A 55,039-nucleotide genomic window follows, 5' to 3' on the forward strand; every position below is an offset into this window, starting at 1 on the left:
GACGAACGGCAACCTGAATGCGCCCTCGATCATGGTCGGCGAGAAGGTGGCGGACTTGCTTCTGGGGCGCAGCCCTTTGCCGCCCGAAAACCTGCAGCCCTGGATCAATCCGCGGTGGCAGGTGTCGCAACGCTGACACAAGGTGCCGCACAGCGCCTGTGCGGTGGCGCGGGGAACATCGCCGCGCCTGCCGCATTTACCCGGCACCCACCCCGGCGCAAGCTTGGCCGGTACGAATCGCGGTCCCGCATGGGAGGACATCATGGACGAACTTGAAACCCGCAAGGGATTGCCCGAGGCGCTGCGGTTCCTCGTGGCCCAATATCCGCGCGATATCTGGGAAAGCCACCGCAACTTCGATGCCCTGACGCGGTTCTGGCTGGAACGGCACATGATGTTTCGCCAGCTTCTTGACCGGCTGTCGGGGGATGCCGAGGCGTTTCTGAGCGGCGATCGCGACCCGAAGCGGTTTGCTGCGCAATCGGCACGTCTGACAAACTTTCTTCTGAACGAGTTGCACGGCCATCATCAGATCGAGGATCACCACTATTTTCCGGTGCTGTCGGGGTTCGATCAGCGGCTTGACCGGGGGTTCGAGCTTCTGGACGCAGATCACCATGCGCTGGATGCGCATCTTCACGGGCTGGCAGAGGGCACCAACCAGATGCTGCGGGCCATCGAGGCCGGCGCAGGGCGCGACGAGGTAGGCCGGATGCATGAACAGCTTGCAGGATTCGGCCGGTTCATCGACCGCCATCTGATCGACGAGGAAGAATTGGTCATTCCGACCATTCTGCACTACGCGCCGCGGTTCTGATTTGACCGGCGTCAAGGCGCGGTGACCGGTTTGAAGCGATGCTTTTCCTGAACGACCACAGGAGAAGCGAATGTCGCACAGGCCGCATGACCTCGCAGAGGAATTCCCGGGACAGGAAGGGCGAATCCACACGCTCCGCCAGTCTGATCCGCATTTCGCACGGCTGATCGAAGAGTATCAGGAGGTGAACCACAGCATCCACCGCGCCGAAACGCTGATCGAGCCGGTGGGCGATGCGCATGAGACGCAGTTGCGCCGTCGCCGCCTTGCCCTGAAGGACGAGATCGCGCGCGTTCTTTCCGCTCAGCCGTCGATTTCGTAGGGCAGGAGGCCGCGCCGGTCCGGGTCGATCCTGAGTCGGCGTTCAAGCGGCGGGACGGAGCGCTGATGGCAGTTCCGCCGCTCGCAGATCCGGCAGGAAATGCCGATCGGCTCAAAGCGGCGGCTGTTCATGTCATCAGCATAGACCAATGCCCCGGCATGCTGCACCTCGCACCCCAGGCCGATGGCATAGCGCCGCACCGGCGCGTGAAACGATCCCGCAGGTTTGGACACCTCGCGCGCAAGGCAGAAGTAGCGCACGCCGTCAGGCGTTTCGGCATATTGCCGCAGGAAGTGGCCCGGCGTCTCGAAGGCGCGGTGCACGTTCCACAGCGGACAGGCGCCGCCGAACCGCGCAAACTGCAGCCGCGTCGAGGAATGGCGCTTGGTGATCGTCCCGGCTTGATCCACGCGGACAAAGTAGAAAGGGATGCCCTTCATGCCCGGACGTTGCAGCGTTGAAAGCCTGTGGGCAACCTGTTCGATCGATGCGCCGAAGCGATGCGCCAGAAGTTCCAGATCATGCCGCGCTTCCTGTGCAGCCGTCAGAAAGGCACGATAGGGCAGGAGCGCCGCGCCGGCGAAATAGTTGGCAAGGCCCAGCTTGGCGATCTGGCGCGCGGTGTCCGACTGAAACCGGGCAAGATCGAGCGTCGCCTCGATCAGATCGTTCTGGGTCAGAAGCGCCACCTGATGAAGCAACTGGAACTTCCGGGTCGCAGCACTGGCTTTTGTTGACAATGTGATGGTTTTCCGGGCGCCATCGTAGTGTCTCAGCGGCACATCATCGCAAAAGGACAAGGTAATGCCGCGCGTATTGAGCAGTGAAACAGCGGCATCCTGCACATCCGGCGCAGAGTCGGCGAAGCGTTCAGCGGCACGGTCCACCGCGTCGATGTAGTTGTCGCAGTAATGAAAGAAGTCGCGCACTTCCTCCCACGGCGATGACAACAACGGAGAATCTTCCCGCCCCAGCGCCTCATCGAGCGAGGACAGGCGTTCGTGGGTCTGCCGATAGGCGCGGTGCAGGGCGAGGAATGCCCGCGCCAATGTGGGGGCGTTTGAGGCGGCAAGCCGCAGATCTGCAAGGGGCGGAGCGAGGTCGGCAAAGACCGGATCCGCCAGCGCCTCCCGCATGTCGCTGACGGTGCGTTCGGCATCCCCGGTCGAGAATGCGGTCACGTCGAAGCCGAATTCCTGTGCAAGCGCCAGAACCACGCCGGTGCTGACCGGACGGTGATTGTTTTCCATCTGGTTCAGATAGGGAAGCGATACGCCCAATTTGGCCGCGAAGGCCTTCTGGGTCAGCCCCAGCCGCGCGCGGGTTTCGCGCAGGGTAACGCCGGCATACAATTTCTGAAGCGCCACGTCCGACCCCTTTGCAGCTTTTGCTGCTCAGGTTTGCAAAGCGACGCCGCGCGGTCAAGCACCGACCTGCCGGGCGCGCCGGATCACATAGAGGATCGAGAGAACCGAGGCACAGGCAGAGCCGAACATCAGCAGCAACAGCGGCATGGGTCCCGATCCTTGCCCAAGCAGCGCGCCAGCCAGGGCCGACAGGATTGCGCCGCCCGCAATCATGATGGCACCGCCCAGCCCGCTTGCAGTCCCCGCCAGGTGGGGCCGCACCGAGAGCATGCCGGCCGTCGCATTGGGCAGGACCATCCCGTTGCCAAGCCCGACCGAGATGAAAAGTCCGAAGAACAGTTCGGGCGTTGCAAATCCCATGATGAAGAGGATGATCAGCAGGGCCAGCCCGAAGAACGTGATCAGCGTTCCCCAGAGCACCATGTTGTTGACGCCCACACGCACGGAATAGCGCCCCGACAGGAAGTTTCCGAAACCATAGCCCAGCGCCGGGGCGCCGAAGTAGAGGCCCAGCATGGCGGGCGTCATGCCGAACACTTCGGATCCCACATAGGGCGCGCCGCCAAGATAGGCAAAGAACGACCCCGATGCGAAAGCCGCCGCGAGGCAGTAGCCCCAGAACCGGGGCGAGACGAGCAGTTCCGGATACTGCCGGAACTGGGCCGCGAGGGTGATGGGCCGGATCGTGGCCGTTTCGCCCATGTCGGCCCAGGTCAGCGCCAGGATCGCTGCGCCGATCACGAACAGAAGCACGAAACTGGCCTGCCATCCCCAAAGCTCGTCAAGCACGCCACCGATCATCGGGCTCATCATCGGCACGATCGCCATGCCCATCGTGACATACCCAAGCACCGAGGCGGCCTCGTCCTGACTGACCATGTCACGCACCGCCGCACGCGACAGAACCATCGTCGAAACCACGATTGCCTGCGCCATGCGGAACAACAGAAACACCTCGATCGAGGTGGAAAGGAGCGTGCCCAATGTCGCCACCAGGAACAGCGCCATGGTCCAGAGCAGCACCGGGCGACGCCCGAACCGGTCGGAGATGGGCCCGATGAAGATCTGAAGCACCGCATTCATCGCCAGATAAAGCGACACCGAAAGCTGCATGAGCCGATATTCGGTGTTGAAGAACGCAGTCATGTTGGGAAGCGACGGCAGGAAGATGTTCATGGCGAGCGCCGAAAGCCCTGCCAGCAACACAAGCGTCATCACATGGGGAGGGGTTCTTCGGTCCAGAAACCGCACATCGGGGCGAACTGTCATGAATTTTTCCCTACGCCTGCCGCAGAAGCTTGTCCAACGGAAATTCGCCTCGTCCTGGCCAAGGTGAAAGTCGCGCGCAGATTGTGCGGTTTCTTCGGAAAGGTCCAGCCTCGCCGCATCGCCTGTCGGCCACGCAGCGTTCGGCAGTCGGACGCGCCTCTGCTGCCATGGCATCACCTAAGGTTACGGCGACAAGCATCGGGCGACGAAAAAGGCAGCCAACGATTGCTCGAAGGCTGCCGGAACTCGTTACTGCACTGCGGGACGGGATGCCTCAGCGGCGGGTCCAGTCGTCCACCTGACGCTCGGCCTCTTCCCGTGCCATGCCGTATTTTTCCTGGATCTTGCCAACCAGCTGGTCACGTTTGCCGTCGATCTGATCGAGCTCGTCGTCGGTCAGTTCGCCCCACTGTTCCTTGGCCTTGCCACGGAACTGCTTCCATTTGCCTTCGATCTGATCCCAGTTCATCTTCCACCTCGTCGTTGTGTCGGAACATCAACCTGCGCCACGCCGTATGGTTCCACATCGGGACGGATCTGTGCTTCCGGACCGGCTCATCGAGGGTGCCGATCGACGCACCACGACGCAGATCGCACCCGTTAACGAAGATTACATACGTAAGGATATAGAAAGAACTTTAGGCTTGATTTAGCGGCTTAGGTATGGCGATAAGTCCTTAAGGCGGGATTTTGCACCCAGCGTGCGCCGCCGCGAGAGCATTTTGAGCTATGCGCCTTTTCGGTGCTTATTTTGCGGCATTGGCCGCCATGTTGTTAGGTGAAGGGGACTTCGATGACCTATTCCGTTTCCGGTGTCGATTCTGTTGTCTATTTCGGATCGCTTCTTCGTGTGGATGGGGCCGACCAGTCCATCAGGATGGGCAACTTCGGGTTTCCGGCGTATGATCGTACGCTGACCGAGCAGGGCGGCAACGGCATCATCAATGTGGGCGAGTCCTTCGCTCTGGGATCCCAGACACTGACGCTCGTGGCCTCGGGAACGCTGCAGACCGTCAACAAGACGACGTTCAACGTGATCCTCGCGACCGACTCGGCGGGCCGGCAGGTGATCGTGTTCCCGAGCGGCGACTTCACCCGGCTTGACGGGCTGTTGTCTTCGATCCGGGCAACGATCAAGCTGGAGCCAGTGGGCTTCAACCTCGGCACCAATTCGCCGCTGTGCTTTGTGCGGGGCACCCGCCTGCTGACACCCGAGGGCTATCGTCCGGTCGAACAGCTTGCCGCAGGGGACGTGCTGGTCGACCGCGACGGCCGCGAGGTGACAATCCTCTGGGTCGGGCGTGACACCTATGCGTTGAACGCGGCCTCGCGCGAGGGGCTTTTCCCTGTCGAGATCGCGGCGAACGCCTTCGGTCCGGGCCTGCCCGCCCGCGCCGTGCGCGTCTCGCAGCAGCACCGCATCATGGTCAAGGGCCCGGAGCTTGCGCTGCATTTCTCTCTGGAAGAAGCGCTCGCACCGGCCAAGGCACTGGTGAACGGCACCACGGTCCGTCTGGTTCGTGATGTCGAGGTGGTGGATTATTACCACGTGCTTTGTGAAGAGCATGCCGTTCTGATGGCCGAAGGGCTTGAAACGGAAAGCATGCTCTTGGGCAATCAGGCCCGTGCGACGCTGTCGCCCGAGGATATCGATGAAATCGACGCGCTGTTCCCGGATGCGGCCGAAGCGTTCAGCATGCTCGATCACGCGCCGGCGGTGCCGCTGCTCAAGACCAAGGAGGCGCAGCTTCTTGCGGCGCTGATGAATCACAAGGCCAGCATTTCGGCCTGAAACGGGCGCCTTGCAACAACGGCAGGTGCGACAACCGACAGGCAGGGGCCGGTACCCTGCCTGTTTGGCTTTGTGGTCCTGCTTGACAGTACCGCAGCTTGGCGTGTCATCTGAGAGAGGCGCATGTCGCGCCGCCACCGGCCCGGCGCCATTTCTGAACTCGGGGAAGAGGCACGGGGAACCTGCGCCATTCCGGCGCGTTGTCGCGATGATTGCCACACAGGAGTTTGACATGGCCCGGATGACCGAACCCACCACTGAAGATCTGGCGCGCCAGATGGATGCGCTGAAGGGCGATCTTGCAAAAATCACCGAGACGCTGTCCGAGCTTGGCAAGGCTCAGGGGCGTGCGCTGGCCGACGATGTGCGTGCCCGCGCGGAACGCGCCCGCGCCGAGGGCGAGCGGCAGGCAGAATATCTGCAGCATCGCGCCGAAGAAATGGTGGACGAAGCCGCAGACATGATCCGTCGTCAGCCCGCCATGGCGCTTGGCCTCGCGGCTGGGGTCGGTTTTCTCGTGGGCCTGATGACGTCGCGGAAATAGGTGATGATGATCCCGTCACCCCAGCTCGTGAAGGATGCAGCGGCGCGGGCTGCCAGGCAGGCAGCCCTGTCAGCGGCGGGCATGGTCGCGGCGCTCGTGGGCGCCGGTTTCCTGACCTCGGCGCTCTGGATCTTCATTGCGCGCTGGGAAGATTCGCTCATGGCGTCGCTTGCCGTGGGCGTTCTGTTCATCATCGTGGCCGCCATCCTGCTTGCGATGGGCAAGAAGGCGGGCAAGCCGCGGCGCGGGCCCGAGTTCCACAGCGCAAGACACGATCCGCTTTATGAGGCCCGCATGGCCTCGTCCGGTGCTTCTGCACCGCCGCGCGGCGAATACCCACCCTTGCTGGAGGCGTTCTTGTTCGGGCTCAACACTGCGGCGAAGGTGCGCGGGCGCAGATCCCGCTGACAGCGTCGTGCAGCATGGCGGCGTTGAACGGCCGGGCAATGACCGGACAGCCCTGTTTTTCTGCCGCGGCACGCACGCCCGGCCCTTCAAGCATCAGGATCTGGCCGCCCCGTGCGGCCACTTCCGCGGTCAGGCCTGAGGTTTCAAGCTGGTCGGCCCCGACCGACAGGATTGCGCCGGTGACGGCCGGGATCACGTCCAGGGCGCGTGCCGCCGCGCAGGCCGTGCGGAAGGCGTGGACTTCGCACGAGGGGCAGATCTCCCGAATGGCTTCCGCAAGATCATCGAGAACGAGTTGATCAGCCTCCACCAGTACAAACACGCCCGAGAGCGTGGGGTCGGCTGAATTCATGATGCCATCCAATCATTACAGAACCTGGGCGTGTGACAGACTGCCCAAAGCCCTTTTAGCGCGTTCCCACAACACCGCATTAAGCTATGACATAGGCGGCGAGGATTCGCCGTTCGGCTTGTGAGGGTTCATCTTGATAGACTGCCTGCATTGTCCGCTGCGTCCGCAGGGCATCTTTGCGCCTATGAGTGATGCCGAACTCGGCTTCATGCGCCGCTTCAAGGCCGGAGAGACAAGCTTTGCGCCGGGAACCATCTTTCTGAACGAGGGCGAGGGGAGCGAGTTCCTCTACACCGTGCTCTCCGGCCAGGGGCTGCGCTACAAGCTTCTGCCTGATGGAGGGCGGCAGGTGCTGAATTTTGTGTTTCCGGGGGATTTTCTTGGCCTTCAGGCTACCGTGATGGGCGAGATGAAGCACAGCGTCATCGCATCCTCCCAGATGCGCCTCTGTGTGTTCCGCCGCAGCGAGTTCCTGCGCCTGTTCCATGAGATCCCCCAACGCGGCTATGACGTGACCTGGGTCGCCGCGATGGAGGAACATTTCCTGGGAGAGGCACTTGCGACCGTGGGGCAGGCCGGGGCCACCCGCCGTGTCGCCTGGGCCTTGGCCAAGCTGTTCCGGCGCGCCGAGGCAGTGGGGATGGTTTCGGGCGACAGTTGCCCGCTTCCCTATCGCCAGCGTGATCTGGCGGATGCGGTGGGATTGTCGCTGGTTCATACCAACAAGACGCTGGCGCGGCTCAGGTCGTTGGGCGTCGCCCGCTGGGACGGCGGCCGGCTGACGATTCACGATTTCGACCGGATGACAGCGCTGGCCGATCTCGATACGGCTGCGGCGGCCCCCCGGCCGCTCATCTGAAAGACGGTATCGGAACCAAGTGCTCTGCCGTGGGTTGACGGGCAAAAGGTGCCGCAGGCGCCTATTCCTATCGAAAGGACGTCAGATGCTTCAGTGGGCAGCAATATTCCTGGTGATTGCGCTTATCGCCGCCGTATTCGGATTCGGCGGCGTGGCAGCTGCATCAGCGAACATCGCACAGATCCTGTTCTTCGTCTTTCTCGTGCTGTTTGTCGTGGCCCTGGTCGCGCGGGCGGTGCGGGGACGATAGCGCATAAACAGCCCCTCAAAAAGGCAGGCGGCCCGGAGGACACTCCGGGCCGCCTGCAATTTCGGCCGATGCAGAGCACCGGATCATGCAAGGTCAGCGGGCGCAGGTGCGGTGGGCGCGGGTTCTGCTTCCGCAAGGGCGACCATCCAGACCAGAAGCGGAATCGCGACGAAACCGCCCAACGGCCCCCAGAGCCAGAGCCAGAACACCAGCGACAGAAAGACGGCAAGCGGGTTCACGGCAAGGTGCTGCCCCACCAGAGTCGGGGTGACGAACTGTCCCTCGATGATATTGAGGGCGACATAGACCGTGATCGGCAGGAACCGCTCGGCCCCTTCGAACATGACAATGCCCGACAGAAGCAGGGTTGCCGCCAGGATCAACGGTCCGAGATAGGGAATGAAGTTCAGCAGCAACGCCACGACCCCCCACATCAGCGCCATCGGTATGCCGAACAGCATGAAGAACAGCGTGACGGTGATTCCGAACACCGTGTTGATGACGGTGATCGTCAGAAAATAGCGCGACACCCGTTTCTCGGCACGCATCAGTCGCAAGTGGAGCGGACCGGTATAGCCGACGGGCAGAGGTGCAGGCGCCGGATCGGCCGCGGCCGACATCCGGCCAGCCCATTCGTAGATGTCGGTGCGCGACAGAAGAAAGAAGAACAGCGCCCCCACGAAAATCATCATCTGCGAGGCAACCGCCGGGGCCAGCAACAGCGCATCTGTCAGCCGCGGCAGGGAAAAGCTTTCTTCACTGCTTTCGCCATTGTCTTCCCCGTTGAAGGCACGCGCCAGTTCTTCCGACACGCTGTCAAGCTCGGCCATGCCGCGCTGCAGGCTGGTCACGATGTCGCTCAGTTCGAACCACAGCCGGGGGGCCTGCTGAAGGGCCATGCTGATCATCGGTTCAAGCAGGATGAGAAGCCCGCCGAGAACCGAAAGGATGATCATCAATCCGATCAACGCGCCGAGCGCCCGCGGCACCCCCAGGCGATTGATCCCGGAGGCGATCGGCGACAGGACGATGCCCACCACGATCGCAAGTGTGAGCGGCGCAAACACGCTGCGGCCGAAGTTCAGGGCGACGAAGAAGGCGATGATCGCCAGCACGATCGTGGCATAGCGGGAAGCCTGTGGCAGCGTCATCGGGGAATCCGCACAAGGAATGCGCCGGGGCCGGGCGCAGGCCGGGACCCGGCGCCATGGCCGGATCCGTCAAGATAATGATCGCGCGCCGGTTCCGGCTGCCCGCAGGGCCGGTCAGACCGGCGCGAAGAACCCGGCATGCCCCGGGCCGCGCAATCCAAGCTCTTCGGGGCTGGGGGCGGTTTCCATGTCCGCGGTGCGGGCATCGAGCACGAAGTGTCCCTCGGCGCCGGCGCGGTGGCGCAGGGCTGAGAGGGGGAAGGCGGCCTGCCTTGAGGAAAGCAGCTTGTCATTGTCCACGACAATATAAGCGATGCGCATGCTGTCGGCGTCAAAGCCGATGTCCGCGACGACACCCAGTTCGCCATCGGTCCCGAACACCGGCTTGCCCAGCCAGCCCGTCGCGCGGTCAAGGCTGTCGACATCCGGGCCGGGGGCCTGTGCCTCATCGGCTGCAACGGAAATGGACGCCTCGGCGGGCGGATGCGGGGGGCGCATCTCCTGTGCGCTCTGGCTCATCTGCGCCCAGACCATGAGGGGGGCGGTCGTATGGCCGAAGGGACCGACGACCACGGGCGGCCAGTGTTCTACCGAAAGGGGGCGCCCATCGCCGCTGTCCTCGCCATGGGTCCAGCGTGGCGCGGCTTCCACAGCCTGTGGGGTAAGGTCCAGAACCCAGTCCTGATCCTCTTCCGTCGCAGATTGCCCCGGGCGCAGCAACCGCGCTGCCACGATGACCTCGACCGTTTCGAACCAGCGCCCGGCGTCCAGCGCGACATAGCGCACCCGGTGGCTGACCGGATCCAGGAACAGCTCGCGCAGGGGGAAGGTCGTATCTTCGGCGCGGGCGGACGCGCGCAGTGTGTCGGAAAGGGATCTGAGCATGGGTGCCTCCTTCGCCATGAACGCACGCGTTCGGAGGAAGTTCCGCAGCTCGTCCGGCTGTCAGCCGGGTTCGGGCGGGATGAATCCCGCCACCGGAAAGCGCAGTGCAAGGCGATATCCAGCCCCGTAGGGCGTCTGGGTCGGGCCTTCTTCCACCTCGGCCTCAAGCTGACGGGCAAAGGCCGCAATCAGTTGCCCGCCTAGGCTGGTGCTGTCGGCCTTCATGGTTTCCTGCGAAACCGGCGCTCCGATCGAGTTCACCACTTCGAACAGCACCCGCCCATCGGGTTCCGCCTTGAAGTTTATCCGCAGCCAGGGGGCGCCGGCAGTGGGGCGGCCGATGAACTTGTAGGCATTGGTGATCGCCTCGGTCGCCAGCAGCGACAGCGGCACGACCTGGTCGGGGAAAAGCCGGACCGGGTCCAGATCGGTCGAAAGCTGGACCTCCATCCCCGGCACGGCCGACAAGTCTCCGAGTTGTTTGAGAAGCTCGTGCAGAAGGCTGTCGACGCGCACATCGGATACCCGGTCGGACTGGTACAGGATGCGGTGAATGGTGGCGAGGCTCATCACCCGATCCTGCACGCTTTTCAGGACGCGGCGCAATGCAGGGTCCTGGACCTTGCGCATCTGCATGTTCACGATCGAGGCGATGAGCTGAAGGTTGTTCTTGACCCTGTGATGAACCTCTTTCAGCAGCACCGTCTTTTCATGAAGCGCCGCGGCGCGATTGGCCTCTTCGCGGGTGATGATCCGGCGCAGCTTGTTGAACGTGCTGTTGAGCTGGCGGAACTCGGCCGGAGGACGACCGGGCAAGGTCGAGGCGAAATCGCCGCGCTGGCCCACGGCAAAGCGCCGCATCTGCCCGTTCAGATGCACGACATGCCGGATCACCAGCCTGTGCACCGCAAAGAACGCAACCGAAAGGCTTACAAACCACATGAGGAACGGAAACAGCAGCGCCAGCACGCTGTCGCGTTCCCAGCTTGCCTGGCTTGTGTCATGGGGCCAGACGCCAAGGGCATAGACCTGCTGAGGGATGACCGGCACGCTGACGAAGGTCGCGCGCTGGCCCGCAACGGTATCACCCCGCACAACGCGGGCAACGTTGGAGGTGAACTCGGTGATCTGCGCCCGCGCGGGCAGGGTTGCGGCCGCGGCCTCGCGCCCATTCTGGGGGATCAGAAGATTGCCGGCGACATCCAGAAGGTGCAGGGCGGAAGGGCGGCTTCGGCCCGCGCCGAACCTGCCGACGATTTCAAGCGCCCCATAGGGCATGGACAGGACGACAAAACCGCGCAGCACCCCCTGGCGCCAGATCGGCTCGCTGATCACCAGCACCGGCAACCCGGTCACCGCGCCCGCATCGCGCACCTCGATCATCGTCTGGATCCGCGCCAGGCGCCGATCAAGATGATCGGTGCCGGCAAAATTGCCGCGGATTCCTTCCGACATGCAGGCCGTCCCGTCCGGCGAAAGAAAGCCGGCAAAGGCAAAGAAACCCGAGTTCTGAACGAATTCCGCCGCAAGGGCGGCACATTCCTCGGGCCGGTCGAAGGTTTCCGACAGGACCGGCCCCAGCGCCCGTGCCGCCCCCAGCGCTCCCTCGATAAGCGCGCGCTGTCCGGCAACCGCATCCGCCGTCAGCCCGATCAGCGCAGTTTCGCTGGTCTGGCGGGCGTCGGCCAGAACCCGTAACGTCTGTGCAACCGAGATGATGCCAAGTGGCAGCAGCGCGACAGACAGCAGCACTGCAAGACGAAATCCCAGCCCGCTTGCAAAACGCGGCCAGCGCGGTTTGGGCCAGCGGCTCAACCCGCGGAAACCGGTCCGGCTGCCATTACTGCCATTGTCGCGCCGTCGGTCATGAACATTTCCTCGTCCTCGCCCAGGTTCAGCAGCTCGGCCAGGCGCTTGCGTCCGCGGTTTGCCCGGCTTTTGATCGTGCCCACGGCGCAGCCGCAGGTTTCTGCCGCTTCTTCATACGAAAAGCCGGATGCTCCGACAAGGATGAGCGCTTCGCGCTGTTCATCCGGAAGATGTTCAAAAGCCTTCCAGAAATCCGCCATGGCTAGCCGTCCGTCATGGTCAGGCTTCTGTGCAAGACGTGCCGCGTGAATGCCGTCGGAATCCGACACCTCGCGGCCGCGCTTGCGCCGGCTGGAATAGTAGGTGTTGCGAAGGATGGTGAACAACCAGGCCCGCAGGTTGGTCCCGGTGTTGTACTTGTCGAGATTCCCCCAGGCCTTGAGGATGGTCTCCTGCACCAGGTCATCGGCTGTTGCACCGTTTCGGCACAGGGACAGGGCAAAGGCCCTGAGGGCTGGCAGATGTGTCACCATTTCCTCGCGCGGGTCTGCCGGGACTTGCACCCGACTCGGAGAGGAGTGGTTCATTTCAGTCGGTCCTGTTCCTTTAGCCGCTCAAGCAGGGCCTGAAGATGGTCCGGCACCGCTTCCTCCAGCTTCTGTTGGTAGATGCGGCGAAGGTTCTCGTTGATCTGCTGCTCAACAACCGATTTGTCCTTGGAACGAGGTCTTGACGCGCCTGCATCGGGTTGCATCGCCGCCTGCGAAGCAGGGGCGGCACCTTTCGGGTCGGGTTGCCGGTCGTGCTGTGGCATTCGTGCGGTCTTCTTTCGTCAGGAATGTGCGTTTTAATTTTTATCTTGCGGGAACTAAACGCTGGTCACGGCGTTGGGTTCCAGCATTAATGCAAAAAAAGCGAGTATAAATGACACAGGCGAAGGATATGGATGTCACCAATGACGACCAGAATTCCGGAGACGAGGGAGCCTCAGTGAGTATTTCACAGATGATCGGTCAGGAACTGCCGTATCTTCGGCGGTACGCACGCGCCCTGACCGGTAGCCAGACCAGTGGCGACCGCTATGCCGCCGCGACGCTCGAGACGATCCTGGTTGAACCTTCGATCTTTGACAGCGCCATGTCGCCCCGCGTGGCGCTGTTCCATGCCTTCCACATGGTATGGTCCACCACCGGCGCCCCGGTGGCAGAGCCCGAGGCCGATACGCTCGAGGCCCGGGCGCAAGTGCATCTTCGCAACCTTACCAAGAACACGCGCGAGGCGCTGTTGTTGCACACGATCGAGGAGCTGAGTTTCGCCGAGATCGGGCAGGTGATGAAGATCCCCCCCGAAGAGGCCGAGGAACTTGTCGCCATCGCGCTGCGCGAGATGGAGAACTCGGTTTGCGGACGGATCATGGTGATCGAGGATGAATCGCTTATCGCGATGGACATCGAAAGCATCGTGACCGGCATGGGCCATTCGGTAACGGGGAATGCACGCACACGCGATGCTGCGGTAAAGCTCGCCCAGAAAGAGCGCCCGGATCTCATCCTGGCCGATATCCATCTGGCCGATGACAGTTCGGGGATCGATGCGGTCAACATGATCCTGAGGGAACTGGGAGATATTCCCGTGATCTTCATAACCGCCTATCCCGACCGCCTGCTGACCGGCGAGCGCCCCGAGCCGGCCTTCCTCATTCCCAAACCTTATACCGAAGAACAGGTTCGTTCGGCGGTCAGCCAGGCGATGTTCTTCGCCTCGACCGAGACACTTATGAACTGAGTGTGGGAGCCTGTTCGTCGCGAAGAGGGGGTGCCGCAGGCGCCCCCTTTTCCTTTTGCCCCGAACGCCCATGAAAAAATGCCCTGCCATAAAGGCAGGGCAGTTCAGGGAGGGAAACGAAAACAGAGGCCGGATCCAGGAGCGCCCCAAGGGGGGCCATGGGCCGACCAGACTACCCCGACGCGCACCGCACGACACACGGCAGGGGGACCGGCCGGTCAGGACAGGCCGGTCATATCGGGGGCGGTGCAAGGGCCGCCCGCGATCTGTTTGGGCGCGAAGGATGCGCCGCCGCGCGGCCCGCGGGCCATGCGGAGTGGGGTCATCGGGCGTCAGCGCGGCGTCTTGCCGCGCAATGCCCGGCCGAAAAGGGCTGCGATGGCCAGGATCAGGAACAGCACGAACAGGATCTGGGCGATCCCTGCAGAAGCACTGGCGATCCCGCCAAAGCCGAATACGGCGGCGACGATGGCGATGATGAAGAATGTCACGGCCCAGCCAAGCATAGGCACTTCCTTTCTCGATCTCGGTTGCAGGCCAAACCCGTGGGGGTGCCCATGGTTCCGTCGTTTTCATTTTTTTCTCGGGCAGCGATTTTGGGTTGGGCCAGTTCAAGCCGGGCAGGACCAGGTTGCGCGAAAGGGGTCGGGCTTTCGGCCGGCATTGTCTCGGCAGTCGGTTGCGCGGCGGAGAGGGCCGCACCCGGGGGCCGTCCCGCCTGAGAAGAGGTTTGCGCTTCGCGGCTGGCCGGTTTGGTGCGGGTCAGGCCAAGGTTTCCCCGTCGCGACCGCTCATGGTTGCACCGGGGCATCGATGGGTTTCTCCGGCGGACATGGGGCATGACCTGCCGCGACGGGCGACACCGCCTGTCCGGCGCACCGCCGCAGGGGAACCAGACGCTTGTTCCGGTCGTTTCAGGCAGGGGCAAGCTGTGCCGCCGCAGGGCATCGCATGACCAGAAACAACCGGGGGCGCAAAACATGGACGAAACCTTCATCGCCTATTGCGGGGTTCCGCCGGTTCCGCAGGACCTGCTCAGCGCCTGGAACCTCGATCCGCCTCTCCTCGCCGCGTTGCTGCTGTGCGCGCCGCTTGTCAGCCGCTTTGCTGCAAACCGCCGGGCCGGCTGGGCGGCCTGGTGTCTGGCCTGGATCATCTTTGTCTCGCCGCTTTGCGCCCTGAGCTCTGCGCTGTTTTCTGCGCGGGTGCTGCATCATGTGCTGCTGATCGCCGCACTTGCGCCATTGCTGGTAGTGGCTTTTCCCCGCGCGAACCGCTGGGCGCTTCCGACGGGCGCCGTGTTTCTGGTGCATCTTCTGACGCTGTGGGTCTGGCACGCGCCCGGCCCCTATGGCTGGGCCCTGTCATCGGTCGCGGGCTACTGGTTCATGCAGGTCACGCTTCTGGGCAGTGCCTGGGCGCTTTGGCGCGAGGCGCTGCGCCCGGGCGCAGCGGCAACCGCCCTTGCGCTGCTGGTGGGGACGGTCGCCCACATGGGGCTGCTGGGGGCGCTGATCGTCTTTGCCCCCGATCCGGTCTATCTTGCCCATCTGGCCACGACCGAGCCCTGGGGGCTGAGCGCACTGGCCGATCAGCAGCTGGCCGGACTTCTGATGTGGGTTCCGGCCGTCTTGCCTTACCTTGCCCTCGGGCTGCGCATTGCCCTGCGCGCCATCCCGGACGAGGCAACCTGATGGGCTTCGAGATTGCGCTGTGGTTGACGAAATTCGTCCACGTGACCGCGATCGCGCTATGGGCAAGCGGCCTGATTTCCATTCCGTTCCTGCTGCGACAACGCAGTTCCGTCACGGGGGACGAAGAACACCGCTTGCACCGGCTGGTGCGATTCCTGTTCGTGGGCTTCGTCTCTCCGGCGGCCTTTGTGGCCGTCGGTTCGGGGACGGTGCTGATCTTTCTGCGCGAGACCTTTGTCGAATGGTTCTCGGCGAAGCTGGTGGCGGTTGGCGCGCTGGTCATCATTCATGTGATCACGGGGCTGCTCGTGCTCAAGCTGTTCAGCACCGATGGCGAACTGCGCTTTGGCTGGCCGCGCACCGCACTGCTGACGCTGTGCAGTCTCACTGCCGTGGCCGCGGTGTTGTGGCTGGTGCTGGCCAAGCCGGACTGGACGGCCGAAACCCAGGCCGCCCTCTTTACGCCGGGTGGACTGCGGGATGCGCTGCTGCCCCTTATTGCTTCGGTGACACGATAGCCCCAACCCCATGATCGAAAACGAGCTTTCCCCCATGCCAGCCTGCGAACCCTGTAAAGACCATGGCCAGCGCCGACACGGCGATTCCGTGCGGCAGCACGGCTTCAGGCGCGACCAGCCGCAGGCCCCAGTTCAGTCCGAGGATCGAGATCAGCATCATCGCGGTGATCGCATGGGTCCAGCTGGCGACGCGCACGCGGATGCCCTTGACCAGCAGCAGTTCCGCTGTTCCGGCCAGGCCGGCAGCAACACCTGTGGCAAAGGCGCCCCCAACGGCCCAGAGGCCGACCCGCAGCCAGAAGTCATCACCCGACCACCAGTAGAACACGTCCGCCCCCAGTGTGGCGACCGTGAAGGCAATCGGGAAGTGCACCATCATCGCGTGGATCGGATGCCCGACAAGCGCCACGGCCGAGGAGGTATCATGCGCGCCGATTTCGGCCATGACCGGATTGGGGTCATCCTGCCGATCCTCGCGTTCTTCATCCGGGATCGCGTTCTTGTCGGCTTCGGTCATCGGGGGGCTCCTTTCGGCTGGGGCAGGCGGTGGCTGGGCCGGTCGCGGCTGGCAATGGGGGCCGCCACGGTGGCGCTGGCCGGCTGCAGTGGCCCCTTCTCAACGCTAGAACCGCGCGGCCCGGTGGCGGGTTCCATCGCGCAGCTCTGGTGGGGGATGCTTGGGGGCGCGCTGGTGCTTCTGGCGCTGGTGCTTGCGCTTTTCGCGCTGGTCATGCTGGCGCCGCGAAGGGCGGCGCGGGTTTCGGGGCGAAACTGGATCCTCTGGGGCGGCCTGGGACTGCCCGCGCTGGTCCTGCCGCCGCTGGTGATCTGGGCGCTGATCGCCGGGGAACGGATCCTGCCGCATCCCGGGCAGAATGTTGCGGTCGTCGAGGTCGAGGCCTGGCAGTTCGGCTGGACCTTCCGCTATCCGCAATATGGCGATGTCGAGACGCAGAACATCCTGCATCTGCCGGTGGGGCAGCCCGTGGATCTGCACTTGTCCAGCCGCGACGTGATCCACGGCTTCTGGATTCCGCAGCTGGGCGGCAAGCTTGATGCCGTTCCCGGCCATGTCAACGTGCTGCGGCTACAGGCCGACGAAACCGGCGTCTTTGCCGGCCAATGCGCCGAGTTCTGCGGTGTGGCGCATCTGGAAATGCGGTTCGAAACCCACGTTCACGCCCCCGAGGATCTTGCCCGCGCCCTGGGATTTGCCGCCGACAGTCAACCAGAAGAGGCCCAGCCATGAGCACCCGTGCACCCCACCAGATGCCGGAGCGGCCCGTGGCCCATCCCATTCGCCTGCACCATGCCCTGACACGGATCTGGATGACGGGGCCCGGCCTTGCGCGGCTCTCGGCCGTGAACCATTCGATCCTCGGGTTGCGGTTCATGATCACCTCGGCCGTGTTCTTTGCGATCGGCGGCCTTCTGTCCATGATCATCCGTGCACAGCTTTCCACGCCTCATTCTGCCTTCATCGGACCCGAGATCTATAATCAGGTCTTCACGATGCATGGCACGATCATGATGTTCCTGTTCGCCATTCCGATGCTGGAAGGGCTGGCGATCTACATGTTGCCCAAGATGCTGGGCGCGCGCGATCTCGCCTTCCCGCGCATGACGGCCTACGGCTTCTGGTGCTATCTGCTGGGCGGATCGATCCTGATCATCGCGCTGGTGATGGGGGTGGCGCCCGACAGCGGATGGTTCATGTACACGCCCTTGTCGTCAAACGTCTATTCCCCCGGCATCAATGCCGATGTCTGGCTTCTGGGCGTGACCTTCGTCGAGATCTCGGCCGTGACCATGGCGGTAGAGCTGACCGTCTCGATCCTCAAGCTGCGGGCGCCGGGGATGACGCTGGCGCGGATGCCGATCTTTGGCTGGTACATTCTGGTGACTGCGCTGATGATGGTGGTGGGCTTTCCGCCGCTGATCCTCGCCTCGATCCTGCTTGAGGTCGAGCGCGCCTTCGGCCTGCCGTTCTTCGATCCGGTGCGGGGCGGCGACCCGCTGCTGTGGCAACACCTGTTCTGGCTGTTCGGCCACCCCGAGGTCTATATCATCTTCCTGCCGGCCGCCGGGGTGCTGTCGACCCTGATCCCGACCTTCGCGCAACGCCCGCTGATCGGCTATCGCGCGGTGGTGGTAGCGCTGGTGGCCATGGCTTTCCTGTCGTTCGGGATCTGGGTGCACCACATGTTCACCGTGGGCATCCCGCATCTGGCGCTGGCCTTCTTCTCGGCGGGTTCCGCGCTGGTGGCGGTGCCGACGGCGGTGCAGATCTTCGCCTGGCTGGGCACGTTGGCCCATGGGCGGCCGCGCTGGGATGTGCCGATGCTCTATGTCTTCGGCTTCTTCTTTGTCTTTGTCGCCGGGGGGCTGACCGGGGTAATGCTGGCCATGGTGCCGTTCAACTGGCAGGCCCATGACAGCCATTTCGTGGTGGCACATCTGCATTATGTTCTGGTGGGCGGCTTCGTCTTCCCGTTGCTGGCCGGCCTTTACTACTGGCTGCCCCGGGTGACCGGACGGCAAAGCGTCTATCGCCTGTCGGTGCCGGCGTTCTGGCTGATCTTCATCGGGTTCAACATGACCTTCTGGCTCATGCATCTGACGGGGCTGCGGGGCATGCCGCGGCGGGTCTACACCTACCTGGAAGGCGACGGCTGGACGGCGTTGAACCTTCTGTCCTCGATCGGCGGCTTCATCCTGACGATGGGCTTTGCGCTGGTCGCGATGGACATCATCCTGCAGGTCCGCTTCGGGCGCCGGTTCCGGCGGGATCCCTGGCGTGCCGGAACCCTGGAATGGGCACAGCCCGCGCCGGCCGCGGCCTATGGCTTTGCCTCGATCCCCGAAGTGACCGAGCGCGCTGACAGGCTTGACGTGCGCGAAATCGGTCGGCAGCTCGCTGCGGGCCAGGGCTATCTGGGCTTTGCCCGCAATGGCTGGCAGGAAACGCTTGGCATCAACGCCGCAAGCGGGCGGCCCGATCAGGTGGTGGTGCTGTCGCGATCAACCTACCTGCCGCTGTTCACGGCGCTTGCGACCTGTTCGGTCGTTCTGGCGCTGCTGTTCAAGGTCTACTGGGCGGCGCCGATCGGTCTTGCTGTCACCGTTGCGCTGATGCTTTACACCGCGCAGATCTCGGGCCTGAAAGAGGATCACGGCACGCTGCCGATCGGGCATGGCCTTGCGCTTCCTCCCCATACCGAGGTTGAGGGTTCTCCCCCCTGGTGGGCCTTGGTGACCACGTTGCTGGCAAATGGGACGCTGTTCCTGTCGCTGGTATTCGGGGTCTTCTATCTCTGGCTTGTCGCTGCCAACTGGCCGCCGCCGAATGTGTACGAGCCGCATCTGATCCTGCTGGGCCTTGCGGCGCTGGCGCTGCTTCTGGCGCCGCTGGGTGCGCGGCTGGCGCTGTGGGCGGCACGCCGCGGCCGGATCACTGCGCCGTGGATTGCAATGACGATGGCGGTGGCAGCGGCGGGGATTGTGGTGCTGGTGCTGATGGTCATGCAGGTGCCGGACCCGACGGCCCATGCCTATGCCGCGACCACGGCAGCGGTGTTGTCCTACGCGGTATTTCATCTGGCGGTGGGGCTGCTGTTTCTGCTGTCGAACCTGATGCGGCTGCGCGCAGGATTCATTTCACCGCGCCGGGTGCTTGACCTGCGGCTCAGCCGGCTCTGGCTCGACTATACCGCCGTCACGGGGATCATCGTGCTGGCCGTGGTGGTGGTGATGCCGCTTCTGACGCCGATTTCGGGGGTGCAGCCATGACCCGCTCGGTTCATTATCTCTGGCTGGCCGTGGGCTTTGGCCTGTGGGCTACCGCCTTGAGCCTGATCTACGGGCTGCACGCGGTCGGTTGCGCCTATGACTGGCCACCTGCTGCCCTGAGGGTGATGATCGGGGCGATCACCCTGGCACATCTGGTGCTGCTGGCACTGCTTTGGCGTCACTGGCGGCACGAGGGCAGCTTTCTGGGGACACTTGCCCGCTGGTCACTGGCGGCGGCGCTCGTGGCAACGGCGTTCAGCTACCTGCCGCTGCTGTTTCTGACCACCTGCATTCCGTAACGTCACGAAGGAATGGCGACGAGCGGCCTTTCCCTGCCGATATTGACACTGGCCGACCAAAAGGCTTTGTTGAACCTACAGAAGGCTGGCGCGTGCTTGCACCGCCCACGCCCGTATCGCAACTTTCCGGAGGAGACTTCATGAAATCCACATTGCTGGGAACCGCTGCCGTCTTTGGCATGGCGCTGGCTGGCGCGGCCGCTGCACAGGATCAGACCTTCATCTCGATCGGCACGGGTGCCGTGACGGGGGTGTATTACCCCACGGGCGGCGCGATCTGCCGTCTGGTAAACCGCGACCGCGCCGAACACGGCATCCGCTGCGGAGTGGAATCCACCGGCGGTTCGGTGTTCAACGTCAATGCGATCCGCGGCGGCGAACTGGAGTTCGGCGTGGTGCAGTCCGACATCCAGTTTCAGGCCGTCGATGGGTCAGGCTCGTTCGAGGGTGACGCGTTCGAAAACCTGCGGTCGGTCTTTGCCCTTCACCCCGAACCCTTCACCGTCGTGGCCCGCGCCGATTCGGGGATCGTGAACTTCGAGGATCTGCGCGGCAAGCGCGTGAATGTCGGCAACCCCGGTTCGGGCACGCGCGACACGATGGAACTGGCCATGGAGCGTTTCGGCATCGCCATGTCCGATTTCTCGATGGTGTCCGAACTCCAGGCCGGCGAGCAGAGCCAGGCATTGTGCGACAACAACATCGACGCGATGGTCTATACCGTCGGTCACCCCTCCGGCTCGATCCAGGAGGCGACGACTGCCTGTGACTCGGTTCTGGTGAACGTTTCCGGCGAGGCTGTCGATGCGCTTGTCGAGGAATTCCCCTATTACCGTGCCGCAACCATTGCCGGCGGCATGTATCGCGGGAATGCCGAGGATGTTCAGACCTTCGGCGTCGGCGCAACGCTGGTGACTTCGGCGGACGTGTCGGAAGACGTCGTTTATGAACTGACCCGTGCCGTATTCGAGAATATCGACCAGTTCCGCAGCCTGCACCCGGCCTTCGAAAATCTGGATCCGGCCGAAATGGCCACCGACGGCCTGTCGGCGCCGCTGCATCCGGGCGCCGAGCGGTACTTCCGTGAGGCTGGCCTGATCGAGTAAACGGGCCTCGGCTTGTGAACGGTTGAAACAGAAGGCGCCGCCCTGCCCGGGCGGCGCCTTGCGAAAAGAAAACCCAGCGAAGGGGCGACAATGGCCAGCGACAGGGATCCCACCGAAGGCAGGGGCCGCCGCTTTTCCGAGGATGAGCTTCAGGATCTGGTGGCAAGCACGGATTCCGGGGCCCGCGCGCCCGACAGCCGGGCGGTGGCGCTGTTCATCGCCGTTGTCGCCTTCAGCTGGTCGCTGTTCCAGCTCTGGATCGCCCAGCCGCAGCTGTGGTTCGGCCAATATGTGCAGGTGCTGAATTCGGCGCAGACCCGGCCCCTGCACCTTGCCTTCGCGCTGTTGCTGGCCTTCCTTGCCTATCCCGCATACAAGACCGCGCCGCGCAACCGCGTGCCGCTTTATGACTGGGTGCTGGGCCTTCTGGCGGCGGCCACGGCCTTTTATGTCTTCTGGTATGCGCGCGAGATTTCGCTGACCGCACGGGCCGGGCGGCCGACGCAGGAACAGATCATCGTCGGCTCGATCGGCATCGTCCTGCTGCTCGAGGCATCGCGCCGCGCACTCGGGCCGGCGCTGACGGTCGTGGGCGCGGTATTCCTTGCCTATTCCTATCTGGGGCAGGGCTGGCTGATCCCCGAGATCATCGAGCACAACGGCCTCTCGTTCACCTCGATCATCAACACGCAGTGGCTTGATACGGCGGGCGTGTTCGGCATCCCCCTGGGCGTGTCTACGGCCTTTGTGTTCCTCTTCGTGCTGTTCGGCTCGCTGCTCGACAAGGCAGGGGCCGGCAACTACTTCATCAAGCTGGCGTTTGCGGGCCTTGGCCACCTTCGCGGCGGGCCTGCGAAGGCTGCTGTTGTCGGTTCGGGGATGACGGGGCTGATTTCGGGCTCGTCCATTGCCAATGTCGTGACCACCGGCACCTTCACCATTCCCCTGATGAAACGCGTGGGCTTCACTTCGGAAAAGGCGGGCGCGGTCGAGGTCGCCTCGTCGGTCAACGGGCAGATCATGCCCCCGGTCATGGGGGCGGCCGCCTTCCTGATGGTGGAATTCGTGGGCATTTCCTACCTTCAGGTCATCAAGCACGCCTTCATTCCGGCCGTGATCTCCTACATCGCACTGATCTACATCGTGCATCTGGAGGCGTTGAAAACCAACATGCCGGCTCTGGGCGAGGCGCGCAGCCTGCTGCAGATGTTCCTCAAGATCGCGATCGGGTTCGTGGTGGCCGGTGCGGCCTTCACCGGCGTCATCTATGCGATCGGTGCGCTTCGATCGCTGACGCCGGGCCTGTCCGACCCGATCGTGCTGGCGGTGATCCTGGTGCTTTACGTGCTGGCCGTGCGCGTTTCGGCGATGCGGCCCGATCTGGAGCTGGACGACCCGAACGCCAAGCGGATCTCGCTTCCCACAGTGGCCGAGGTGTTTCCCACCGGCATCCACTTCCTGCTGCCGATCCTGGTTCTGGTCTGGTTTCTCATGGTCGAACGCCAGTCGCCTGCCAAATCGGCCTTCTATGCGGTCGCGATGATGCTGTTCATCATCATCACCCAGCGACCGATCAAGGCGATGTTCCGACGTGGGGCCGTCGCTGCCGAAACCCGGGCGGGTTTTGCCGATCTGGTCGAGGGGATGATCGCGGGCGCGCGCAACATGATCGGGATCGGGGTGGCCACGGCCGCCGCCGGGATCATCGTTGCGACCGTCACCCGGACGCCGATCGGGACCGAACTGGCCGGGCTGGTCGAGCAGCTTTCGGGCGGGCATCTTTTCATCATGCTCGTGCTTGTCGGGGTCTTTTCGCTGATCCTGGGCATGGGCCTGCCGACGACGGCCAACTACATCGTCGTCTCGTCGCTGATGGCAAGCGTGGTGGTCAGCCTCGGCGCGCAGGAAGGACTGATCGTCCCGCTGATCGCGGCGCATCTTTTCGTGTTCTATTTCGGTATCATGGCGGATGTGACACCGCCGGTGGGCCTGGCGAGCTTTGCCGCGGCGGCCGTATCGGGGGGCGATCCGATCAAGACCGGCTTTACCGCCTTCTTCTACAGCCTCCGGACCGTCGCGCTGCCGTTTCTCTTCATCTACAACCCGACACTGATCCTTTACGGGATCGATCTTGGCACCGCGGCGGGGCTTTTCCAGGCGGCAGTGGTCTTTGTGACGGCGACAGTGGCGATGCTTCTGTTCGCGGCCGCTACGCAGGGCTATTTCCTCGCGCCCTCGCGGTTCTATGAAAGCGCAGCGTTGCTTCTGGTGGCCTTCACGCTGTTCGTGCCGAACTTCTGGCTGAACCAGATCCAGCCGCCCTTCGAGGAAACCCCGCCCGCCCGGTTCGAGCAGGTTCTGGACGAGGCCGAGCCCGGAGAACAGGTGCGGTTCGTCGTGCGGGGGCCGGATTTCGTGACCGGGGCAACCACGCAGACGACGCTTGTCTATCGCGTCACCGACGACACGCCCCCCAGCGGGCGGGCCGATGCCGCGGGCCTGTTCCTGATGCCCGAGGGCGACCGGATGCTGCTGGAAGAACCGATGTTCGGAAGCACCTATCAGCAGCAGATGCAGGGCTTCGATTTCTACGGCAGTGATCCGGTCGAGATCGTGAGCGTGCAGTCCCCGGCCGACCGGTTGCCCAAGCAGGTGTTCTACATTCCGGCGCTGCTGCTGTTGGGGCTTGTGGTGGTGCTGCAACGGCGTCGACAGACGCAGCCTGCGTTCTGAAAAGGGGCTGTCATGCTGAAGACCATCCTTCTGCCTGTCGATCTCTCGGATGAGAAAAGCTGGAAAGGTCCCTTGCGCGTTGCCCTCGACCAGGCACGCCTGCATGGGGCGGTGCTGCATGTGGTTTCGGTCCTGCCCGATTTCGGTCTAGCGGCGGTGGGCACGTTCTTTCGCAAGGGGTTCGAGAAGGAAGCCCTGCGCGCCCTTGGCGCGGCCCTGTCCGACTGGGTCGAGGCGCATGTGCCGGACGAAGTCGAGGTGCATCCCCATGTGCTGCATGGCTCGATCTATGACGAGATCCTGCGTGCGGCCGACAAGGTCGGGGCGGATCTGATCGTTCTGGGCGCACACCGTCCGGAACTGAAGGATTACCTGCTGGGGCAGAATGCCGCGCGCGTCGTGCGGCACGCGCGCCAGTCTGTCTATGTCGTAAGGGACTGATGATGCCGGATCATGTGTTTGGCCGCAGCACCGGGACGGTGCTGCCGAGGGCGGTGCGTGGGGATGGCTGCTACATCATCGACGAGGCAGGGCGCCGCTATCTGGACGGGTCGGGTGGCGCGGCGGTGTCCTGCCTTGGCCATTCTGACGCCGAGGTGCGCGCCGCGCTGCATGAACAGCTTGATGCGCTGGCCTTTGCCCATACCGGTTTCTTCACCACCGCGGCGGCCGAAGCACTTGCCGACCTTCTGATCGACCATGCGCCGCCGGGGCTGGAGCGGGTCTATCTGGTTTCGGGCGGGTCCGAGGCGGTCGAGGCGGCGCTGAAGCTTGCCCGGCAGTACTTCCTTGAAACCGGCGCCCCGCAACGCCACCGCGTCATCGCGCGTCGGCAAAGCTATCACGGCAACACGCTGGGCGCGCTTGCGGCTGGCGGAAATGCCTGGCGGCGGCAGCAGTTTGCGCCGCTGCTGGCCGAGACGAGCCACATCAGCCCCTGCTATGCCTATCGCGACAGTGCCGAGGGCGAAAGCCCCGAGGAGTACGGGCTGCGCGTCGCCAACGAGCTTGAGGCAGAGATCCTGCGCCTTGGCCCCGAGACGGTCATGGCCTTCATCGCCGAACCGGTTGTGGGCGCGACGCTCGGCGCGGTTCCGGCGGTGCCGGGATACTTCCGCCGCATCCGCGAGATCTGCGACCACTACGGCGTTCTGCTGATCCTGGATGAGGTGATGTGCGGCATGGGCCGCACCGGGCATCTTTTCGCCTGCGCCGAGGACGGGATCGAACCGGACATGATTACCATCGCCAAGGGGCTTGGCGCGGGGTATCAGCCAATCGGGGCGCTGCTCGCCTCTGGGCGGATCTATGACGCGATCGCTGCAGGAAGCGGCTTTTTCCAGCACGGCCACACTTACATGGGGCACGCCATGGCGGCGGCAGGCGCGCATGCGGTTCTTTCGGCGATCCTCGGGCGCGGGCTGTTGCCGCGGGTGGTCACGCAGGGTCAGCGGCTTGACGCTGCCTTGCGCAGCGCCTTCGACACGCATCCGCATATCGGCGACATCCGGGGCAGGGGCCTGTTTCTGGGGCTTGAGCTTGTGGCCGACAAGGCGACCAAGGCGCCTTTCGAGCCGGAGCGCAAGCTGCACGCGCGCATCAAGGCTGCTGCGTTCGAGGCCGGGCTGATCTGCTATCCGATGGGCGGCACGATCGACGGTCGCCGGGGCGATCACGTGCTTCTTGCCCCGCCGTTCATCATCAGCGATGACCAGATCGACGAGCTGGTGGACAAGCTGTCGCGGGCGGTGGCGGTGGCGCTGGCAACCTGACGCTGTGGACCTTGCGCAAGCGGCCTGCTACCTCTGACCGAGGTTGCAGCAAGGGCAGGTAGATCATGCGCTATGTAAAATGGACGCTTCTGGTGCTGTTGATCGCCGTGATCGGCGGTTTTCTGCACTATACCCTGCCGCAGCGCGATATCGTCCGGATCGTGGGCATCGAGAACCGCCGCATCGATACATCCACGGGCACCGGTTTTGTCACCAGCGACGGAACGCGGGATGTCCGCTTTGTTCTGGCGGTGCGGCCCAGTGGGCGCGAACTTGTCTATCGCAACGAAGATACCGGCTGGGGCTGGCCGCCCTATTTCAAGTTCAACAGCTCTACCCTGCAGGCACGGGCGCAGAATTATGTCTCGACCTCGGCAAATCCGCAGTGGGTCGCGATCACGCATTATGGGTGGCGGTTGGAACTGTTCTCGATGTTCCCGAACGCGGTCCGCATTCGCCCGGTCGAAGGTCCGGACGTCACGCTGGTGCCCTGGGGACCGATTGTCATCCTGACCATCCTCGCTGCACTGATGCTGCTGGTCTGGCGGCTTTGGGTGCGGTTTCGCGAGAACCGGCTCGAGCCGTTCTGGGACGGCATCGCCGAACGCCGCGACGCGCGCCGCCGGGCGCGCCGCCGCTAGGGCATCAGCCGCGCGGGCGCTGTGGCGTCCGGTCGGCCTCGGCGGTCGCTTCCTGTCCGGCCCAGCCCTTTGGCCGCCCGGTAGGGGGAAGATCTGCGGGGGTCATGTTGCGATGCAGCCAGGCCTTGGCAATGAAATGCGCAACGATGGGTGCCGTCAGGAACAGGAACAGCGTGATCATCAGTTCGTGGAAGGAAAAGCCGCCGCCGAGCACCGCGAAATAGATCATCGAGCCCACCAGCACGCCGCCCACGCCCAGCGTCGTGGCCTTGGTGGGGGCATGCAGGCGTGTCATGGGATCGGGCAGCTTGATGAGCCCGTAAGAACCCACCAGCCCGAACAATCCGCTGATGACCAGAAGGGCCGATATCAGGATTTCTGCGATCAGGATCATTGCACCCTCACTCGATGATATCGCCGCGAAGCATGAACTTGCAGTAGGCCACGGTCGAGACGAAGCCCACCATGGCGAACAGCATCGACGCCTCGAAATAGACGGCGGTGCCCTTTGCAACGCCGTACAGGATCAGGATCGCGATGGAATTGATGACCATCGTATCCAGGGCCAGAACCCGGTCGCCGACGCCCGAAGCACGTGCGAGGTGCCAGAGATTCAGCAGAAGCGCCAGGCCGAAGCAGCCAAAGGCAAAATAAAGCGCATAGGTGATCACAGGAAAATCTCCTTGAGCCGGCGTTCGTAGCGATGCTTGATTTCGTCGCGGACCGCATCCGGATCGGGTGCGTCGAGGCAATGCACCAGGATGGCGCGGCCATCGGCCGAGATGTCGCTCGAAACAGTGCCCGGCGTCATGGTGATCGTGCCGGCCAGGATGGTGATCGCCTCGGGCGAACGAAGCTCAAGCGGAACGGTGATCCATGCGGGGCGCATGTCCTCGTTGCGCTTGAACAGGATCGTCTTGGCGACGACGACATTCGCGACCACGATATCCCAGAGCACCACCAGCACATATTCGATGATCATCGGCCAGTTGCGCAGCACCGGACGGTCAGGCCAGTAGGGGGCGGTGACAATCGGGATGATGACGCCAAGGATCAGGCCGAACACGATGCCGCCCAGGGACACGTTGTTCATGAGCATGAGCCAGACCACTGTCAGAAGCAGTGTGAGCAGCGGATGTGGCAGGAACTTGCGGATCATCACTCGGCTCCTTCCTCGGCTTCACGTTCGGCTTCGCCGCCGCTGTAGGCACCCGGAACGGTGCCCGGTTCCTCGCCGTCTGGCAACGCTGTCTGCGGGCCATCGGGCGGTAACGGCCCCTGGCCTTCGGGTTCACCGCTTTGCGGGATCGGTGTGCCTTGGGCATCCATCGGTGGCAGCACCGCCTCGACATAGCCGCTCCGGTTATAAAGCTGGGCCGAGGTCGCCTCGATATAGCCCGTCAGCGGCCCGGCGAGGATCACCATCAACAGCATCGTTGCCGCAAGTCCGCCGGTCACGACCACCGGAAGCGCGCCCTGGGTCGGCACCTGGGCCGGCTCGCCGCCGACGGCATACGCCTTCCAGAACACTGTCGATCCGGCGCGCGCAAAGCCCACCACCGCGATCAGCGAGGTCACGAGGATAGCGGTGAAGATCACCACCATATGTCCGCTGTCCCGTGCGGCATCGAGGATCAGAAGCTTTCCGATGAAGCCTGAAAGCGGCGGTAGCCCCGCCATGCCGATTGCGGCGACAAAGAACAGGGCCGCGATCAGCCCGTTCTGGGCAATCGGCGCGGCGGCCGTGATCGCCGCCCCCGCCGCGCCGCGCCGCGAGACCACAAGATCGGCGATCAGGAACAGCACTGCCGCGGCAAAGGTCGAATGGACCATGTAGTAAAGTGCTGCCGTCGTCGCCTCGGGCGTAAAGAGGCCTATCGCCAGAAACAGCGTCCCCATCGAGCCGATGACCGAGAACGAGATCAGCCGTCCAAGATGGGCCGAGCCGAGCACGCCCAGCATCCCGAGCGCCACCGTCACCACCGCAGCCGGGATAAGCCAGTCCGCGATCAGCGTGCCGATCATCGGCATGTCCGGGCCAAAGACCAGCGTGTACATCCGCAGGATGGCATAGGCACCTACCTTGGTCATGATCGCAAACAGGGCCGCCACTGGCGCCGGCGCATGGGTATAGGTGTTCGGAAGCCAGAAGTGCACCGGCACCACCGCTGCCTTGACCGCAAAGACCAGCAGCAGAAGCACCGCCCCCACACGCAGCAGCGCCGCGTCGCCTTCGGGAAGGGCCGCGACCCGTCCGGCCATGTCGGCCATGTTGAGCGTTCCCGTCATCCCGTAAAGGGTGCCAAGCGCGAACAGGAACAGCGCCGACCCTGCGAGGTTGAACACGACATATTGCACACCGGCGCGCAGCCGCAGCTTGCCGCCGCCGTGGATCATCAGCCCGTAGGAGGCGATCAGAAGGATCTCGAAGAACACGAACAGGTTGAAGGCGTCGCCGGTCAGAAAGGCGCCGTTGATCCCCATGAGCTGGAACTGGAACAAAGCGTGGAAGTGCTTGCCGCGCGCATCCCAGCCGGACCCAATCGCATAAAGCACGACCGCCACACCCAGGATCGCGGTCAGCATCAGCATCAGTGCCGAGAGCCGATCGAGCACCAGCACGATGCCGAACGGCGCCGGCCAGTTGCCCATCTCATAGACCTGGATCTCGCCGGTGGCGGCCTGGACGAACAGAAGCAGGGCGATCACCAGCAGCGCAAGGCTGCCCACCACCGAAAAGATCCGCTGGAGCGAGAGTTCATGCCGCATCACCAGCACGATCAGCGGCGCAAGGATCGCCGGCAGGATCACCGGCGCGAGGATCAGGTGGTTCATGTCCGATCCCCTTTGGTTTCGTCAGTCATGTCGATCTCGTCAGTGCCGGATTCGAGGTAGGCGCCAAGCGCCAGCATCACGACGACCGCCGTCATGCCGAAGGCGATCACGATGGCCGTCAGCACCAGCGCCTGCGGCAACGGGTCCGAATAGGGACCCTCGGCCAGCAGCACCGGCGGCTGGTTTATCGCAAGCCGCCCCGTGGCGAACAGAAACACGTTCACGGCGTAGGACAGCATTGCGGTGCCAAGAACGACCGGAAAGGTGCGCAGCCGCAGGATAAGATAGATGGCAGCCGCCGTCAGAACGCCCACGGCGAGGGCAACGATCAGTTCCATCAGCGGGCCTCCTCGGTCTCTTGGGACGGATCGATGTCCATTGCCGCCTCGTTCACGGTTTCTCCGGCGCGGCGCGCCAGCCGTGACAGGCTTGCCAGCGCCAGCATGACCGAGCCGACGACGGCAAGGAAAACGCCCACGTCAAAGGCCATGGCCGTGGCAAGCTCGAACTTGTCCATCGGCGGGATCCGGAAATAGCCGAAGGCCGAGGTCAGGAACGGCCGGTCCGCAAACCAGGCGCCCACGCCGGTGAGCGCCGCGATCAGGACGCCCGCCGCGATGATCGCGTGATAATCCGCCCGCTGCCGCGCCTGCGCCCAGGCAAAGCCCGAGGCCATGTATTGCATCAGCAGCGCGATCGACACGACAAGCCCGGCGATGAAGCCGCCGCCCGGTTCGTTATGACCGCGCAGGAAGATATAGACGCCGACCATCACCGCCATCGGCATCATCACCCGCGTCGCCACCACCAGCATCAGCGGGTGCCGGTCACCGGCGCGTTTCTGGTCAGGCACCCAGGACAGAAGCCTGCGTGACGCCGGGCCCCGCAGCAACGCCTCGGTCAGCGCGAAGATCGCCAGTGCCGCAACGCCCAGCACGATGATTTCGCCGAAAGTATCATAGCCCCGGAAGTCTACGAGGATCACGTTCACCACGTTGGTGCCGCCGCCGCCCGGATAGGATTGATCCAGATGAAACTGCGAGATCGACTCGAACGCGAGGTCACGCGCCATGATCGCATAGACCAGCCCGCCGACGCCCAGGCCACTCAGGCAGGCGACGATCCCGTCGCGCCACTTGCGGCCGGAACTGCTTTGGCGCGGCGTTTCCTTGGGAAGGAAGTTCAGCGCCAGAAGCAGAAGGATGATCGTCACCACCTCGACCGTCAGCTGCGTCAGAGCAAGGTCGGGCGCGGACAGATAGACGAAGCCCAGCGAGATCACGAGTCCGTTGACGCTGATGATGACCAGGGAGAGCAGGCGGTTGCGGTGGAACAGCACTACGCCCAGCGAGGCAATCACCACAAGCCCGAGGCCCACCACCGCCATCGGCGAGACCGGCAGCAGGCTGTGGGTGCCCGGCGTATGAGTGCCGCCCATGAACGCGACGGTGCCCATGATCACCGAGGCGGCCGCGAAGATCATCAGATAGCGGCTGATCGCGCCATCATGCAGCGCATCGGTCAGCGCGCGGGCCATGCGGGCGATGCCTTCGACCAGCCAGTCGAAGATCGTCTTGGCCTCGGGGCGGGGGGTGGCGATCCAGGCCGCATCAAGCCGACGGTGCTGGCTGAGCACAAGAAGGCCACCCACGACCGCGATGACCGACATGAACAGCGCCGGCGTGACCCCGTGCCACAGCTGAAGCGAGTAGTAGGGAAGCTCGCCCTGGATCACAGCGCCAGAAGTGGTGGCGACAAGCCCGCCCACCAGGGTTTGCGGCAGGATACCAATGCCGATGACCAGCACCGCAAGGAAGGCCGGCGCCGCCCAGAGGCCAAAGCCCGGATCATGGGGGTGGCCAGGATAATCGTGCCGCTTGGGCCCCAGGAAGGTGTGGCCGATGAAGCGGAACGAATAGGCCACCGAAAACAGCGCGCCGATTGTCGCGAAGATACCTACCCAGACGTCGGTATGCGCGGCCTCTTCCAGCATCATTTCCTTCGACAGGAAGCCGTTCAGAAGCGGAATCCCGGCCATCGACAGGGCCGCGATCGTCGCAATGGTGAAGGTGATCGGCATCAGGTGCCGCAACCCTCCCAGCCGCTTGATGTCGCGCGTATGCGCCTCGTGGTCCACGATCCCGGCCGTCATGAACAGCGCGGCCTTGAAGGTGGCGTGGTTGATGATGTGGAAGACAGCGACCACCGCGGCCTCGGCCGTGCCAAAGCCCAGAAGCATGGTGATCAGGCCCAGATGCGATACGGTCGAAAAGGCCAGAAGTGCCTTGAGATCGTCCTTGAACAGCGCGATCACCGCCCCCAGAACCATGGTGATCAGCCCGGTGATGCCGACGATGTAGAACCATGCATCCGTTCCCGCCAGCACCGGCCAGAGCCGCGCCATCAGGAACAGCCCCGCCTTCACCATGGTCGCCGAATGCAGATAGGCGGAAACCGGTGTTGGCGCGGCCATGGCATGCGGAAGCCAGAAGTGGAACGGGAACTGCGCCGATTTCGTGAAACATCCCAACAGGATCAATAGCAGTGCCGGCAGATACCAGGGCGATGCCTGGATCACGTCACGGCTTTGCAGGATCACGCTCAGATCATAGCTGCCGACGATCCCGCCCAGAAGCAGCATCCCCCCGATCAGGGCCAACCCGCCGCCACCGGTGACCGCCAGCGCCATCCGCGCGCCCTGCCGTCCCTCGGGCAGATGCTTCCAGTAGCCGATCAGCAGGAAGGACGAGAGCGAGGTCAGTTCCCAGAAAATGAGCAGAAGCAGGATGTTGTCGGACAGGACAATTCCCACCATCGCGCCCTGGAACAGCATCAGATAGGTATAGAACTGGCCCATCGGGTCGTTCTTGGACAGGTAGAACCGGGCATAAAGGATCACCAGCAGCCCGATGCCAAGGATCATTCCCGCGAACAGCAGGCCCAGCCCGTCGAGGAAGAAGTTCGCATCAAGCCCAAGCCCCGGCATCCAGGAAATCTGATTGCGGATCACCTCGCCGCGCAGGACGGCGGGCGCTTCGATCAGCAGCAGGATCAGGGCAAGCAGGGTGAAAGAGCCGGTCATCATCGCACAGGCATTGCGCCCGGCGCGGATCATGAGCCCGGGGAAGAGCGCGCCGATGAAGGGCAGCGCCGCGATCAGGACAAGGGACATACCTGTGCGTTCCGTTCGTTGTTATCGCGCGGCGGGAGGTGAACCCCGAAAGTTATGGTCGTATTTCGCGGCCTTGATGGAGGACGTTGCGATGGGGTGTCAAGGTAAACCGGCCGTGAATCCGCGCGCCGCGCGTCGATTTCCTGCTGTGTGCGAGCCTTTCAGCCTTCGGGGCTTCGATGGCCAATTCGTGCGGGCGGGTTGCGTGTGCAGGTTGCATCAGTGGCGGCCGGATGGCCGGCGGGTCGGGTCGTGGATCATCTGTCCGGACATGTCTGCCGGTTGACGGAGCGCGGTGGCAGTCGCCTGTTGCCTCCTTCGCGCCGGGTTTCGGAACTGCCGGGAGCCTTTTGTCGATGGAGTGATCGCATGAGTGGATCAGGGACTCTGCGTTGCACGGCCCCGATGCAACGTGGATCTCCGGCATCCCGTCCTGCACGCCCGGCGCGGTTGCCGTCACGACCTGTGGTCCCTGCGCGCCGTTCCCGCTGGAAGTGCCAGCCCCGATGTCGCATCCGTGCATCCGGTGCCGCGTTCCCTCTGCCCGAATGCCGCCTCGCGGTATTCAGGCGCCACTGCCTGTGGCCGCTCAGGACGGCGTCTGCGTGCCTCGGGCCGCCGGGTTGCGGTATTCGCACCGGACCGGCTTCCGGCCTGGCAGAGGCATTGTCCGGGCGGGCAGCGCAGGTGGCTGCGGCTCGCTTCGTTTGCGAAGAACGGCGCCCCGAAAGCCTCGAGCCCCGATATGTCCTTGCGACATGGCCTCACGAACGGACGTTTCACCGCTGAACTCCCGGCGGGTTCTGGGGAGAGGGCCTGTCCCGGAACGCCCTTGGGAACAGCAGGAACCGCCGTTTCATTGCACCCGTTGACAGCGTGGATGGCGACCCCGGGAGGACTTGAACCCCCAACCCCAGACTTAGAAGGTCCGTGCTCTATCCAGTTGAGCTACGGGGCCGATGGCTTCCTTGTGCCGTCTCTCTGTCCCGATTTCAAGGGCCGCCGCAGCCCGGTTTCCGCGGAGTGTGCGGAGGCTGCCTTGTGGTTCCGCTGGGGGAGGCGCGCAATCAGGACAATTCGGTGCCCCGGTCCGAGGGTTCGGCAGGCAGGCCGTCGTGATGCGTCGCTGCGCAGTCGCGCCGAGGGGCCGGTGGTTTCCGGCTTCAGGGCCACCCGGTTCAAGATGCTGCGAGACAGCGCGCCACGGCTTCAGGGGCGGCGCAGGGGAAGGTTCGCAATTTTGCATTTCGCAGATCCGGGTCGACGTATTGTTTGCAAATCTTCCGAATATCGCTTTGCGGCTTTCTTCGCAGCGGCTAGTGTTGCCGGATGCGAGGAGGGACCTGCATTGAAAGACATCCTGCAACAGCTTGAAGACCGGCGCGCAATGGCGCGGCTTGGGGGTGGTCAGCGGCGCATCGATGCGCAGCACGCAAGGGGCAAGCTTACGGCACGCGAGCGGATCGAACTTCTGCTGGATGAAGGCTCGTTCGAGGAATTCGACATGTTCGTGGCGCATCGCTGCACCGATTTCGGCATGCAGGATGACCGGCCGGCAGGTGACGGCGTGGTGACAGGCTGGGGCACCGTCAATGGCCGCATGGTCTATGTCTTCAGTCAGGATTTCACCGTCTTCGGCGGCTCGCTGTCCGAAACCCACGCCCAGAAGATCTGCAAGATCATGGACATGGCGCTTCAGAACGGTGCGCCGGTAATCGGGATCAACGATTCCGGCGGCGCGCGCATCCAGGAAGGTGTCGCAAGCCTCGCCGGGTATGCCGATGTGTTCCAGCGCAACATCCTGGCTTCCGGTGTCGTGCCGCAGATCAGCCTTGTGATGGGACCCTGCGCAGGTGGCGCCGTCTATTCCCCGGCAATGACCGACTTCATCTTCATGGTCCGCGATACCTCCTACATGTTCGTGACCGGCCCGGATGTGGTCAAGACGGTCACGAACGAGATCGTGACAGCCGAGGAACTGGGCGGAGCGCGCACCCATACCTCGAAATCCTCGGTTGCCGATGGCGCCTTCGAAAACGATGTCGAGGCGCTGAGCGAAACGCGCCGCTTGATCGATTTCCTGCCGCTGTCCAATCGCGAAAAACCGCCTGTGCGCCCGTTCTTCGACGATCCGGCGCGGCTGGAGCCCAGCCTTGACACGCTGATCCCGCAGAACCCGAACCAGCCCTATGACATGAAGGAACTGATCCTCAAGGTCGCCGACGAGGGGGATTTCTTCGAGATCCAGAAGGACTTCGCCGCCAATATCATCACCGGCTTCATCCGGCTCGAAGGTTCGACGGTGGGCGTGGTGGCAAACCAGCCGATGGTACTCGCCGGCTGTCTGGACATCGATTCAAGCCGCAAGGCGGCCCGGTTCGTGCGCTTCTGCGATGCGTTCGAGATCCCGATCCTGACCTTCGTGGACGTGCCCGGCTTTCTGCCCGGAACGGGGCAGGAATATGGCGGCGTCATCAAGCATGGCGCAAAGCTTCTGTTCGCCTATGGCGAGGCGACGGTGCCCAAGGTCACGGTCATCACCCGCAAGGCTTATGGTGGCGCCTATGATGTCATGTCCTCCAAGCACCTGCGCGGGGATTTCAACTATGCCTGGCCGACCGCGGAAATCGCGGTGATGGGGGCCAAGGGCGCGGTCGAGATCCTCTATCGGAGTGAGCTGGGGGATGCAGACAGAATCGCCGCCCGCACCAGGGACTACGAGGATCGCTTTGCCAATCCCTTCGTTGCCGCGGAAAAGGGTTTCATCGACGAGGTGATCATGCCCCACAGTACCCGGCGCCGGGTCTGCCGCGCCTTTGCCAGCCTGCGCAGCAAGAAGCTGTCCAATCCGTGGAAAAAGCACGATAACATCCCGCTCTGAGCCCCGCCGATGCGCCTTGCCCTGCTTGCCCTGCCGCTTGCTCCGCTGACCGCCCTAGCGGATATGGTTGCAGTGCCGTCGGGCCTGCCAGTGACCTTGCAGGAAACGCTGTGGCAGGGCCCGGACGAGGTAGATGGCCACTGGCTGCGCCTGCGTTTCGTCGCGCCAGGCCTTGGCACCTGGGAAAGCTCGATCCTCGACATGGCGCATCTTTGCGACACGGTTGCCTTGACGCTTCTTGCCGAAACAGGGCGCACAGCGGATGTGATCATGATATCGCTCGCCGACCGGCCGTCGGAATTCGGCCAGATCGACCCCGATCTGGTCCAGTTCATCGAGGCGTTTCGCCCCGACGACGGCATCTGTATGCTGGAGGATTTCTGATGCAGAGGCACAAACTTACCGGTGCCGCCCGGGCTGCGGCGGTGGCTGATGCAAGCGCGACACAGGTGGCGAACTTCGTGATGGACGGCTATTGCGCCCCATGTCCAAGGGCAGTGGCATCATTTAATCTGCTGGACTGTCACGATGATGTGACGGGAATATCCCGCCGCGGCTCAACCGCGCGTTGCAGTGCGGATCGCGTCGCGGGAAGGAACAGGAGACGAAAATGTCGAAAACCACCAAAGTTGTTCTGGCGCTCAGCCTCGTTGCCTTCGTTTCGGCGTGCAACCGCCAGCCCGAGCCCCAGCCCGTCGCTGCGGCACCGATCGCTGCCGAGCCGACCTTCACCGGCAAATACCGCTGAGGTCTGCCCGGGGCAGGCCGCGCCTGTTCCGGAACCTGTGGTTTCGCGGGCCCGGCCCGCGGGTCTTGGGCGGGTTCTGCCTGCCCAAGGCACTCATTTCAGCGTGGGGCTGCGTTCCGGAACGGGGGCGGCATGCTGAAACATCGTGGCTTTCCCGGGCGGCTTGCCGGGACTGACTTCCAGTTCGTGATCCGCCGCGCCAACAAGAACGGCGCGACCCGTCTCATCGCCCGCGAAAGATATGCCGACCGCAAGCATGTGGATCGGCGCGCCGATTCGGCGTTCATGGCCGCACTTTGGGCCCATTTCGGCGAAGAACCCTTCGAACGTGGCAATCTGGATGCCGGCCGGCTGTCGTGGCTTTTCGGCAGGGAAGTCGTGGCCGCTGAACAGCCCTTCGACCCCGAAAGTTACGACGCCCTGCTGCGGATCGATGTGCGGCGCGCCCGCGTATCCTTCCCCGAGGTTTTCGAGGAGAATGACGACGATGAGTTCGCCGACGGCGATGATGCCGATGCGGAGGACTGGGACTGAAATGCGCAATCGGGGGTTGAATAGGCAAGGTTCCGCGCACTTCAGGGTCGGCACATTCTTTTGCTTTGCACCGGCTTCCGCGCGGTTCATGCTGATCCTGTCGGCAGGCGGCAGCGCCTTTTCGGCATTTCGTCAGAACTGTTACCCTTCCACTATCCCCTGGCCTGACCTGCCTTCGGTCAGGCCTTTTTTTTCGATTTTTTTGGCAGGACCTCGCCGATGCAGCCCTCGGTCGTGGCTCATCACGATTTTTTCGGTTTTCTCTGCCGCCGGTTGCGCTAGGTATCGCGAGGATCAAGTATTTCCAGGAGGCACGGAAAAATGCATAAAAAGACCATCGCACTGGGCTTCGCCCTTCTCATGGGTATCGCCGCATGTGGCAACACGGTTGGTGAGCAGGCGCTCGTCGGTGGCGGCGTGGGTGCGGTTGCCGGTGCGGCAACGGGCGGCGACATCGCTGCCGGTGCCGTCATCGGCGCAGGCGGTAACGTCGCGTTCTGCCAGCTCAACCCGCATCTCTGCCGCCGCTAAGACCGGCCAGACTGCATCATTCGACCAAGAGGGACGTCATGCGCAGGCATGGCGTCCCTTTTCTATTGCACCGTCGCCTTGCGGCTGAGGGAGAGGAAATGTTCAAGAAGATCCTGATCGCGAACCGTGGAGAGATCGCATGCCGCGTCATCAAGACGGCCCGCAAGATGGGCATCGCCACGGTGGCGGTCTATTCCGATGCCGATCGGAACGCGCTTCATGTGAAGATGGCCGATGAGGCAGTTCATATCGGTCCCGCGCCTGCGAACCAGTCCTATATCGTGATTGACAGGATCATGGAGGCCATCCGGCACACGGGGGCCGAGGCCGTGCATCCCGGCTATGGGTTTCTTTCCGAGAACATGAAGTTCGCTCAGGCGCTCGAGGCCGCGGGGATCGCCTTCATCGGCCCGCCGGCAACTGCAATCGAGGCGATGGGGGACAAGATCACCTCGAAGAAGCTGGCGGCCGAGGCGGGGGTTTCCACCGTGCCTGGTTACATGGGGTTGATCGCCGATGCCGACGAGGCCGTGCGCATCAGCGCCGAGATCGGCTATCCGGTGATGATCAAGGCCAGCGCCGGGGGCGGCGGCAAGGGCATGCGCATTGCCTGGAACGACGATGAGGCGCGCGAAGGCTTCCAGTCGTCGAAGAACGAGGCGGCCAGCAGTTTCGGCGATGACCGGATCTTCATCGAGAAGTTCGTGACCCAGCCACGCCACATCGAGATCCAGGTGCTGGCCGACAGCCACGGCAACACCGTTTATCTTCATGAACGGGAGTGCTCGATCCAGCGCCGGAACCAGAAGGTGATCGAGGAAGCGCCAAGCCCGTTTCTGGACGAGGCGACGCGCAAGGCAATGGGCGAACAGGCCTGCGCCCTGGCGCGCGCCGTCGGCTATACCAGCGCCGGCACGGTGGAATTCATCGTCGATGGCAACCGCAGTTTCTATTTCCTGGAAATGAACACCCGGCTGCAGGTCGAACATCCGGTGACGGAACTGATTACCGGCGTCGATCTGGTGGAACAGATGATCCGCGTCGCCGCCGGTGAGGCGCTACCCTTCACCCAGGCCGATCTGAAGATCAACGGCTGGGCGATGGAAAGCCGGCTTTACGCCGAAGATCCCTACCGCAACTTCCTGCCCTCCATTGGCCGACTGACCCGCTATCGCCCGCCGGAAGAGGTGGCGACCAGGGCCCATGTCGTGCGCAACGATACCGGCGTTTATGAAGGCGGTGAGATCAGCATGTACTATGACCCGATGATCGCCAAACTCTGCACCTGGGCACCCGACCGCGGAGCTGCGATCGAGGCGATGCGCGTCGCGCTGGACAGCTTCGAGGTCGAGGGCATCGGTCACAACCTGCCGTTCCTTTCAGCGGTGATGGACCATCCGCGCTTCGTGTCAGGTGATATCACCACTGCCTTCATCGCCGAGGAATACCCCGAAGGCTTTCAGGGCGCGGTGCTGCCCGACGCGCTGCTGCGGCGGGTAGCGGCCGCGGCGGTCGCGATGCACCGGGTGGCCGAGATCCGTCGCGCCCGGATTTCGGGGCGCATGGGCAATCACGAACGTCACGTCGGCGCCGACTGGGTGGTCACCCTGCAGGATCAGGAGTTCGTGGTTTCCGTCGCGGCCGACAAGGCAGGTGCGACCATCCGCTTTGCCGATGGGTTGGTGCACCGGGTGGAATCGGACTGGACCCCCGGGCAGCCGCTGGCACGGCTTGCGGTTGATGGCGATCCGCTTGTGATCAAGGTCGGCAAGGTTCCGAGCGGGTTCCGGATGCGCCTTCGGGGCGCCGATCTGACCGTTCGGGTGCGCAGCCCGCGCGCCGCCGAGCTTGCCCGGCTCATGCCCGAAAAGCTGCCGCCAGACACGTCGAAGTTCCTGCTCTGTCCGATGCCGGGCCTCGTGGTGAAGATCAACGTGGCTGCGGGGGATGAGGTTCAGGAAGGCCAGCCGCTGGCCACAGTCGAAGCGATGAAGATGGAGAACATCCTGCGCGCCGAGCGTCGCGGCATCGTCAAGGCGATCAATGCCGCCGCAGGCGCCAGCCTGAAGGTGGACGACGTGATCATGGAGTTCGAATGATCGCCGCAGGTCAGTTCGTCACACGCCCCGGCCGTTGTTGCAGCATCTCCTCGCGGCGCAGCGGCAGGCGGTCGATGGCGTGGAAAATCTCGCGCGCCGTCCAGGGATTAGGCTTGCGCTGTTTCACCGCGCCGTCCTTGTCCAGCAGCACCAGGGAAAAGCCGCGTGGGCGCAACTGCTGGCGCACCTCGGATCGGGCCGCCGGATCGGTATCGACCACGACGACAACGTCGCGATCCAGAAGCCCCGCATTGGCGCCTTCCAGCATGCGGATCTGCTGCTGGAACTGCGGGTCGTTCGGCGTGTCGGCAAAGACGGCCACCACCCGTTTCACCCAGACGAATTCGGACAGGCTCACATCAGCCGCATCGAGCAGTTCAAGCCCGCTGGGCGTGACGGCCCGAACATCCGGTGCAGGCGCTGTTGCGGCCTCGGTGGCAAGAACCGGGCCGGAAAGAAAAGCGACAAGAAAGGCAAGCGTGACGAATTTCATGGGGCCTCCTGTAGGCCAGCATATAGGCAGTTTCGCGCGCGAAACACAGGGGTCGCATCACATCGTCGCGCAGACGCGGGGCGTGACCGCAACGAGAAGGGCACAGCCATGAGCGAGAAACAAGAGGCGTGGCGGAAACTCGCGATCCAGGAACTGCGGGGCCGCGACCCCGACGACCTGGTCTGGCAGACGCTGGAAGGAATAAAGGTAAAGCCGCTTTATACCGAGGAGGACATTGCCGGCCTTGGGCACATCGGCTCGGTCCCGGGCCAGGCGCCCTTCACGCGCGGTGTGCGGGCAACGATGTATGCCGGCCGGCCCTGGACGATCCGTCAATATGCGGGCTTTTCCACGGCAGAGGAATCCAACGCCTTCTATCGCCGGGCGCTTGCTGCCGGGCAGCAGGGCGTCTCGGTTGCCTTCGATCTTGCCACACACCGTGGCTATGACAGCGACCACCCGCGGGTGGAGGGCGATGTCGGCAAGGCGGGCGTGGCCATCGACAGCGTCGAGGACATGAAGATCCTGTTCGACGGAATCCCGCTGGAAAAGGTCAGCGTGTCGATGACGATGAACGGCGCGGTTATCCCGATTCTCGCGAATTTCATCGTGACGGGCGAAGAACAGGGCGTCGATCGCAGCCTGCTGTCGGGAACCATCCAGAACGACATCCTGAAGGAGTTCATGGTTCGCAACACCTATGTCTATCCACCCGAACCCTCGATGCGCATCATCGCGGATATCATCGAATATACCAGCGCCGAGATGCCGAAGTTCAATTCCATCTCGATCTCCGGCTATCACATGCAGGAGGCGGGGGCGAACCTGGTGCAGGAACTGGCCTTCACCCTGGCCGACGGGCGGGAATATGTGCGGGCGGCGATCGCGCGCGGCATGGATGTGGATGCCTTTGCCGGGCGGCTGTCGTTCTTCTTTGCCATCGGCATGAACATCTTCATGGAGGCGGCCAAGCTGCGGGCGGCACGGATGCTCTGGCACCGGATCATGTCCGAGTTCAACCCGAAGAAGCCCGGCAGCCTCATGCTGCGCACCCATTGCCAGACCTCGGGCGTGTCGCTGCAGGAGCAGGATCCCTACAACAACGTCGTCCGCACCGCCTATGAGGCGCTGGCGGCGGTGCTGGGCGGCACACAGTCGCTGCATACCAACGCTCTGGACGAGGCGATTGCCCTGCCCACAGACTTCAGCGCCCGTATCGCACGCAATACGCAGCTGATCCTCCAGGAAGAAACCGGCATCACCAAGGTCGTCGATCCGCTTGCCGGCAGCTATTACGTCGAAAGCCTGACGGCCGAACTGGCCGACAAGGCCTGGGCGTTGATCGAAGAGGTCGAGGCGATGGGCGGCATGACCAAGGCCGTCGCTTCGGGCATGCCCAAGCTGCGGATCGAGGAGACGGCCGCGCGGCGGCAGGCGCTGATTGACCGCGGTGAAGATGTGATCGTCGGCGTCAACAAGTACCGGCTTGAGAAGGAGGATCCGATCGAGATCCTCGATATCGACAATGCCAAGGTTCGCGAAGCCCAGATCGCGCGGCTGGCACAGATTCGGGCCTCGCGGGACCAGGGGGCTTGTGATGCGGCGCTGGCCGAACTGTCGCGTCGCGCAGCCGAAGGTGGCAACCTTCTGGAAGCGGCCGTCGTCGCGGCACGGGCCCGCGCCAGCGTGGGAGAGATCAGCATGGCAATGGAAAAGGTTTTTGGACGGCATCGGGCCGAAGTCAGAACGCTTGCCGGAGTTTATGGCGCGGCCTACGCGGGCGACGACGATTTCGCCGCCATCCAGCGCGATGTCGAGGCTTTCGCGGTCGAGGAAGGGCGCCGGCCCCGGATGTTGGTGGTCAAGATGGGCCAGGATGGCCATGATCGGGGCGCCAAGGTGATCGCCACCGCCTTTGCCGATATCGGTTTCGACGTCGATGTGGGGCCGCTGTTCCAGACCCCGGAGGAGGCGGCACAGGATGCGATCGACAACGATGTTCATGTCGTTGGCATTTCCAGCCTTGCGGCAGGCCACAAGACGCTGGCACCCCGCCTGGTCGAGGCGCTGCGGGCCGCGGGGGCGGGGGATGTACTGGTGATCTGTGGCGGCGTGATCCCGCAGCAGGACTATGCCTTCCTCTATGAAAGTGGTGTGAAGGCAATTTTCGGCCCGGGCACCAATATTCCACGTGCGGCGCGCGATATTCTGACGCTGATCCGCGCCAATCGTCGCGCCTGACGCCATCATGGCCGCCGCAACCGATCAGGCTCTGATGCCGCCGGCGGGCGTCATCATCCGCGATGCCTGCGCCGAGGATTGCAGTGCCATTGCTGCAATCTGGAATCCGGTGATCCGCGACACGCTGATTACCTTCACGACCGAGGAAAAGACCGCTCCGGATCTTGTCGCCACTCTGGCGGGGAAGGAAAGGTCTGGGCAACCCTTTCTTCTGGCCTGCGCCAAAGGAGAGCTTCTTGGTTTCGCGACCTACGGCGCCTTTCGGCCGGGGCCGGGCTATGCACATACCGCCGAACATACCGTGATCCTTGCGCCAAGGGCATGGGGGCGGGGCGTCGGACGGGCCCTGATGCAGGCGGTGGAGGATCACGCGCGCCGGAGCGGCATTCACAGCCTGATCGGCGGGGTGAGCGGCGCCAACACCGAGGGTCGGGCCTTTCACGCTGCCCTGGGCTATCGGGAGATCGCGATCCTGCCCGAGGTCGGGCGGAAGTTCGGCCAATGGCTGGACCTTGTTTTAATGCAGAAAATGCTGTGATGTCGCAATGACAGTCGGGTTGAATGGCGCTAACATGGAACCATGTCGATCTGGACCCGCATCACCGCCGCCCTTTCCGCGCTGGCCAATGGCGACGGCCTTGCCGAGGTTTTCGACCGTTTGCGGCAGCCTCCGGAACGCACCGTTGCCTTCACGATTGCGGTGATCGCGCTGGGTGCAAAGATGGCAAAGGCCGACGGGGAGGTCACCCGCAACGAGGTTTCGGCCTTCCGCGAGGTGTTCACCATCGCGCCAGAAGACGAAGCCCATGCGGCGCGGGTCTTCAACCTGGCCCGGCAGGATGTGGCGGGCTACGAGGCCTACGCCCGCCGTATCGCCACCATGTTCCAGGGCGAACGTCAGGTGCTGATCGACCTGATGGAGGGCCTTTTCCATATCGCGGTTTCCGATGGCGACTGGCACCCGGCCGAGGAAGCGTTCCTGCGCAACGTCGCCACGATCTTTGGCTTGGACGACCGTTGTTTCCGCAGCCTCCGCACCCGGTTCGTGCCCGATGCGCGTCCTGATCCCTACGAGGTTCTTGGCGTGACCCTTGATGCGCCGCTTGATACGATCCGCAAGGCTTGGCGTCAGGCGGTGATCGAAACACACCCGGACCGGATGATTGCCCGCGGCGTGCCGCCCGAGGCGATCAAGATGGCCGAGCGGCGCCTGCAGGCCGTCAACCGCGCCTGGGAGGAAATCAGCCACGACCGGGCAGCCTGAGCTTGCGGATCGTCACCTACAATGTCGAGTGGTTCAATTCGCTCTTTGATGATGACGGGCGGCTCATCGATGACGCTGCCCTTTCAGGTCGGCGTGACGTCACACGCCATCAGCAGATCGCGGCACTGGGGGTGGTCTTTGCCGCGCTGGATGGCGATGCCGTGCTCGTGGTCGAGGCGCCTGACCAGTCGCGGCGGCGATCCTGCGTGCGGGCGCTTGAAGGTTTTGCGCACCGCTTCGGCCTGCGGGCGAACCGGGCGCTGATTGGCTTTGCCAGCGACAGCCAGCAGGAAATCGCGCTGCTTTACGATCCCGCAGCCCTGAGCGTCATCCATGACCCGCAGGGAGAACCGACGGGCAAGCGCGGATCCGAGAACGCGCCGCGCTTCGACGGGGTGTTTCGCATCGATCTCGACCTTGACGGCACCCCCGAATTGGTCACCTTCGCGCGGCCGCCGCTGGAGTTGCTGATCGAGACGATTTCGGGCAAGATCCTGCGCATGATCGGCGTGCATGTGAAATCCAAGGCGCCGCATGGTGCGCGCGGGCCGGATGAAGGCCTTCGCCTGTCGATCGAGAACCGGCGCAAGCAATATGCCCAGTGCCTTTGGCTACGGCAGCGCATAGATGATCACATCGCCGCCGGCGACCCCCTGATCGTGCTGGGCGATTTCAACGATGGTCCTGGCCTGGAAGAGTTCGAACACCTGTTTTCCCGCTCGGCGGTTGATATCGTGCTGGGTTGGGACCGGGCTCCGAAGGCGCGACTTTACGATCATCATGCGCGGCTGGCCCTCGCCAATCGTACCGCCGCAGCGCCGGTGTCGGCGCGGTTTCTCATGCCGGACGAACAGCATTATTTCTCGGCGCTGCTGGACTACATCATGATTTCCGAGGATCTGCGTCAGCACCAGCCGGTGTGGCGCATCTGGTATCCGTTCGATGATGCCGGGTGCTATGGTGACCCGTTGTTGCGCGAGGCGCTGCTGCTGGCCTCGGATCATTTTCCGGTCAGTCTCGATCTCGTGATCTGAGGGCGGGGACATTGGGGGCTTTCCCTGACGGGTGCGGCTTCCCATATGATCTGCATGAGACATGTTCTTGCCCTTTCGCTGATGCTTGTCCTGCCGCTGGCTGTCGGGGTCATGGTGCAGCCCGTGGGCCCGGCCCATGCCCAGACCAGCCCGGAACCGGACCCTCGGGACCAGGGCGCGGACCGCGACTGGAGCGAGGGGCTTGGGCTGTTGCAGGAAGGGGCACGGCGGCTCCTGCGCGGGCTGATGCAGGAAATGGAGCCCGCCTTGCGCGATCTTGGAACGCGGATCGACGACCTGTCGGTCTATCACCGGCCCGAACTGCTGCCCAACGGAGACATCATCATTCGCCGGCGCGTTCCACTTGAGTCCGAGCCGGTATCGCCCCCGGAGCTGCCGCGCGAGGGCGAGATCGACATCTAGCGCCGGGCCTGCCGGACCTGGGTTTCGACACCGAGCGCCTGTGCAAGCGCCGTGAAGCGGGCCTGCGCCACCTCGCCGAACAGCGCGGCGCTTCTGGGGGCAAGCACCAGTTCAAGCACCTTCTTCTTGGGGTAAAAGCGCAGTGCACCGGCCTCCTGGGGCTGTTCTATGGCGAACATGGCCCCGAACCGCATCGCCTTGCCCAGAACCTCGGCGTCCTGGATGTCGCTCTCCGGCAGAAGCTTGAACAATGGTTCAAGCCGCGATCCGGCGCGGCTGTTCTTGTAGCGGTGCAGAAGCGCGAGACCGAGGAACACCCGTCCGGCATGATCCAGCCCGCCAAGATTCGCGCGCGTGGCATTGTCGAAGCAGGCCTCGGCCCGGTAATCGGGATGGGCGCGCCAGGCGGTGTCATGCAGCAGGCAGGCGGCCTTAATCAGGCGCTTGCGCTCCTTTGGTGCCGATTTGAACAGGGGGTGCAGGAATTCGTAAAGCTTCTTGCCAAAGCCGGGCAGGCGCGCACTCTGCGCTTCGGCAAATCGGCAGGCCTCGATCAGCGGATCGCGGGATCGCAGCTTGTCAGGCATCTGTTCGTAAAGCAGCCCTTCGCGGATACCATAGGAAGAGATGTCGATTTCCTCGGGCTTGAAGGTTCGTACGAGCTGCAAAAGCACTTCAGAGGCGAGCGGCACCAACTCGACCCGTTCGGCCGAGAGTCCGCCCGCCGCGCGCAGATCGGCAATGCTGCGTTCGCCGATCCATTCGACCGTGGATCGCACCGCCTTGGGCGACATCCGGTATTCGTGCAGGACGGTAAGCGGATAGCCACGCCGCACCATGTCCAGCCGAGCGATCGCCCGCCATGATCCTCCGACAAGATAGATCCGCTGGTGGTTTGCCCCGATCTCGTCCTTCAGGCCGGAAAGGACCGAAGCGATATGCTTGCGCAGCCCCTTCTGGCCGCCCCCGACCTGTTGCAGGCGGAAGGGCCCCAGCTTGGAGGTCACGCGGCGTCCGACCTTGCCCTTTCCGATCACCGCGAGTTCCATGGACGAACCGCCGATGTCGCAGACCAGGCCCTCGGCCTCGGGCCAGCCCAGCAGAACGCCCTGCGCCGACAACCGTGCCTCTTCCGGGCCGTCGATCACCCACAGCGACAGCCCGGTTTCGCGCAGAACCTCTTCGCGGAAATCGGCCCCGTCTTCGGCTTCGCGCACGGCAGCAGTGGCAACCACGGTCAGGGGTGCAATGCCCATGCCTTCGGCCAGAAGCGCGAACCGCTTGAGCGCGCGCAACGCCCTTTCACGGCCACGGGGGTTCAGGCGTCCGCTGACAGCCAGCCCGGCGCCCAGCCCGCACATCACCTTTTCGTTGTAGAAATAGGCAGGGCTGCGGGCTGCCCCGTCAAACACCACCATCCGAACCGAGTTCGAGCCGACGTCGACCACGCCCACCCGGCTGAGCGCCCGCGCCGAAGGATCCTCGAACAGCGGGCGTCCGAACGGGCCCCAGTCGTCCAGCGGCGCCTCGGTCATCGTGTCCATGCTGTTACTCCTGGTCGGTTTCGCGGCGCAAACTGCGTCAGTCGGTCCGGCGCGTCAATCATTCGAATGGGCAAGACGCGGCACATCCTTTGCACCTGCCGTGCCACGCCCCGAAAGCGAGGGGTTCTCCATGAAAAAGCGGTGACAGCTGAAAAGTTCCTGCCCCTCGGGCGCGGGCGGGCGGATGAACTTGCCGTCCGGGCGCAGAACCCAGCTCTGCGCCTCGTCGGCAAGGTTTGCGGCCATGATCTGGCTGACGATCTGGCTTTTGACCGTGTCATTGAGGGCTTCGACCAGGGTTTCCACCCGACGGTTCAGGTTCCGACCCATCCAGTCGGCCGAGGAGATGAACACCCGCGCCTTCTTCGACGGAAGCCCCTGCCCGTTTCCGAAACACACGATGCGGCTGTGCTCCAGGAACCGGCCGACGATGGACTTGACGCGGATATTCTCGCTCAGGCCCTTCACGCCGGGGCGCAGGCCGCAGATGCCGCGGATGATCAGGTTGATCTTCACCCCCGCCTGGCTTGCAGCATAAAGCGCATCGATCACCTCGGGTTCGATCAGCGCGTTCATCTTTGCCCAGATCTCGGCTGGCCGGCCGGCGCGGGCATAGGTGGCCTCGGCCGCGATCATCTCTAGCAGGCGCGGCTTGAGCGTCAGGGGCGAAATCGCCAGATTCTCCAGCCCGTCGGGCTGGGCATAGCCGGACAGGTAGTTGAAGACCTTCGTGGCGTCACGCCCCAGCGCCGGATCGCAGGTGAACAATGACAGATCGGTATAGATCCGCGCCGTGATCGGATGGTAGTTGCCGGTGCCGTAATGGGTATAGGTCACCAGGGCATCGCCTTCGCGCCGCACGACGGTGCTGATCTTGGCGTGGGTCTTGTAGTGGATGAAGCCATAGACCACATGCGCGCCCGAGCGTTCAAGGCGGCGCGACTGGCGGATGTTCGCGGCCTCGTCGAACCGCGCCTTGAGCTCGACCAGCGCCGTCACCGACTTTCCCGTCTCGGCGGCTTCACACAGCGCCGCCACGATGGGACTGTCGCGCGAGGTCCGGTAAAGCGTCTGCTTGATCGCCAGCACATTCGGATCGCGCGCGGCCTGTTCCAGGAACCGCACCACCATGTCGAAGGTCTCGTAGGGGTGGTGCAGCAGCATGTCCTTCTGGCGGATCGCGGCGAACATGTCGCCTTCGTGGTCCTGCACCCTTTCGGGAACGCGGGGCGAGAAGGCAGGCCATTGCAGATCGCGCCGGCTGTCCAGCACCAGTTCCTTGACATCGGCCATGCCGATCAGGCCGCGCACTTCGATCACCTCGTCGCCGGCTACGTCAAGTTCGTCCATGATCAGCGCGCGCAACGCGGCTGGGGCCTTGGCCGAAATCTTCATGCGGATCACTTCGCCGCGCCGGCGCCGCTTCAGCGCAACCTCGAACTCCCGCACCAGATCCTCGGCTTCTTCCTCGACCTCAAGATCACTGTCGCGCAAGACGCGGAAGGCGCAGTGGCCTTGGGCGACATAGCCGGGGAACAACAGCCCCAGATGCAGCATCAGCAGGTCTTCCAGCGGGAAGAAACGAGCCTCGCCGCTGCGGGCGGGCAGGGCGATGAACCGGTCGATCTGCTGGGGAATGGGGAGCAATGCCTGAAGCGGGCGCTGATCGCCAAGCCGCTCCAGTTGCAGGGCAAGGCAGAAGCCGGTGTTCGGGATGAAGGGGAAGGGATGCGCCGGATCGATTGCCAGGGGCGAAAGCACCGGAAACACCTTGTTGCGGAAATGGTATTCGAGAAACTTCTCGTCCCGCCGCGTCAGCCGCGACCGGGTGACAAGCGTGATCCGCTCTTTTTCCATCGCCTTCTTCAGCTTGTTCCAGACCGCCTGCTGGGCAGTCATCAGCCGACGCGCATCGTCGTTGATCAGCACAAGCTGTTCGGCGGGCGTCAGCCCGTCATCGGCCGTGGTGGTGTTGCCCGCGCGCGCCAGTTCGCGCAGCCCCGCAACCCGCACGGTATAGAATTCGTCCAGGTTGGCGGCCGAGATCGACAGGAAGCGCACCCGTTCCAGCAGGGGGACACGGGGATTGCGGGCCTCATCCAGAACGCGCCAGTTGAAGGCGAGCCATGACAATTCCCGGTTGAAGAAGCGGCGCGGCCCCCGAAGCTCTGCCTCGGGCAGTACGACGGCTTCGGGAAAAGGGCTCTTGAGGAAATCGGACTGGGTCATGCGGCCCTTATCAAGGCTGGATGTGACGGCTGGATGACAGTTATGGCCCCTCGAAGGCGGCACTGTCCAGCAACTCGGCGGCGAGTGCGCGCGAAACCGGGCGACCCTGGGCAAGGGCGTGCCGGTCCAGCCGGTCGACGATGTCACGCGCGGCGCTGAACGACCGCTCGATGCGCGCGACGAGCCACGGGATCAGGCTGGGCGGAACCGTGATCTGTCGGTCTGCGAACAGCTTGACCAGCACCGCCGACAGCAGCGCATCATCGGGTGCGGTCAGAGTGGCGACAGCGGTGGCCTGGAGGCGACTTGCAAGATCGGGCAGGCCAAGCGGCCAGCGGTTGGGGGCGCTTTGCGCCGTCAGCAGCAACAGGCCGGCCTGGGCCAGCACCATGTTGTGCAGGTGAAACAGCGTGACCTCGGCGGCGTGGTCACCGGCAATCAGATGCGCATCCTCGATCACGATCCGGCCCCAGATGGCAAGTGCATCTGCCGAGGTGTCGGCCAGATCCTCGGCGTGCAGGATCATGGCGCCGGTTTCAGAGGCCCAGATATTCGCGAGATGCGTCTTGCCCGCACCTTCCGGCCCCACGAGCACCAGCTTGCCCTGCGGCCAGTTCCCCCAGTCCCCCACTGTCGCGACGGCAAGGGCATTGGCCGGCGAGATGAAGAAATCGGCACGGCCCAAGGCCTCGCGAACCGGCAGGCTCAGGGCAAGCTGGGCCATGGGCGTCAGCCCTTCGGGTCGGTATAGATCGCGGTCTGATCGGGATCCGCAAGGACGATCGGCGGCGCGTCGCCGCGATAAAGCGCGCTTTCGCGGTACTGCGCAGCGGCGAAGCGCACCAGCACCCCCAGTGCCGCGGCGATCGGCACGGCAACCAGCATGCCCACAAATCCGAACAGCGACCCAAATACAGAAAGCGCCACCAGAAGCCAGACCGGATGCAGCCCGACAAAGCCCCCCACCAGCTTGGGCACAAGGATATTGCCCTCGAGGATCTGGCCGATCACGAAGATGAGGATCACCGCGCCGATCCACAGCGGCTCGCCCCAGAAGGTGAACAGGGCCAGACCGATCGATATGGTGCCGCCAAGGATCGCGCCGATATAGGGGATGAAGGACACAGCCCCCGTCAGCACCCCGACCACAAGCCCGAACGGCAGGCCCACGGCAACAAGCGACATTGAGTAATAGACCGCAAGAATGCTGATGACGGCGGCCTCGCCCCGTACGAAGCCTGACAGCACGACGTCGATTTCGCGGGCCAGATGGCGGATCGTGGGGGCGTGGTCACGTGGCAGAAGAGTGTCGATGCGCGCAACCAGCTTGTCCCAGTCAAGCAACAGGTAAAAGCTCACCACCGGCACGATGACCATGAACACCAGCGCGCTGACGACGTTGCGCACGGAACTGAGCAGCGTGTTCAGCAACTCGCCGCCGCGCGCGCGGATCATCTCGCCCAGGTTGTTGAGCGTATCCCGCAGGACGCTGTCCTCATCCACGAGATCCGGGAAGCGGGAGGACAGGAAATTGAGAAACTGCGAAAAGATCTCGGGCGCGGTGTTGATCAGCTGCGTGCCCTGCTGGATCAGGATCGGCACAAGAAGCAACAGAAGCGCCACGAATGCCAGTGCGGCCATCATCGTGATCAGGATCACGGCCCACATCCGCGAAAGCCCCAGCCGTTCAAGGCGGTCGGCGATTGGATCAAGAAGATAGGCCACGGCAGCGGCCACCACGAAAGGCAGCAGCACATGTCCCATGGCCCAGAGCATCACGAACAGCACGGCGGCCGCGATTCCCCAATACCTGAGCTGTGTCTTGACCGGCAGGCCCATGCTGATCCCCTTGTTCCCGCTGCCCCGTTTTCGCCGATGCCCCCCGGCCGCGCAAGCCGCAAACACGACGCTCTCTTGTCTGGTTCAAGCGTTTCGCATAGGTGAAGGGCAGTGATGCCCCAGCGAAAAGTTCCGCCATGCGCCTGACCCGCTATTTCCTGCCCGTGCTCAAAGAGAATCCTTCCGAGGCGCAGATCGTCAGCCATCGGCTGATGCTGCGGGCGGGCATGATCCGTCAGCAGGCGGCGGGCATCTATTCCTGGTTGCCGCTGGGCTTCCGGGTGCTGCGTCGCATCGAACAGATCGTGCATGAAGAACAGGTGCGCGCGGGCCATATCCCGATGTTGATGCCCACGCTTCAACCGGCCGATCTGTGGCGCGAATCCGGCCGGTATGACGACTATGGCGAGGAAATGCTGCGCATCCGTGACCGCCACAAGCGTGACCTGCTTTACGGCCCCACCAACGAGGAGATGATCACCGACATCTTCCGCGCGCATGTGGGCAGCTACAAGGACCTGCCGCTGACGCTTTACCACATCCAGTGGAAATTCCGGGACGAGATCCGCCCCCGCTTTGGCGTAATGCGGGGCCGGGAGTTCCTGATGAAGGACGGCTACAACTTCGACATCGACCAGGATGCGGCGATCCACGCCTATAACCGCCACATGGTCAGCTATCTGCGGACCTATGAACGGATGGGCCTGACCGCAATTCCGATGCGTGCCGCCTCGGGGCCGATCGGCGGCGACAACACGCATGAATTCCTGGTTCTGGCCGAAACCGGCGAATCCGAGGTTTTCTACGACAGCGCGATCCTTGATCTGAAGCTCGGAAACCGCGTGGTCGATTTCGACAGCCGCGAGGAATGCGAGGCGATCGTCCGCGAATGGACGGCACCCTATGCCCGCACCGACGAAACCCATGACGAGGCACTGTTCAATGCCGTTCCCGAAGCGCGTCGCAAGACCTCGCGCGGGATCGAGGTGGGCCAGATCTTCTATTTCGGCACCAAGTATTCCGACCCCATGAAGGCCGTGGTGGTGAACGACAAGGGCGAGCGGGTGCCGGTGCATATGGGCAGCCACGGGATCGGAGTGTCGCGCCTGCTTGGAGCCATCATCGAGGCCAGCCATGACGACCGCGGCATCATCTGGCCCGAGGGCGTGACGCCCTTCCCGGTGGGCATCGTCAATCTCAAGCAGGGTGACATCGCCACGGATGGCGCCTGCGAGGCGCTTTACAACACACTCCGCGCCAAGGGGCTCGAGCCGCTTTATGACGATCGCGATGAACGTGCGGGCGCCAAATTCGCGACGATGGACCTGATCGGCCTGCCCTGGCGCATCACGGTAGGCCCCCGCGGCCTGGCCTCGGGCCTGGTGGAATTGACCAGCCGCCGCACCGGCCAAAGCGAAGAGATGACGCCCGAAGCTGCCGTGTCGCGGCTTGTGCAGATCTACGAAAACCACTGAGCGGCATGACCGGTCGCACCCCCCCCTTCGCCGGCTTTGAATGGATGATCGCCTGGCGCTATCTGCGTGCCCGCCGGGCCGAAGGTGGCGTCAGCGTGATGACCTGGATCAGCCTGATCGGCATTGCGCTGGCGGTTTTCGCGCTGATTGCCACGCTGGCGGTGCGATCAGGGTTCCGGACCGAGTTCGTGGACACGATCCTTGGGGCGAATGCCCATGTCACGCTTTACGCCACGACGCCGATCGGCGAGACCGGGCAGACGACACGGCTGATCGCGAATTACGAAGAACGCGCCGCCGCCGTGACCGCGGTGCCGGGCGTCACGCGGGTGGCGCCGATGGTGCGCGGACAGGTCATGGTGGCGCATGAGGGGCGCAATGCCGGCGCCGAGGTCATGGGCCTTGCCGCAGCCGATCTTGCCACGATCCCGCGTATCGCCGACCCGGCGACCGGGCAGGGCGACATGGCGCGGTTCGATGAAGGCATTGCCATCGGGTCGGGGATCGCGCGCGAACTCGGGATCGCGGTGGGCGACCGGATCCGTCTGATCTCGCCCGACGGGGTGCGAACGGCCTTTGGCACCAGCCCGCGGGTGAATGCCTATGAGGTGGTCTATATCTTCAGCGCCGGGCGCTATGACATAGACCGCACCCGCATCTACATGCCGCTTGCGCCCGCGCAGGAATATTTCAACCGCGAAGGCTATGTCGACGAGCTGGAGATCATGGTCGAGACGCCCGAGGCCGTCGATCAGATGATCCCCGCGCTCATGCAGGCCGGGGGCGAAGGGGCCTATTTCTGGACATGGCGCGACAGCGCCGGCGGCTTCCTGCGCGCGCTGGAGGTCGAGGACAACGTGATGTTCGTTATCCTCTCGATCCTCGTGCTGATCGCTGCCATGAACATCGTTTCGGGGCTGATCATGCTGGTCAAGAACAAGGGGCGTGACATCGGCATCCTTCGCACCATGGGGCTGACCGAGGGGTCTGTGCTGCGGGTGTTCTTCATCTGCGGGGCCTCGGTGGGGATTCTCGGCACACTTCTGGGGGTGATCCTCGGCTGCCTTTTTGCGATCTATATCGAGCCGATTTTCGGCTTCGTGAACTATGCCATGGGCGGTGGCGTCTGGGATCCGGCGATCCGCGGCATCTATGCCTTGCCGGCCGAATTGCGGGCCGAGGATGTGCTGCGCGCGGTTGCGCTGTCACTGGGTCTGTCGTTCATCGTCACGATCTTCCCCGCCCGCCGCGCCGCACGGATGAACCCGGTCGAGGCGCTGCGCTATGAGTGAGGCCGTGCTGGACCTTCAGGGCATCGAAAAAACCTATAACCGCGGGCGGGCGGGAGAAGTTCAGGTGCTGCGGGGCATCGACCTGACCATCGCGCGCGGCGAGGTGGTGGCACTGGTGGCGCCGTCGGGTGCGGGCAAATCCACCCTTCTGCATATCGCGGGGTTGCTTGACACTGCCGACAGCGGACGCGTCGCCATCGGCGGTGTCGAGACCGGCACATTGTCGGATGCCCGCCGCACCGAACTGCGGCGGCGCGAGGTGGGGTTCATCTACCAGTTCCACCACCTGCTGCCGGAATTCACCGCGCTGGAAAACATCGTGTTGCCGCAGCTTGCCAATGGCATCCGCCGCAAGGCTGCCGAGGCGCGGGCGCGCGACCTGCTGTCGCGCGTCGGCGTCGCGCATCGTGCCGACCACCGTCCTGCGGCCCTGTCGGGCGGCGAACAACAGCGCGTCGCCTTCTGCCGGGCGCTGGCGAATGCGCCGAAACTTCTGCTCGCGGACGAGCCGACGGGCAACCTTGATCCCGAAACCTCGGATCAGGTTTTTGCGGCGCTTATGGAGCTGGTGCGCGACACCGGGCTTTCGGCCCTGATCGCGACGCATAATCTTGCGCTCGCTGCCCGGATGGACCGCACCGTGCGGCTGGATGCGGGGCGGGTGGCGCCGCTCTGACGCTTTGCTTGAACCTGAACGCCGGGGATGGTCTATTGCGCCCCCGGAACCCCTGTTCGAACCTGACTGAATCGAGAGCCGATGCCCGCTGACGACCTTCTTGGCCCGCAGGCCGACCAGACATATGACGCCTCGTCCATCGAAGTGCTGGAGGGGCTGGAACCTGTCCGCAAGCGCCCCGGCATGTATATCGGTGGCACCGACGAACGTGCGCTGCATCATCTGGTGGCCGAGATCCTTGACAACTCGATGGACGAGGCCGTGGCAGGCCACGCGAACCGGATCGAGGTTGAACTGCACGCCGATTATTCGGTCACGATCCGGGACAATGGCCGTGGCATTCCGATCGACCCGCACCCGAAGTTTCCGGGCAAGTCTGCGCTTGAAGTGATCCTCTGCACGCTGCATGCCGGCGGCAAGTTTTCAGGCAAGGCCTATCAGACTTCGGGCGGTCTGCACGGCGTGGGGGCCTCGGTCGTGAACGCGCTGTCGGATGTGATGCGCGTCGAGGTTGCCCGTAACCGCGAGCTGTTTGCACAGGAGTTCTCCCGCGGCGTTCCGCAGGGCCCGGTGCAGAAGGTCGGTCCCGCCCCGAACCGGCGCGGAACCAGCGTCACCTTCCATGCCGACGAACAGATCTTCGGCCATCACCGTTTCAAGCCCGCGCGGCTTCTGAAGATGGTGCGCTCCAAGGCCTATCTGTTTTCCGGGGTCGAGATCCGCTGGAAATCGGCCATCGATGACGGTGAAACTCCGACCGAGGCCACGTTTCACTTTCCCGGCGGGCTTGCCGATTATCTGAACGAGCAGTTGCAGGGCAACGCGGCCTATGCCGACACGCCCTTTGCCGGCAAGGTCCAGTTTCAGGAAAAATTCGGCGTGCCGGGATCGGTCGAATGGGCGATCAACTGGACCCCGGCGCAGGATGGCTTCATCCAGTCCTATTGCAACACCGTGCCCACGCCCGAGGGCGGGACACATGAACAGGGCTTCTGGGCCGCGATCCTCAAGGGCATCCGCGCCTATGGCGAACTGGTGAGCAACCGCAAGGCGGCGCAGATCACCCGCGACGACATGGTGGTGGGCGGCTGTGCGCTGGTGTCCTGCTTCATCCGCGAGCCGGAGTTCGTTGGCCAGACCAAGGACCGGCTCGCCACGACCGAGGCCGCGCGCCTGGTCGAAGGCGCGGTGCGGGACCATTTCGACAACTGGCTTGCGGGAAATACCAAAGCGGCCGGCGCAATCCTTGACTACCTTGTGCTGCGGGCCGAGGAGCGGCTGCGCCGGCGTGCCGAAAAGGAAACGCAGCGCAAGACCGCGACGAAGAAGCTGCGCCTGCCCGGCAAGCTGGTGGATTGTTCCGCAACGGGTCGCGAGGGGACCGAGCTGTTCATCGTGGAAGGGGACAGCGCCGGCGGCAGCGCCAAGATGGCGCGCGAACGCAAGACGCAGGCCCTGCTGCCGCTGCGGGGCAAGATCCTGAACGTGCTGGGCGCGGCCAGCTCCAAGCTGGGCCAGAACAGCGAGATCAACGATCTCTGCCAGGCGCTGGGCGTGGGGCTGGGCA

Annotated in this window: 56 protein-coding genes and 1 tRNA gene (2 of these 57 running past the window's edge); 34 read left to right on the forward strand and 23 right to left on the reverse strand. The window is 63.9% G+C overall.

Features of this window, described 5'->3' with window-relative positions:
* The 3 genes from betA to ACFQXB_RS13820 all read left to right on the forward strand — a co-directional run.
* Positions 1-136: the 3' portion of a choline dehydrogenase gene (gene betA, locus ACFQXB_RS13810; protein WP_377404890.1), read on the forward strand. It extends 1,514 nt beyond the left edge of the window; only the last 136 of its 1,650 coding nucleotides appear in the window; its start codon lies off the left edge, out of view; the stop codon is at positions 134-136.
* A 126-nt stretch (positions 137-262) separates the two neighbouring features.
* The gene (locus ACFQXB_RS13815; RefSeq protein WP_377404893.1) at positions 263-817 is read left to right on the forward strand and encodes a hemerythrin domain-containing protein; all 555 of its coding nucleotides are present in this window, start codon (positions 263-265) and stop codon (positions 815-817) included.
* 70 nt (positions 818-887) lie between these two features.
* Positions 888-1,139, forward strand: coding sequence for a YdcH family protein (locus ACFQXB_RS13820; RefSeq protein ID WP_377404896.1), 252 nt, complete (start codon positions 888-890; stop codon positions 1,137-1,139).
* On the opposite strand, the gene ACFQXB_RS13825 is transcribed toward ACFQXB_RS13820, so the two are convergent.
* The 3 genes from ACFQXB_RS13825 to ACFQXB_RS13835 form a co-directional block, all read right to left on the reverse strand.
* Positions 1,121-2,506, reverse strand: coding sequence for a helix-turn-helix domain-containing protein (locus ACFQXB_RS13825; protein WP_377404899.1), 1,386 nt, complete (start codon positions 2,504-2,506; stop codon positions 1,121-1,123). The genes ACFQXB_RS13820 and ACFQXB_RS13825 overlap by 19 nt on opposite strands.
* Positions 2,507-2,560: 54 nt before the next feature.
* Complete coding sequence (locus ACFQXB_RS13830) at positions 2,561-3,775, reverse strand: multidrug effflux MFS transporter (RefSeq protein ID WP_377404902.1); 1,215 nt, start codon at positions 3,773-3,775, stop codon at positions 2,561-2,563.
* 274 nt (positions 3,776-4,049) lie between these two features.
* Complete coding sequence (locus ACFQXB_RS13835) at positions 4,050-4,244, reverse strand: CsbD family protein (protein ID WP_377404904.1); 195 nt, start codon at positions 4,242-4,244, stop codon at positions 4,050-4,052.
* 324 nt (positions 4,245-4,568) lie between these two features.
* On the opposite strand from ACFQXB_RS13835, the gene ACFQXB_RS13840 reads away from it, so the two are divergent.
* From ACFQXB_RS13840 to ACFQXB_RS13850, 3 genes are all read left to right on the forward strand, one after another.
* Positions 4,569-5,567: a Hint domain-containing protein gene (locus ACFQXB_RS13840; RefSeq protein ID WP_377404907.1), complete on the forward strand. Its 999-nt coding sequence runs from the start codon at positions 4,569-4,571 to the stop codon at positions 5,565-5,567.
* A gap of 232 nt (positions 5,568-5,799) precedes the next feature.
* On the forward strand, positions 5,800-6,111 hold the full coding sequence (locus tag ACFQXB_RS13845; protein ID WP_377404910.1) for a DUF883 family protein: 312 nt from the start codon (positions 5,800-5,802) through the stop codon (positions 6,109-6,111).
* 3 nt (positions 6,112-6,114) lie between these two features.
* The gene (locus tag ACFQXB_RS13850; RefSeq protein ID WP_377404913.1) at positions 6,115-6,519 is read left to right on the forward strand and encodes a phage holin family protein; all 405 of its coding nucleotides are present in this window, start codon (positions 6,115-6,117) and stop codon (positions 6,517-6,519) included.
* On the opposite strand, the gene ACFQXB_RS13855 is transcribed toward ACFQXB_RS13850, so the two are convergent.
* Entirely contained in the window at positions 6,479-6,871 is a 393-nt protein-coding gene (locus ACFQXB_RS13855) for a hypothetical protein (RefSeq protein WP_377404916.1), read from the reverse strand. The two genes, ACFQXB_RS13850 and ACFQXB_RS13855, sit on opposite strands and share 41 nt — an antisense overlap.
* 184 nt (positions 6,872-7,055) lie before the next feature.
* Between ACFQXB_RS13855 and ACFQXB_RS13860 the strand changes: the two genes are divergently transcribed.
* On the forward strand, positions 7,056-7,730 hold the full coding sequence (locus ACFQXB_RS13860) for a Crp/Fnr family transcriptional regulator (RefSeq protein WP_377404919.1): 675 nt from the start codon (positions 7,056-7,058) through the stop codon (positions 7,728-7,730).
* 85 nt (positions 7,731-7,815) lie between these two features.
* A complete protein-coding gene (locus tag ACFQXB_RS13865) occupies positions 7,816-7,980 on the forward strand; it encodes a DUF1328 domain-containing protein (protein ID WP_377404921.1) in 165 nt (54 codons plus the stop codon).
* A gap of 83 nt (positions 7,981-8,063) precedes the next feature.
* On the opposite strand, the gene ACFQXB_RS13870 is transcribed toward ACFQXB_RS13865, so the two are convergent.
* The 5 genes from ACFQXB_RS13870 to ACFQXB_RS13890 form a co-directional block, all read right to left on the reverse strand.
* Complete coding sequence (locus ACFQXB_RS13870; RefSeq protein ID WP_377404924.1) at positions 8,064-9,131, reverse strand: AI-2E family transporter; 1,068 nt, start codon at positions 9,129-9,131, stop codon at positions 8,064-8,066.
* A gap of 114 nt (positions 9,132-9,245) precedes the next feature.
* A complete protein-coding gene (locus ACFQXB_RS13875; RefSeq protein ID WP_377404927.1) occupies positions 9,246-10,016 on the reverse strand; it encodes a PRC-barrel domain-containing protein in 771 nt (256 codons plus the stop codon).
* A gap of 60 nt (positions 10,017-10,076) precedes the next feature.
* Positions 10,077-11,831 carry a sensor histidine kinase gene (locus ACFQXB_RS13880; RefSeq protein WP_377404930.1) on the reverse strand — a complete coding sequence of 585 codons (1,755 nt, stop codon included), beginning with the start codon at positions 11,829-11,831 and terminating at the stop codon, positions 10,077-10,079.
* Positions 11,828-12,412 (reverse strand): RNA polymerase sigma factor, encoded by a 585-nt coding sequence (locus ACFQXB_RS13885; protein ID WP_377404933.1) that lies wholly within the window; start codon positions 12,410-12,412, stop codon positions 11,828-11,830. Before ACFQXB_RS13885 ends, ACFQXB_RS13880 begins: the two co-directional genes overlap by 4 nt.
* On the reverse strand, positions 12,409-12,639 hold the full coding sequence (locus ACFQXB_RS13890) for a NepR family anti-sigma factor (RefSeq protein ID WP_377404936.1): 231 nt from the start codon (positions 12,637-12,639) through the stop codon (positions 12,409-12,411). The genes ACFQXB_RS13885 and ACFQXB_RS13890 overlap by 4 nt, the downstream gene beginning before the upstream one ends.
* Positions 12,640-12,830: 191 nt before the next feature.
* On the opposite strand from ACFQXB_RS13890, the gene ACFQXB_RS13895 reads away from it, so the two are divergent.
* Complete coding sequence (locus ACFQXB_RS13895; RefSeq protein ID WP_377405238.1) at positions 12,831-13,610, forward strand: response regulator; 780 nt, start codon at positions 12,831-12,833, stop codon at positions 13,608-13,610.
* Between the two features lie 332 nt (positions 13,611-13,942).
* Here ACFQXB_RS13895 and ACFQXB_RS13900 read toward each other — a convergent pair whose 3' ends face one another.
* The gene (locus tag ACFQXB_RS13900) at positions 13,943-14,116 is read right to left on the reverse strand and encodes a DUF1328 domain-containing protein (protein WP_377404939.1); all 174 of its coding nucleotides are present in this window, start codon (positions 14,114-14,116) and stop codon (positions 13,943-13,945) included.
* Positions 14,117-14,590: 474 nt separating this feature from the next.
* Between ACFQXB_RS13900 and ACFQXB_RS13905 the strand changes: the two genes are divergently transcribed.
* Positions 14,591-15,304, forward strand: a complete 714-nt coding sequence (locus tag ACFQXB_RS13905) for a cytochrome c oxidase assembly protein (protein WP_377404942.1) — start codon at positions 14,591-14,593, stop codon at positions 15,302-15,304.
* A complete protein-coding gene (locus tag ACFQXB_RS13910; protein WP_377404945.1) occupies positions 15,304-15,822 on the forward strand; it encodes a CopD family protein in 519 nt (172 codons plus the stop codon). Before ACFQXB_RS13905 ends, ACFQXB_RS13910 begins: the two co-directional genes overlap by 1 nt.
* On the opposite strand, the gene ACFQXB_RS13915 is transcribed toward ACFQXB_RS13910, so the two are convergent.
* Positions 15,800-16,339, reverse strand: coding sequence for a DUF2231 domain-containing protein (locus ACFQXB_RS13915; RefSeq protein WP_377404948.1), 540 nt, complete (start codon positions 16,337-16,339; stop codon positions 15,800-15,802). The genes ACFQXB_RS13910 and ACFQXB_RS13915 overlap by 23 nt on opposite strands.
* A gap of 54 nt (positions 16,340-16,393) precedes the next feature.
* Here ACFQXB_RS13915 and coxB point away from each other — a divergent pair, with 54 nt between their 5' ends.
* From coxB to ACFQXB_RS13955, 8 genes are all read left to right on the forward strand, one after another.
* Entirely contained in the window at positions 16,394-17,071 is a 678-nt protein-coding gene (gene coxB / locus ACFQXB_RS13920; RefSeq protein WP_377404951.1) for a cytochrome c oxidase subunit II, read from the forward strand.
* Positions 17,068-19,611, forward strand: coding sequence for a cytochrome c oxidase subunit I (gene ctaD / locus ACFQXB_RS13925; RefSeq protein ID WP_377404953.1), 2,544 nt, complete (start codon positions 17,068-17,070; stop codon positions 19,609-19,611). Before coxB ends, ctaD begins: the two co-directional genes overlap by 4 nt.
* A complete protein-coding gene (locus tag ACFQXB_RS13930; protein WP_377404956.1) occupies positions 19,608-19,910 on the forward strand; it encodes a hypothetical protein in 303 nt (100 codons plus the stop codon). The genes ctaD and ACFQXB_RS13930 overlap by 4 nt, the downstream gene beginning before the upstream one ends.
* A 140-nt stretch (positions 19,911-20,050) precedes the next feature.
* A complete protein-coding gene (locus tag ACFQXB_RS13935; protein WP_377404959.1) occupies positions 20,051-21,016 on the forward strand; it encodes a TAXI family TRAP transporter solute-binding subunit in 966 nt (321 codons plus the stop codon).
* Between the two features lie 90 nt (positions 21,017-21,106).
* On the forward strand, positions 21,107-23,749 hold the full coding sequence (locus ACFQXB_RS13940; RefSeq protein ID WP_377404962.1) for a TRAP transporter permease: 2,643 nt from the start codon (positions 21,107-21,109) through the stop codon (positions 23,747-23,749).
* 12 nt (positions 23,750-23,761) lie between these two features.
* Entirely contained in the window at positions 23,762-24,190 is a 429-nt protein-coding gene (locus tag ACFQXB_RS13945; RefSeq protein WP_377404965.1) for a universal stress protein, read from the forward strand.
* A 2-nt stretch (positions 24,191-24,192) separates the two neighbouring features.
* Complete coding sequence (locus ACFQXB_RS13950; RefSeq protein WP_377404969.1) at positions 24,193-25,521, forward strand: aspartate aminotransferase family protein; 1,329 nt, start codon at positions 24,193-24,195, stop codon at positions 25,519-25,521.
* A 65-nt stretch (positions 25,522-25,586) separates the two neighbouring features.
* Positions 25,587-26,162 carry a DUF1523 family protein gene (locus tag ACFQXB_RS13955; RefSeq protein ID WP_377404972.1) on the forward strand — a complete coding sequence of 192 codons (576 nt, stop codon included), beginning with the start codon at positions 25,587-25,589 and terminating at the stop codon, positions 26,160-26,162.
* A gap of 4 nt (positions 26,163-26,166) precedes the next feature.
* Here the strand turns inward: ACFQXB_RS13955 and ACFQXB_RS13960 are convergent, their stop codons facing one another.
* The 7 genes from ACFQXB_RS13960 to ACFQXB_RS13990 all read right to left on the reverse strand — a co-directional run bounded on the left by ACFQXB_RS13960 (position 26,167) and on the right by ACFQXB_RS13990 (position 33,127).
* Positions 26,167-26,556, reverse strand: coding sequence for a Na+/H+ antiporter subunit G (locus ACFQXB_RS13960; protein WP_377404975.1), 390 nt, complete (start codon positions 26,554-26,556; stop codon positions 26,167-26,169).
* Between the two features lie 7 nt (positions 26,557-26,563).
* Positions 26,564-26,833 carry a K+/H+ antiporter subunit F gene (locus ACFQXB_RS13965; protein WP_377404977.1) on the reverse strand — a complete coding sequence of 90 codons (270 nt, stop codon included), beginning with the start codon at positions 26,831-26,833 and terminating at the stop codon, positions 26,564-26,566.
* Positions 26,830-27,321, reverse strand: a complete 492-nt coding sequence (locus ACFQXB_RS13970; RefSeq protein WP_377404980.1) for a Na+/H+ antiporter subunit E — start codon at positions 27,319-27,321, stop codon at positions 26,830-26,832. The genes ACFQXB_RS13965 and ACFQXB_RS13970 overlap by 4 nt, the downstream gene beginning before the upstream one ends.
* Positions 27,321-28,997: a monovalent cation/H+ antiporter subunit D gene (locus ACFQXB_RS13975; protein WP_377404982.1), complete on the reverse strand. Its 1,677-nt coding sequence runs from the start codon at positions 28,995-28,997 to the stop codon at positions 27,321-27,323. The genes ACFQXB_RS13970 and ACFQXB_RS13975 overlap by 1 nt, the downstream gene beginning before the upstream one ends.
* Positions 28,994-29,335 carry a Na+/H+ antiporter subunit C gene (locus ACFQXB_RS13980; protein WP_377404985.1) on the reverse strand — a complete coding sequence of 114 codons (342 nt, stop codon included), beginning with the start codon at positions 29,333-29,335 and terminating at the stop codon, positions 28,994-28,996. Before ACFQXB_RS13980 ends, ACFQXB_RS13975 begins: the two co-directional genes overlap by 4 nt.
* Positions 29,335-32,169: a monovalent cation/H+ antiporter subunit A gene (locus tag ACFQXB_RS13985; RefSeq protein ID WP_377404987.1), complete on the reverse strand. Its 2,835-nt coding sequence runs from the start codon at positions 32,167-32,169 to the stop codon at positions 29,335-29,337. The genes ACFQXB_RS13980 and ACFQXB_RS13985 overlap by 1 nt, the downstream gene beginning before the upstream one ends.
* Before the next feature lie 881 nt (positions 32,170-33,050).
* Positions 33,051-33,127, reverse strand: a tRNA-Arg gene (locus tag ACFQXB_RS13990).
* 390 nt (positions 33,128-33,517) lie between these two features.
* On the opposite strand from ACFQXB_RS13990, the gene ACFQXB_RS13995 reads away from it, so the two are divergent.
* The 6 genes from ACFQXB_RS13995 (at position 33,518) to ACFQXB_RS14020 (ending at position 38,962) form a co-directional block, all read left to right on the forward strand.
* Positions 33,518-35,050, forward strand: a complete 1,533-nt coding sequence (locus tag ACFQXB_RS13995; RefSeq protein WP_377404990.1) for an acyl-CoA carboxylase subunit beta — start codon at positions 33,518-33,520, stop codon at positions 35,048-35,050.
* A gap of 9 nt (positions 35,051-35,059) precedes the next feature.
* Positions 35,060-35,434, forward strand: coding sequence for a DUF6497 family protein (locus ACFQXB_RS14000; protein WP_377404993.1), 375 nt, complete (start codon positions 35,060-35,062; stop codon positions 35,432-35,434).
* 226 nt (positions 35,435-35,660) lie between these two features.
* Entirely contained in the window at positions 35,661-35,798 is a 138-nt protein-coding gene (locus ACFQXB_RS14005) for a hypothetical protein (protein ID WP_377404996.1), read from the forward strand.
* Positions 35,799-35,930: 132 nt separating this feature from the next.
* On the forward strand, positions 35,931-36,332 hold the full coding sequence (locus tag ACFQXB_RS14010; protein WP_377404999.1) for a hypothetical protein: 402 nt from the start codon (positions 35,931-35,933) through the stop codon (positions 36,330-36,332).
* A gap of 321 nt (positions 36,333-36,653) precedes the next feature.
* Positions 36,654-36,863 carry a hypothetical protein gene (locus tag ACFQXB_RS14015; protein WP_377405001.1) on the forward strand — a complete coding sequence of 70 codons (210 nt, stop codon included), beginning with the start codon at positions 36,654-36,656 and terminating at the stop codon, positions 36,861-36,863.
* A gap of 98 nt (positions 36,864-36,961) precedes the next feature.
* On the forward strand, positions 36,962-38,962 hold the full coding sequence (locus ACFQXB_RS14020; RefSeq protein ID WP_377405004.1) for an acetyl-CoA carboxylase biotin carboxylase subunit: 2,001 nt from the start codon (positions 36,962-36,964) through the stop codon (positions 38,960-38,962).
* Positions 38,963-38,972: 10 nt separating this feature from the next.
* On the opposite strand, the gene ACFQXB_RS14025 is transcribed toward ACFQXB_RS14020, so the two are convergent.
* A complete protein-coding gene (locus tag ACFQXB_RS14025) occupies positions 38,973-39,455 on the reverse strand; it encodes a DUF4174 domain-containing protein (protein WP_377405006.1) in 483 nt (160 codons plus the stop codon).
* A gap of 108 nt (positions 39,456-39,563) precedes the next feature.
* Here ACFQXB_RS14025 and scpA point away from each other — a divergent pair, with 108 nt between their 5' ends.
* The 5 genes from scpA to ACFQXB_RS14050 all read left to right on the forward strand — a co-directional run bounded on the left by scpA (position 39,564) and on the right by ACFQXB_RS14050 (position 44,417).
* A complete protein-coding gene (gene scpA / locus ACFQXB_RS14030) occupies positions 39,564-41,696 on the forward strand; it encodes a methylmalonyl-CoA mutase (RefSeq protein ID WP_377405009.1) in 2,133 nt (710 codons plus the stop codon).
* Positions 41,697-41,748: 52 nt separating this feature from the next.
* A complete protein-coding gene (locus tag ACFQXB_RS14035; protein WP_377405241.1) occupies positions 41,749-42,234 on the forward strand; it encodes a GNAT family N-acetyltransferase in 486 nt (161 codons plus the stop codon).
* Positions 42,235-42,276: 42 nt separating this feature from the next.
* Entirely contained in the window at positions 42,277-42,960 is a 684-nt protein-coding gene (locus tag ACFQXB_RS14040; protein WP_377405012.1) for a TerB family tellurite resistance protein, read from the forward strand.
* A 2-nt stretch (positions 42,961-42,962) separates the two neighbouring features.
* The gene (locus ACFQXB_RS14045; RefSeq protein WP_377405015.1) at positions 42,963-43,994 is read left to right on the forward strand and encodes an endonuclease/exonuclease/phosphatase family protein; all 1,032 of its coding nucleotides are present in this window, start codon (positions 42,963-42,965) and stop codon (positions 43,992-43,994) included.
* A 111-nt stretch (positions 43,995-44,105) separates the two neighbouring features.
* Complete coding sequence (locus ACFQXB_RS14050; RefSeq protein WP_449301248.1) at positions 44,106-44,417, forward strand: hypothetical protein; 312 nt, start codon at positions 44,106-44,108, stop codon at positions 44,415-44,417.
* On the opposite strand, the gene ACFQXB_RS14055 is transcribed toward ACFQXB_RS14050, so the two are convergent.
* From ACFQXB_RS14055 to ACFQXB_RS14070, 4 genes are read right to left on the reverse strand one after another with little or no spacing between them, the layout of a single operon-like run.
* Complete coding sequence (locus ACFQXB_RS14055; protein WP_377405021.1) at positions 44,414-45,961, reverse strand: Ppx/GppA family phosphatase; 1,548 nt, start codon at positions 45,959-45,961, stop codon at positions 44,414-44,416. The genes ACFQXB_RS14050 and ACFQXB_RS14055 overlap by 4 nt on opposite strands.
* Before the next feature lie 54 nt (positions 45,962-46,015).
* The gene (locus ACFQXB_RS14060) at positions 46,016-48,190 is read right to left on the reverse strand and encodes an RNA degradosome polyphosphate kinase (RefSeq protein ID WP_377405024.1); all 2,175 of its coding nucleotides are present in this window, start codon (positions 48,188-48,190) and stop codon (positions 46,016-46,018) included.
* A 40-nt stretch (positions 48,191-48,230) separates the two neighbouring features.
* A complete protein-coding gene (locus ACFQXB_RS14065; RefSeq protein WP_377405028.1) occupies positions 48,231-48,914 on the reverse strand; it encodes a chromosomal replication initiator DnaA in 684 nt (227 codons plus the stop codon).
* A gap of 5 nt (positions 48,915-48,919) precedes the next feature.
* Complete coding sequence (locus tag ACFQXB_RS14070; protein ID WP_377405031.1) at positions 48,920-50,029, reverse strand: AI-2E family transporter; 1,110 nt, start codon at positions 50,027-50,029, stop codon at positions 48,920-48,922.
* Positions 50,030-50,166: 137 nt separating this feature from the next.
* On the opposite strand from ACFQXB_RS14070, the gene proS reads away from it, so the two are divergent.
* From proS to parE, 4 genes are all read left to right on the forward strand, one after another.
* On the forward strand, positions 50,167-51,504 hold the full coding sequence (gene proS, locus ACFQXB_RS14075; protein ID WP_377405034.1) for a proline--tRNA ligase: 1,338 nt from the start codon (positions 50,167-50,169) through the stop codon (positions 51,502-51,504).
* 5 nt (positions 51,505-51,509) lie between these two features.
* Positions 51,510-52,796 carry a lipoprotein-releasing ABC transporter permease subunit gene (locus ACFQXB_RS14080; protein WP_377405037.1) on the forward strand — a complete coding sequence of 429 codons (1,287 nt, stop codon included), beginning with the start codon at positions 51,510-51,512 and terminating at the stop codon, positions 52,794-52,796.
* Entirely contained in the window at positions 52,789-53,472 is a 684-nt protein-coding gene (locus ACFQXB_RS14085) for an ABC transporter ATP-binding protein (RefSeq protein WP_377405040.1), read from the forward strand. Before ACFQXB_RS14080 ends, ACFQXB_RS14085 begins: the two co-directional genes overlap by 8 nt.
* An 81-nt stretch (positions 53,473-53,553) precedes the next feature.
* Positions 53,554-55,039, forward strand: the 5' portion of a protein-coding gene (gene parE, locus ACFQXB_RS14090; protein ID WP_377405043.1) for a DNA topoisomerase IV subunit B. Its footprint extends 476 nt past the window's final position; only the first 1,486 of its 1,962 coding nucleotides appear in the window; the start codon lies at positions 53,554-53,556; the stop codon falls past the right edge of the window.

The organism is Halodurantibacterium daqingense, assembly GCF_042666235.1.
GTDB classification, from domain to species: domain Bacteria; phylum Pseudomonadota; class Alphaproteobacteria; order Rhodobacterales; family Rhodobacteraceae; genus Halodurantibacterium; species Halodurantibacterium daqingensis.

Bases quoted from the DNA above. Each gene is read 5' to 3' on its own strand.
- ACFQXB_RS13815 (WP_377404893.1), top strand. From the start codon at position 263: ATGGACGAACTTGAAACCCGCAAGGGATTGCCCGAGGCGCTGCGGTTC.
- ACFQXB_RS13820 (WP_377404896.1), top strand. From the start codon at position 888: ATGTCGCACAGGCCGCATGACCTCGCAGAGGAATTCCCGGGACAGGAA.
- ACFQXB_RS13830 (WP_377404902.1), bottom strand. From the start codon at position 3,775: ATGACAGTTCGCCCCGATGTGCGGTTTCTGGACCGAAGAACCCCTCCC.
- ACFQXB_RS13835 (WP_377404904.1), bottom strand. From the start codon at position 4,244: ATGAACTGGGATCAGATCGAAGGCAAATGGAAGCAGTTCCGTGGCAAG.
- ACFQXB_RS13840 (WP_377404907.1), top strand. From the start codon at position 4,569: ATGACCTATTCCGTTTCCGGTGTCGATTCTGTTGTCTATTTCGGATCG.
- ACFQXB_RS13845 (WP_377404910.1), top strand. From the start codon at position 5,800: ATGGCCCGGATGACCGAACCCACCACTGAAGATCTGGCGCGCCAGATG.
- ACFQXB_RS13850 (WP_377404913.1), top strand. From the start codon at position 6,115: ATGATGATCCCGTCACCCCAGCTCGTGAAGGATGCAGCGGCGCGGGCT.
- ACFQXB_RS13855 (WP_377404916.1), bottom strand. From the start codon at position 6,871: ATGAATTCAGCCGACCCCACGCTCTCGGGCGTGTTTGTACTGGTGGAG.
- ACFQXB_RS13860 (WP_377404919.1), top strand. From the start codon at position 7,056: ATGAGTGATGCCGAACTCGGCTTCATGCGCCGCTTCAAGGCCGGAGAG.
- ACFQXB_RS13865 (WP_377404921.1), top strand. From the start codon at position 7,816: ATGCTTCAGTGGGCAGCAATATTCCTGGTGATTGCGCTTATCGCCGCC.
- ACFQXB_RS13870 (WP_377404924.1), bottom strand. From the start codon at position 9,131: ATGACGCTGCCACAGGCTTCCCGCTATGCCACGATCGTGCTGGCGATC.
- ACFQXB_RS13875 (WP_377404927.1), bottom strand. From the start codon at position 10,016: ATGCTCAGATCCCTTTCCGACACACTGCGCGCGTCCGCCCGCGCCGAA.
- ACFQXB_RS13885 (WP_377404933.1), bottom strand. From the start codon at position 12,412: ATGAACCACTCCTCTCCGAGTCGGGTGCAAGTCCCGGCAGACCCGCGC.
- ACFQXB_RS13890 (WP_377404936.1), bottom strand. From the start codon at position 12,639: ATGCCACAGCACGACCGGCAACCCGACCCGAAAGGTGCCGCCCCTGCT.
- ACFQXB_RS13895 (WP_377405238.1), top strand. From the start codon at position 12,831: ATGATCGGTCAGGAACTGCCGTATCTTCGGCGGTACGCACGCGCCCTG.
- ACFQXB_RS13900 (WP_377404939.1), bottom strand. From the start codon at position 14,116: ATGCTTGGCTGGGCCGTGACATTCTTCATCATCGCCATCGTCGCCGCC.
- ACFQXB_RS13905 (WP_377404942.1), top strand. From the start codon at position 14,591: ATGGACGAAACCTTCATCGCCTATTGCGGGGTTCCGCCGGTTCCGCAG.
- ACFQXB_RS13910 (WP_377404945.1), top strand. From the start codon at position 15,304: ATGGGCTTCGAGATTGCGCTGTGGTTGACGAAATTCGTCCACGTGACC.
- ACFQXB_RS13915 (WP_377404948.1), bottom strand. From the start codon at position 16,339: ATGACCGAAGCCGACAAGAACGCGATCCCGGATGAAGAACGCGAGGAT.
- coxB (WP_377404951.1), top strand. From the start codon at position 16,394: ATGGGGGCCGCCACGGTGGCGCTGGCCGGCTGCAGTGGCCCCTTCTCA.
- ctaD (WP_377404953.1), top strand. From the start codon at position 17,068: ATGAGCACCCGTGCACCCCACCAGATGCCGGAGCGGCCCGTGGCCCAT.
- ACFQXB_RS13930 (WP_377404956.1), top strand. From the start codon at position 19,608: ATGACCCGCTCGGTTCATTATCTCTGGCTGGCCGTGGGCTTTGGCCTG.
- ACFQXB_RS13935 (WP_377404959.1), top strand. From the start codon at position 20,051: ATGAAATCCACATTGCTGGGAACCGCTGCCGTCTTTGGCATGGCGCTG.
- ACFQXB_RS13940 (WP_377404962.1), top strand. From the start codon at position 21,107: ATGGCCAGCGACAGGGATCCCACCGAAGGCAGGGGCCGCCGCTTTTCC.
- ACFQXB_RS13945 (WP_377404965.1), top strand. From the start codon at position 23,762: ATGCTGAAGACCATCCTTCTGCCTGTCGATCTCTCGGATGAGAAAAGC.
- ACFQXB_RS13950 (WP_377404969.1), top strand. From the start codon at position 24,193: ATGCCGGATCATGTGTTTGGCCGCAGCACCGGGACGGTGCTGCCGAGG.
- ACFQXB_RS13955 (WP_377404972.1), top strand. From the start codon at position 25,587: ATGCGCTATGTAAAATGGACGCTTCTGGTGCTGTTGATCGCCGTGATC.
- ACFQXB_RS13960 (WP_377404975.1), bottom strand. From the start codon at position 26,556: ATGATCCTGATCGCAGAAATCCTGATATCGGCCCTTCTGGTCATCAGC.
- ACFQXB_RS13970 (WP_377404980.1), bottom strand. From the start codon at position 27,321: ATGATCCGCAAGTTCCTGCCACATCCGCTGCTCACACTGCTTCTGACA.
- ACFQXB_RS13975 (WP_377404982.1), bottom strand. From the start codon at position 28,997: ATGAACCACCTGATCCTCGCGCCGGTGATCCTGCCGGCGATCCTTGCG.
- ACFQXB_RS13980 (WP_377404985.1), bottom strand. From the start codon at position 29,335: ATGGAACTGATCGTTGCCCTCGCCGTGGGCGTTCTGACGGCGGCTGCC.
- ACFQXB_RS13985 (WP_377404987.1), bottom strand. From the start codon at position 32,169: ATGTCCCTTGTCCTGATCGCGGCGCTGCCCTTCATCGGCGCGCTCTTC.
- ACFQXB_RS14000 (WP_377404993.1), top strand. From the start codon at position 35,060: ATGCGCCTTGCCCTGCTTGCCCTGCCGCTTGCTCCGCTGACCGCCCTA.
- ACFQXB_RS14005 (WP_377404996.1), top strand. From the start codon at position 35,661: ATGTCGAAAACCACCAAAGTTGTTCTGGCGCTCAGCCTCGTTGCCTTC.
- ACFQXB_RS14010 (WP_377404999.1), top strand. From the start codon at position 35,931: ATGCTGAAACATCGTGGCTTTCCCGGGCGGCTTGCCGGGACTGACTTC.
- ACFQXB_RS14015 (WP_377405001.1), top strand. From the start codon at position 36,654: ATGCATAAAAAGACCATCGCACTGGGCTTCGCCCTTCTCATGGGTATC.
- ACFQXB_RS14020 (WP_377405004.1), top strand. From the start codon at position 36,962: ATGTTCAAGAAGATCCTGATCGCGAACCGTGGAGAGATCGCATGCCGC.
- ACFQXB_RS14025 (WP_377405006.1), bottom strand. From the start codon at position 39,455: ATGAAATTCGTCACGCTTGCCTTTCTTGTCGCTTTTCTTTCCGGCCCG.
- scpA (WP_377405009.1), top strand. From the start codon at position 39,564: ATGAGCGAGAAACAAGAGGCGTGGCGGAAACTCGCGATCCAGGAACTG.
- ACFQXB_RS14040 (WP_377405012.1), top strand. From the start codon at position 42,277: ATGTCGATCTGGACCCGCATCACCGCCGCCCTTTCCGCGCTGGCCAAT.
- ACFQXB_RS14050 (WP_449301248.1), top strand. From the start codon at position 44,106: ATGGTGCAGCCCGTGGGCCCGGCCCATGCCCAGACCAGCCCGGAACCG.
- ACFQXB_RS14055 (WP_377405021.1), bottom strand. From the start codon at position 45,961: ATGGACACGATGACCGAGGCGCCGCTGGACGACTGGGGCCCGTTCGGA.
- ACFQXB_RS14060 (WP_377405024.1), bottom strand. From the start codon at position 48,190: ATGACCCAGTCCGATTTCCTCAAGAGCCCTTTTCCCGAAGCCGTCGTA.
- ACFQXB_RS14065 (WP_377405028.1), bottom strand. From the start codon at position 48,914: ATGGCCCAGCTTGCCCTGAGCCTGCCGGTTCGCGAGGCCTTGGGCCGT.
- ACFQXB_RS14070 (WP_377405031.1), bottom strand. From the start codon at position 50,029: ATGGGCCTGCCGGTCAAGACACAGCTCAGGTATTGGGGAATCGCGGCC.
- proS (WP_377405034.1), top strand. From the start codon at position 50,167: ATGCGCCTGACCCGCTATTTCCTGCCCGTGCTCAAAGAGAATCCTTCC.
- ACFQXB_RS14080 (WP_377405037.1), top strand. From the start codon at position 51,510: ATGACCGGTCGCACCCCCCCCTTCGCCGGCTTTGAATGGATGATCGCC.
- ACFQXB_RS14085 (WP_377405040.1), top strand. From the start codon at position 52,789: ATGAGTGAGGCCGTGCTGGACCTTCAGGGCATCGAAAAAACCTATAAC.